Here is a 53,517-nt window from a genome sequence, read left to right on the forward strand (position 1 = left end):
ATCCTCAATTAAAATAGTCTAGCTATAGGTGATAAAACTAATCCACAGCGTCTTATGATAATTATAGTAAAAATCTTTAAGAAAGGAAAAGTATAATGAATTTTTACTATATGTTCATTATACAAGGGTATAAAATATATAAATAATAAATTCCATAGAGTAATGGAATTTGTGAAAACCTCCGATGATAATATATATACTATATGGAATAATGAAATATATTGTATGATAGATTTAGTAGAAGGCAGAGAAAGTGATTATGACAATCCTATAGATTTAAGTATAGCTACAAAAGGGCTGGCAGAGCTTCACCTAGCCTCAGAGGGGTTTAAAGGCAATTTATGCAGTAGGTGCAATAGCGGTAGACTAATAAACAATTTTACAAGAAGATTAAATGAAATGGGAGTTTTTAAAACTGTAGCACTTATTAATGAACATAAGAGTGATTTTGATAATATATTTCTAAGCAATGTAGATCATTATATTGCTGAGATAAAGAATAGCATAAAACTACTGGAGAATTCTTTTTACTATAAGTTATGCGCCGAAGAGAACAAAATAGTGTTGTGTCATCATGATTTAGCTAATCATAATATAATTATAAAAAACGAGGAAGCGTATTTTATAGACTTTGATTATGCTATTGTGGATTTAAGAGTACATGATTTGTGTAATTTTATAACCAAGGGAACTAAAAATTATGCTTTTGATATAGAAAAAGGGAAGAATATATTAGAAGAGTATTCTAGCATAAATCCTTTAGATAAGAGAGAATTATCCGTACTATATGGAATGTTAACTTTCCCACAGGATTTTTATAGTATTGTAAAGGATTATTATACTAGAAGAAAAGATTGGACTGAGGGGACCTTTGTAGATAGAATCAAAAGGAAAACACAAGGAGAAGAATTTAGATTAGAATTTTTAAAGGCATTTGAAGATTTACTGTAAATAAAAGCCAATAGATTTATCTATTGGCTTTTTTCTATCTATTAATTATTTTATTATAGGCAATTATAGTATCCTTGGCAGTTTTATGCCAAGTTAATTCAGAAGATCTTACTAAGCCTCTTAAAATCAAATCTTCTTTTAGTGTTTTATCTAAGAGTATTTTATACATTGAATTGCATAACTCATCAATATTATATGGATCTACAAGTATTGCACCATCACCAACTACCTCTGGAATTGAAGTAGCATTGGAGGCTATAACCGGAACACCGCAAGCCATAGCTTCTACTGGTGGTAACCCAAAACCTTCATAGAAGGAAGGATACACAAAAGTTTCGCAGCCGTTATATAAATACGGCAGATGTTCCAGAGGAATAAAGCCAGGGAATATTACTTTATCTTCCACATGAAGATCTTCACAACGCTTTTTATATAAACTGTAGGAGATGCCATGCTTACCGGCTATAACTAGCTTTATTTCTTTTTTATAGCGGTTTAAAAGCATGCTAAAGGCCTCAATAAGGCCTATTATATTTTTTCTAGGACTAAAGCCTCCTACATATAATATATAATCCTCATTGATAGAGTAGTATTTTTTTATTATATTTTTACATAAACCCTTGTCTATTGGGGCATATATATCCTCACCTGCTAAGTGTGTTACAAAAATTTTATCTTTAGGGAAATTAAATGCTTTTATAATATCATTTTTAGAGTAATTTGATACGGTTATTATTCCATCACACATAGATATGATTTTAGGTAAAGTTTCATTGAAAAGCTTTAGGTATCTTTCACTAGACGTTTGTGGCATTCTATAGGGGATTACATCATGCAATGTTATTGCAAAGGCACATTTTTTATCTTCTGGAATTCCTATACCATTTTGAGGGACATGATATAGATCCATATTTTTATTTTTTAATATATTAGGCATATTTATTTCATCCCAAAAATTGTCTTTACAATGCCCGTCTACTTCTGTCATACAAAAGTTTTCATTAAAATTTATCATATTGTTGCAATTATGAGGCATAAAAATCATATAATCATTGATAGAATCTACTTTATTAATATGGTTTATCAGTTGGTATGTGTAAGTGCCTATACCAGTGCCCCTATACCAATTAGCTGCTCTACCGTCTATTCCTATTCTCATAAGAATATTCCTTTCATAAACTAATTATATTTCATTATATTAATAGGGAGCGAAAAGTGTTAATAAATTAACCTCACTAGAACATTATAAGTTATCTTCTAAAAACCATATCCTTTACATATAAATTATAAGGAGGTGATTACTATGATGAGAGAATTTGAAATTGAGAGACAGTTTGATATTAAAATTGAAAGCCTAAAGCCTAATAGAGGTGTTTATTTATTAAAAACAAATGAGGGTATGAGATGCTTAAAGAAAATTAACTATGGAATTCAAAAACTTCTTTTTGTATATGGAGCCAAGGAACATCTTATATCCAATGGATTTACAAGAGTGGATAAATATTTTTTAAATACTGAGGAACATCCTTATGCAATTGTTAATGAAGATATATATACCCTTTCTCAATGGCTAGATGGAAGGGAAGCAGATTTTAGAAGCAAGGAAGATTTAATAATAGCCGCAGAAAACTTAGCCCATATGCATATAGCTTCAAAGGGATATGAGCCTCCTGAAAATAGCAAATTAAAAACAGATTTAGGTAGATGGCCTCATCTTATGGAAAAGAGAGTGAAATCTCTAGATAAAATGAGGGACATGGCTAGAAAGAAGAGCAATAAAAATGATTTTGAAATGAATTATATAAAGTCAGTACAGTTTTACAAGGATCTAGGGAAAAGGGCAATGAATATATTGAGGGATTCTCAGTATATGGAACTATGCAAAATAGCAGAAGAGGAGAAGAGTTTTTGCCATCATGATTATACTTATCATAACATAATTATTGATGAAGATAATTGCGTTAATGTAATTGATTTTGATTATTGTAAAAGGGAAATTAGAGTGTATGATATATTTTCATTTATGATAAAGGTTCTAAAAAGAGTGGATTGGGATATAAATTATGCTAATCTGATTTTGGATTCTTATAATAATATATATCCTCTTAATGATAATGATTATAGAGTTTTATTTGCATTTTTATTATTTCCTCAGAGATATTGGAGACTTTCCAATAGGTATTATTATAATGAAGTAAGTTGGCCATTAAATACCTTTAACAATAAGGTGGAGGAATTGATAGCTGAACAGGACAAATATATTAATTTTATCGAAGAATTTAAGAAGACATATAATCAAAAGGAATAATTAATATGGCATGTAACGCTTTCATAAGCAATACATGCCAATTATTTTGCACCTAAGTAGGGGTAGGGTCATATAATATATCATGAATTTTTATGTGGGGATGATTTTATGAAAGTAGGAGATATAGTTGTAAGGGTGTCTTATGGTAAGGATATTACATTTAAAATAATAGATATAAAAGATACAGAACAAGGATACATGTATACCTTAAAAGGAATAAATTTAAGGATAATAGCTGACTCTTTAGAGGATGATCTAGAAGTAGTTGCAGAAGGAAAATCTACTCAATATGATCAAGTATTCAATAGAAAAGTAAATACTTCTATAAAAAGAATACTAATAAATCGAGGAAATATAAAAAATTATACTAGATCTATAGCCATAAATGAAAAAAAAGATTTATCCTTTGGAAGACCCGGAAAGATATTACACATAGATGGAGATGCTGAATATTTAGATGTATGTCTTAAAGTATATAAGCAGCTAGCTCTAGATGTTGTTGGTAAGGTAATCCCTGAAAAAGATCAGCCTAAACAGGTATTAGAAATGGTTAAGTCAGTAAAACCAGATATTGTGGTTATAACAGGGCATGATGCAGTAGCAAAAGACACCAAAGATTATATGGACTTAAAAAATTATAAAAATTCTAAGTATTTTATAGATACTGTAATAGAACTTAGAAACTATGAGCCAGGTTATGATAATTTAGTTATTTTTGCAGGTGCCTGCCAATCCCACTATGAAGCTATATTAGATGCAGGTGCTAATTTTGCTAGTTCACCTAATAGAGTACTTATTCATTGTTTGGATCCTGTGTTTTTATGTGAGAAAATAGCCTATACCAATATTGAAAAAGTAGTGGCAATACAGGAGGCTCTTGAAAACACCATAAGCGGAGCAAAGGGTATAGGAGGGCTTCAAACAAGGGGCAAATATAGAGAAGGATTTCCTAAATCCCAATATTCATAATGAAAATCCTGCTATGGCTACCATTTTACACATAGCAGGATTTTTATTATGAATATATATGAAAGATATAGGGAATAATAGTTTAGAGCTGAATTCTCTCGTATAAACAATGAATACGTTTTATAATATTTATCTTTGGGCAAATATTAATATTGACAAATCACTAAAATAAATATAAAATTAAAAGTTTAGTTGACATTCAATATATAATAATATATAATTAAAATGTGGAAAGAGGGTGTTTGCTGTGGAAAGAGGCAATGTGTTGGCTACTATAAAAAAAGATATAGAAAGCCATGTTGGAGAAAGCGTGACTCTTAAAGCTAATGGGGGAAGAAGAAAGACCTTTGTGAATAAAGGAACAATAGAAAAGGCATACCCCAGCATATTTGTAATAAGATTAGACAATGACACCCAAAGGACAGTGACATATAGTTATTCAGATGTACTAACAAAGACAGTTCAATTAGTATATGCTTAAATAAAAGCAGTACCTTAAGGTACTGCTTTTCTTGTATATTAAGGTTTTTTAAGTAAAAAAGAAAGATGGTGGGTTCCATCTTTCAACTATGGTATAAAAGGGTATTGAGAATTTATGAGAGGTTATATGGTCAACAACCATGTTTTATAATACGCTAAAATATTTTATATGTCAACAATGATAACAATAATATATCCGAGTTTTTAAAGAAAAATGATGAATTTTGTTGTAAAATATTTATTTTTCTATGGTAAACAAATCGTAAAAATATTAAAGATTAATCATATTTTCTCTGAAAAAATTATATAAATAGATAGTAGGTTTATATAGGAGGGAGTATGAATATGGCTATAGAGCTTGTTAGAGAGAATATAGAATGTGAACAACTTCTCGGTGAAAATACTTGTGATACTGCTATCAGAGCTGAATATCTAGTACCTGATACCCATCCAGACGTAGTAAGGATATTAACTGTTGACTCAAAACCTTATATAGTAAATAAAGAAGTTATGAAGGATAAAGTTTATTTAGAGGGACAGATAGAGTACAATGTAATCTATTTAGCTAAAGAAGAAGATAAAATGGAAGTATATAATGTAACATATATGGGTAAATTTTCAAACTCCGTTGAAGTAATTGGAGCTGAACATAAGATGGATTGTGAATGTGATTGTTATGTTGAACTTATGAAATACAATATAGTTAATGAAAGAAAAGTGGCTGTAGAAGCAGTAATTAAACTAAAAGCAGAGGTTTATAGAAATTATACCTTTGAAATAATAAAAGATATTAAAGACTCAGATGACATACAGATGTTGAAAAATCCTATGGAGGTAGACAAGATAGTAGGAACAGCTAATAGTGACATGGTAGCAAAATGCAATATGAAGATACCTAGTGATGAACCGGAGATAGGAAATATACTTAAATGTGATATTAATATTCATAAAAAAGATATAAGAGTTATGGAAAACAAAATTTTAATAGAGGCTGCAGCGTTGATAAGCCTATTGTATAAAGGAAAGGATACAGGGGATATTGTTGCCGTTCAAGAAGATGTGGGTATTAGCAAGGAAGTTGACTATGAAGGGGTTACCTCTGCTATGGAAACCTATACTGATTTTAAAATAGATGCTATGGAACTAAATGTAAAAGAAGATGAACAGGGAGAAAATAGAGTAGTTGATATTGAAGCCTTAGTAAAAGCAGCTACACGAGTAATGTTTAAAGAAGAAATGGATATAATTCAAGATGCATATTCTCCTGCGGTATTTATGGAAATGAAGAAGGAAAATTATAAACTTAATGTAACTCATGGTCAATCAAAAGGGGAAGTAGTAGTAAAAGGAGATATAGAGACTGACAAAAACATACCCAAGATATCAGAAATAGTAATGTGTTCAGGAAAGGTATGTATTACAGAGAAGAGAATTGTTGAAGATAAGGTCATAGTAGAAGGGGTATTAAATGTAGATGTTATGTATAAGACCAGAGATGAAAATAATTATATAGGCAGTGTCTCTGAAGAAATACCATTTAGTTGTCCTGTAGATTTACCTGGCTGTAAAATTCAAATGCAGAGCATAGGCAAAGCTTTTTTAGAAAGTGTAGAAGCTTCTATAGAAGCTGGTAATATAGCTGTAAAAGCGGTTGTTCAGGTATATGTAAGAGTAAATTATATTATGCCAAAAGAGTTTTTAGTAGATATTTCTCCTGTAGAGGGAGAAATACCAAAAAAGAAATCTAGTCTTACTATCTATATTGTACAAAACGGAGACACTTTATGGAAAATAGCTAAGAAGTATTTTACTACAATGGATACTTTAATAAAGGTAAATAATATAGAAAATCCAGATGCAATTAAATTGGGTGAAAAATTAATAATACCTGGAAGAGCTTATATGTAAACTGTAAAACCTGCGGTGCGTAAACTGCAGGCTTTTTTTATGTTTATGTATAATACTTATAAAAGTGGTAAAAATAAAAAATACCTGTGAAAAGAGGTGTTTTTGTGGAGGAAAAACTACAAGGTGATTTAATAATAATAGGTGGAGCAGAGGATAAAAAAGGAGAAAAAAGTATACTAAAAGAGGTATGCAGCAGGATTGATAAAGAAAATGGCGAGATTGTCATAGCTACAGTAGCCTCAGGTGTACCGGAGGAATTGGGATTTCAATATAAAAATATATTTCAAAACCTAGGTGTGAACCATATCTCTATACTTAATGTAAGGGAAAGGGAGGATGCTTTTGATAATTATAATATAGAATTAATTAAGAAAGCTTCTGTAGTTTTCTTTACAGGGGGAGATCAACTGAGAATTACTAGTTTATTAGGGGGCACTAGATTATATAAGGCCATGAAGGAAAGTTATGAAAGTGGATGTACATATGTAGGCACTTCCGCAGGGGCCTCTGCAATGAGTGAGACTATGATAGTAACTGGACCAGATGAGGAATCTCCTAAAAAGTGTACTTTAAAAATGGCACCTGGATTAGGATTAATTAAAGGTGTAATAATAGATCAACACTTTGCTCAAAGAGGCAGAATAGGAAGGCTTCTTGTTGGTATAGCAGAAAATCCCCAAAGTATAGGTATAGGGATAGATGAAGATACTGCTATGGTTGTAGATAATAAGGCTCAGTTTAAGGTAATAGGCTCTGGGGCAGTATATATTATTGATGGAAGTGAAATAACCGCTACAAACGTCTCTGAACAGAACCAAAATGAGATATTATCAATATTCAATATAAAAATGCACGTACTTAAAAAGGACGATAAATTTGATTTAAATAGGAGGACACCTTAGAAAATGAAAGTTTTAAACTTTAAATGTTTTGAGGGAAGAAATATATATTGTCATAAACCCTGCATAAAGATGGAAGTGGATTTGGAAGGGTTTAGCGAAATACCAAGCAACTCTATAGATGGATTCAATGAAGGGTTAATAGAACTTATGCCTAGCTTGAAAGAGCATAGATGTGGTATAGATGAAGATATGGGGTTTATTAAAAGGCTGAAAGAGGGAACATACCTTGCGCATATTTGTGAGCATATAGTAATTGCATTGCAAAATACCATTGGCATAAAAGCGGCTTATGGAAAAGCTAGAGAGATAAAAGAAGATATCTATTATATCATATATGAATATGAATATAAGAATACTGCCATTGAAGCAGGGAATATGGCTGTAATGATAATAAATTCTTTAATAAGTAAAAAGGAATTTAATATGGAAGAAGCTATATTAAAATTAAAAGAAACTTTGAGGAAGGAGGAGCTAGGACCAAGCACCTTAGCAATAATTAGGGAAGCAAAAAAAAGAAGTATTCCAGTATTGAGAGTAAATGAAAGAAGCATTTTTCAATTGGGATATGGAAGCACTTCTAAAATTATAGAAGCAACCATAAGCAGCAATACCAGTGGAATTGCTATAGATATAGCTTGTGATAAGCTTTTAACCAAAAAAATATTATTTAATCAATATATACCTGTAGCTGATGGTGAACAGGTAATAAATCCAGTTCAAATGCTCTCTGAAGCAGAAAGGATAGGATATCCTGTAGTTCTAAAGCCTAGATATGGAAACCAGGGCAAAGGTGTTTTGGTTAATCTAAGAGATAAAAAAGAGGTTATGGAGGCTTATAGAACTTTGTCAAAGAATTATAGTGATATTTTGATAGAAAAGTATATAAGGGGAAAAGATTATAGGGTGTGTTTAGTAGATTATAAAGTAGTAGCTGTATCTGAGAGAATTTCACCATATGTAATTGGTGATGGTGAAAGCAGTATCATACAGCTAATTCAGGGAATTAATTCTGATGAAAGAAGAGGAGATGGACATGAAAAACCTCTTACCAAGATTAAAATAAATGAGGATCTAATTAATTATATATGGAAAAATTCCTATTCACTTAATTCCATACCTGCAAAGGGAGAAAAGGTTGTACTAAGAGAAAATGCAAATCTATCCACAGGTGGAATAGCAATAGATCGTACAGATAGTATTTGTGAAGAAAATATTGAAATATGCAAAAGAGCGGCAAAAGCAGTTGGGCTTGATATATGTGGTATAGATATTTGCTGCTCAGATATATCAAAAAAGATGGATGGGGTTGTTATAGAGGTTAATGCAGCACCAGGTATAAGAATGCATGAGCACCCTTACGAAGGGAATAGTATAAATGTAGGAAGGGCTATAGTAGATATGCTATTAAAGGATATACCTAGACAAATTCCTATAATATCTGTTACAGGAACCAATGGAAAGACTACTACCACAAGATTGGTATCCCATGTATTATCTTTAGCAGGATATAAGACTGGTATGACCACTACAGGGGGAATTTATATAAATAATACCTGTATAGATAAAGGAGATACCACGGGGTATGATAGTGCTATGACTGTACTAACTAACAAGGAAGTAGATGCGGCTGTATTAGAAACAGCTAGAGGAGGAATAATAAGAAAAGGTCTTGCCTATGATTTAGCAGATGTGGGAGTTATAACAAATATAACATCTGATCATTTAGGTATAGATGACATAGATACACTGGAAGGATTGGCCTTTGTAAAATCCTTGGTGGTTGAAGCAGTAAAAGATAAAGGCTACACTGTATTAAATGCTGATGATAGAATAAGCATGAAAGTACTGAGCAGAGCAAAAGGTAATGTTGTATTATTCTCTAAGGATAAAAATAATCCATATCTTAGGGAAAATATTAAAAGAGGAAGATATGGCATATACACCTGGAATGACTTTATATATGTGGAGAAGGAAGGAAGCATATTTCCTATAATAAAAATAAATGATATTAAAATAACTTTAGAGGGAAAACTGAAATATAATATAGAGAATGCTATGGCAGCTTGTGCAGCACTTATAGGATTAGGTGTAGATTACTCGATTATAAGAAAAGGTATGGAAAGTTTTTATCTTGATGAAGAGCATAATCCAGGAAGGTTTAATATGTATAATCTAAGAGATGTTACTGTTATATTGGATTATGGGCACAATATTGAGGGATACAAGGCCGTATTAGAAGGAGTAAAAAAGTTAGATTATAAGAGGCTAATTGGTATAATAGGTATGCCAGGAGACAGAAAGGATGAAAATATACTTGAAATAGGCGAGATATCGGGGAAGAACTTTGACTATATTTACATTAAAGAAGATAAAGATAAAAGAAATAAGGGAGAAGGAGAAGTAGCACGATTATTAGAACAGGGAGTACTAAAAGGCGGCTTTGATAAAAAGAACATAAATATAATATTAGACGAAAGAGAAGCATTAAAAAAGTCTCTGGAGAATTCTAGAAAAGGAGATTTAATTATAATATTTTTTGAGGAATATGAACCCTTATTGAAGATTGTAAAGGAAGAAATGAATAGTTTAAACAAGAATTCTAACGAAGCATTAGCATAGAGAAACAATGTTTTTAAAAATAAGAGCTGTATTCATATATATAGCTTTTATTTTTTTTTTGTATTATACTATTTTTTAATTAATAGTTAGGAGGATCACTATGGAATTAAAAGCCTATGCCAAAGTAAACCTATGCCTAGATGTAACCGGAGTAAGGGAAGATGGGTATCATCTTTTGAAAATGGTTATGCAGAACATAGATTTATATGACGTAGTAAAGGTTAATAAAGATAAAAAAGGTATTAATTTAAGGTGCAGTACAAGTACAATTCCATTAGATAATAGAAACATAGCATATAGATCAGCGGAACTTTTTATAAAAAATTATAACATAAAAGAGGGAGTAGATATATATATAGAAAAGAATATACCTGTAGAAGCAGGTTTAGCCGGGGGGAGCGCTGATGCAGCTGCAGTATTAAAGACTATGAGAGATATGTTTAGACCTGGAATTTCAAATGCTGAATTAGCAAATATGGCATTAAACTTGGGAGCAGATGTGCCTTATTGTATTTACGGAGGTACGGCGCTTTGTGAAGGCATTGGGGAGATAATCACCCCATTAAAACCTTTTAAAAATCACATATTAGTATTAGTAAAGCCTAATTTTGGAGTGTCTACAAAAGAAGTTTATAGAGAAATTGATAACAAAAGTATTTTAAATCATCCTAACTCAGAGATTATTATCAGAGCCATAGAAGAGGATAATTTAGAGTTGCTATGTAATAACATGATTAACGTATTAGAAAATGTTACCTTAGAAAAATATGAAGCATTAAATACAATAAAGAAAGAAGTGTTTAACTTTAAAGGATTAGGAACCTTAATGAGCGGAAGCGGTCCAACTATATTTGGATTTTTTGAAGACATGTTTTCTGCTCAAAAGTATTATGATTACATGAAATTAAAATATAAGGAGGTGTTTATTACAAGAACAATATAAAAATTATATCAGCTACATGAATAAATTTTGAATAATAGGTTCTTTCAGGAGGTAAAGATATACCTTTGAAAGGACCTATTATTTTAATTTCTGCATTTGTATATTAATCTATGAATAATTAATCTTTATATGTAGAAAATAAATAGGAATTATAAAGGTTAAGGTGATGCAGTATGGATATATTAGTTCTTTTCAGCAACTATTTTTTAATATTAGTTATTACACAAGGACTTGTAACCTCTATTATAGATTATAAAAGTTTTAAGAAGGCAGGAATGAATAATACAGCTAGAAAAGCTAGAATTATAGGAATTGGTGAAATTTCTATTTCTTTAGTTATGTATTTGATAGCTAGAACATTGTATTAATTATGGATGGAATAGGAAGTGAGACATATGAAGGAAGAAATAAGGGAAGTTATATCTGCGAATATAGATGATAATATACAATACCTTAAAAACCTGCTAAAAGATAATTCGGATATAGTTTACAGAGAATTTTATATTGACAATATAAAAGCTTTAATTATGTATGTAGATGGCATGGGGGATAAAATACTGCTAGATAACTTTGTGCTAGAAAGTTTAATGCTCAATAGAAAAGAATTAAAAGCACAAGATATTAAAGATAAAATATTAACTGTATCAGATTTAAAAGAAGTAAAGAAGCTAAAAGAAGGTGTAAATGCAGTATTATCAGGAGATACTCTTATGCTTCTTGATGGTATGGATATATGTTATATAATAGGCACCAGATTTTGGCCTGCCAGAGGGGTATCAGAACCTTCAAGAGAAACAGTGCTAAGGGGAGGAAGGGATGGGTTTACAGAAACCATTAGATTTAATACAGCCTTAGTGAGGCGTAGAATAAGAGATACCAGATTAAGGATAGTCCCTAAAATGATTGGAACAAGATCCAAAAGTGATGTATCAGTAATGTACATAGAAGATATTGCTGATGATAAAATAGTAAATGAGGTTTTTACCAGACTAGGAAATATAAATATTGATGCCGTTTTAGATAGCGGATATATAGAACAATTAATAGAAGATAATAGTTGGTCACCTTTTCCCCAAATTCAAAGTACAGAAAGACCGGATGTAGTTTCCGCAGCCTTATATGAAGGAAGAGTGGCTATTTTAGTGGATAATTCTCCATTTGCTATAATTGTTCCAACTATCTTGCCTAACTTATTTCAATCTCCAGATGATTATTATCAAAGATGGATATATGGTTCTATGTTGAGAATAATCAGATTGTTTTCCATCATACTATCTTTGATATTACCTGCATTATATGTAGCAGTAACCTCCTTTCATCCTTCTATTATACCAACAAAATTAGCTTACTTTATAGCGGCTTCAAGGGAAGGAGTACCTTTTCCAGCTTTTGTAGAGGCATTAATAATGGAGGTAAACTTAGCAATACTTTTGGAAGCTATAGCTAGGTTACCTAGACCCATTGGTGCTACTATTGGTATTGTAGGCGGCTTAATAATAGGTCAGGCTGCTGTCAGTGCAGGTATTGTAAGCCCAGTAATGATAATAATATTGTCTATTACAGCTATAACTAGTTTTACTACACCTAATTATGAAATCACATCAGCTTTTAGGATTATAAGGCTTTTACTTATAATAGCCTCAGCTATTATTGGGTTATATGGAATAATGCTGACCCTTATTGCAGTTTTAATACATATTATTAAGCTTAAAAGTTTTGGTGTACCATATTTAGGCCCTCTTGTTACTTTTAATAAGAAGGATTTTAAAGATATGCTTATAAGAGCGCCACTGAAACATTTTAAGAATAGACCTATATATATGAATACGGAAGATAAAATTAGACAGAAATAGTTATTGGCAGTGGGAGGCGAGTGGTTTTGAATAATAAAGATATTGTTTCTTCCTATGGATTATTTGCTACCTTAGTAGTAACAATAATAGGAGTTAATGTTTTTTCATACCCGAATGAACTTGCTAATTTGGTAGGAGGAGATGGCTGGTTAGTAATACTTCTAAGTGGCATTATAGCCTACATTTTAATAAGTTTTATTTGTAAAGCAGAGAAAAATAATGGTTATTCTCATATATACGAAATACTAGAAAATAGATTTGGTAAAATTATAGCTATTCTAGTGGGATTAGAATTAACATGGTATAGCACATTTTTTATATCCATGGGATTAAGAACATTTACGGAAGAAATAAAAATGTATCTTTTAGAACAAACTCCAACAGAATTTATATTTTTAGTAACTATTCTAATGGGAACTTATCTTGTAAGAGGAGAGATAGATAATCTAATAAAGTTTAATGAGATAAGTTTTTGGTTAATGTTTATTCCTGTTATTTTAGTGCTTATCTTTTCAATTTATCATGTGGATTTTACTAATATATTGCCAGCTTTCAATAATCCCCCTAACAGTTATGCAAAAGGCATTATCGCTAGCATAAATAGATTCATGGGTTTTCAAATATTATTCCTAATTATACCTTTTGTAAAAGATAAAAAAAGCATAAATAAGGTAGCTCGTAAAGGCATATGGTTTGTGGTAGTTTTCTATATAGCAGTATTTATCTTAACTGTGGGAGTTTTTGGTCAAAACCAAACTAAGATATTATTATGGCCTGTAATTACTATGGTAAAATATATAAACATTCCAGGGTCATTTATAGAGAGATGGGAAGGCATAATAATGAGTATATGGATAATTTTTTATTTTACTACTTTTACTAATCATTATTATTTTGCCTCTGATTTATTAAAGAAGATTTTTAAATTTAAAGATATAAAATTATCTGCTGCTATCATTGTGCCTTTTATATATTTGATAGCTTTATATCCTAAGAATATAGCTGAGGCATATGTATTGACTAGTAAGTACAGCCCTATTTTTTTTCTAATCAATCTAATAATTCTCCCTATAGCATTGTTGCTTGTATCATCTTCTAAGAAAGGGGGCAATGGAAATTCTAGATAATTTCCTAAGAAAATATTATGAGGATAAAAAAGATTCTTATTATATTAACATGCTGCATATTTACCACTGGATGCTGGGATAAGGTAGAAATAGACAGAAGAACCTTTGTGTCAACCATAGGCATAGATGCAGGAGAAGAAATATCAAAAGAAAAGGAATTAAAAAAATTAAGCCCTAATGAGCCATTTTCAGAAAGTAATGTTAAAAGATTAAATGTAACCTATGGGTTTCCAGATATAAGTGACTTTGGACCACAAAAGGGAGGCATAGCCCAAGAAAAAACCATAAATGTAGATGCATATTCTATGGAAGATGCCTTTATTAAAGCTACTGGTAAAAATAGTAGAAATATTAGTTTCGGACACTCAAAACTTCTTATAATGAGCAATGATTTTTTTGGTTATCCTGAGGCAGTTAAGGAAGTGCTGGATTATTTGCAAAGAGAACCCTCTTTGGATAGAAATGCTTTAGTAGTGATTGCTGAAGGAAAAGTTGAAGACTATATGAAGTATAAACCAGACACGGAAAAGAATATACAAGAATATATACATGGACTCATAGAGAATAGCGATAGGAATGCCAGTATTATACCTACTGATTTGAATGAGTTTCTAACGAACTTGGATGAAAACGGGAATGCCATTTTGCCTTACTTGACTATAGATAAGCATAAAAATGAGATTAAGTTATCAGGAACCGGTGTTATAAAGGACTATACTTTTAAAGGTATATTATCTCCTACAGAAACTGCGGACATTAAAATATTAAGGGGAAAATTAAAAGGAGGTAAAAAGGTTATATATAAGGAAGGACATCCAATAGATTTTCAAATAGATGGTATAAAGAGAAAGATAACAATGGACAATAAGGATGATAAACTAATATTTAATATTAATGTTAATATGGAGGGTCAGATAAAGGAATATTATTTAGGTAAACAATTACTTTCCACAAAGATAATATCAGAAATAGAGGAGAATTTTAATGAATCTTTAAAAGATGAGATGGAGAAGGTTGTAAAAATTATACAGAGCAAATATTCTACGGATTTAATTGGACTCAGAGAATATGTGCAAAAGTATGATCCAAGTGTATGGAATATAGTGAAAAAAGATTGGGATGAAACATATAAAAATGCTGTAATTAACGTCTATGTAAACACCCATATAAGAAGAATAGGAGCAATAAAATAATTTTTAATGGATGTATATATAAAACTTATGTGGCAATAATAGCTAATGATGTATTAAGACTTTTTAGCATATTAGGGGGATATTTAAAATGAAAAAATCAATAGCTATTATTACTTTTTTATTAATAATTATTTCTGTACCTTTTGGTATTATAAAATTAAAGACAAGCATTCAACAAAAACATATATCAGAAAAGCTTATAAGATTCCATGTTATAGCTAACAGTGATCTGCCTTATGATCAAAAATTGAAACTAGAAGTAAAAGATGGTGTATTACAATATATATCACCTAAGCTAAAGGAATGCAAAGATATAAACCAGTCAAGAAAGGTTATAAAAGATAATGACGCAGCTATTAAAGAAATAGCGAATAAAATAATAAAAGAAAATGGATACAATTATAATATAAATACAAAGTTATCCTATGAGAATTTTCCTATAAAAACTTATGGGAATATAAGTTTACCTCAAGGAAAATATGAGGCTTATAGAATAATAATAGGAGAAGGAAAAGGACAAAATTGGTGGTGTGTTATGTTTCCGCCCTTATGTTTCGTTGATATAACTAAGGGTCAGGTTGCCTATAAGGAAACTGAGAAAGAAATGAAGAGTGTACTTAATGAAAGTGAATATAAGGCTATAGATAATGGAATTCAATATAGCAAAAATAGCAATAATAAAGAAAAAAAAATAAAAATGAAATTTAAAATATTTGAGGTAATAGAAGATATATTTAGCTAAAAAATACTTAAAAAATCCAGAATAAAATTCTGGATTTTTTAAGCTTGATTAGTTTTGATAAGTTTTAGTATTAGGTTATAGATATCCCTACCTACAAATGGTTTTGAGAATTTACTGCAATTTTCTTTCATAGCTAATAGATTATTTGGATCTGAAAGAAGATTCTCTATAGTTTCCTTTGTACTATTGCCATGGCTTAAATCTACAGCTAAATTATGTTTAACAAGGAATTCTGTGTTTTTTTCTTCCTGACCTGGTATTGGCGAAAATACTCCAATAGGTATTTTACATATAAGAGCTTCTGTTATGGTAAGACCTCCAGGCTTAGTAAGAAGAAGATCTGAAGCTTGCATATATTTATTAACTTTATCTGTAAATCCAATTATATATGTTTTTTTGCCCTTTGTAGATATATTTTGATATTTCATTAATTCATAATAAAGCTTTTTATTGTTGCCAGTTATTACAATTATCTGTATGTCATTTTCTAAGCCTAGCAATTCTTCATAAATATATTCTATTTTGCCCATACCAAGACTTCCACCCATTATTAATATGGTAGTCTTATCAGTAGAAAATTGTATTTCCGCTAAGGTTTCTTTCCTATCATATTCTGTGAGAAACTTTGGATCTATTGGTATTCCTATATCAAAAATTGTGTTTTTAGGTATACCCTTTGAAATCATTTCTGGAATCATATCTGCATTTGAAACAATATAGGCATCAATGCATGGATGAAGCCAAAAACTATGGGGGGCATAATCAGTAAGTATTGACATAGTAGGCAATTCTGTTTTGTGTTTTATTTTTAATATAGATAGCATTTCCGTTGGGAACGGATGAGTTGCTATTAATATGTCTGGCTCAAAGTCATTTATTAAAGGCAGAAGTCTATAAGTCAGTATTTCATTAATTTTTGAACTGATTGTAGCCAATCCAAAATCTGTTTCTGAGTAATCATATAATTTACCAAATAAAGATGGAGTAACTTTTATTGTTTTTAAATAACTACCAATTATAACCTTATCAATTATGGGGTTTATATATTTCAAAGTGTCGATTATTTTTACTTCGGAATCAGGGTCATAAAGGTAAATATAATCTTTTATAGCCTCTGCAGCCCGACTATGACCCCCACCTGCAGAAACTGAAAATATTAATGCTCTCATGAATTATTGTTTCCCCTTTCATATTTAAAGCTATTTATACTTTTTAGGAAAACTCAGTTAATAAATATTGTACACTATTTTAATTAAAAATATAAGGTTTTAAAATAATTTAACATTATATTAAATATTATACCCAAGTTCTAGTACATTGTATCATAAATAAATTTTCAAAGTTATTTTAGAGAAATGTTTTTAACTCTAATGAATAACTGATGTAGTTATTACAAATAATAATAAGAGAAATATGTGGGAGGAATTGCTATGAAAATGACAAAAAGGAGAATAGTTTACACTGCTATAGTAACATTAATAGTTGTATTTTCATCAACTTTTGCAATACTCATGACATTGGAGAGAACAGATTATAGAAATTATTTGCAAGGAGAATATAGTAAAAATATGTACGACTTAATTAGTTCTGTACAGAATATAAGGGTTAATTTAGGGAAAGCTGCTATAGTTGGTTCTAAAGAGCAGAGTATAATAGTGTTTGAGGAAATATTCAGGAATGCAGCCATGGCAAATGATAAGTTGCATTCTTTACCTGTTCCACAGGAAACATTAGAGAACTCTAGCAAGTTTTTATCCCAAGTAGGTGATTTTTGCTATACCTTAGGAAAGGTATCCTCAGAAGGGAGAGAATTAAGTGAAAAGGATTATCAAACTATTGATAGTCTTAAAAATAGGTCTTTTCAATTAGAAGCCAATTTAAAGGAAGTATCAAATCAAGTTAGTTCAGGTAAAGTTAAATGGGGGGAAATAAGAAAAAGAGTTAGTGGAGTATTTGCTAAAAATAACACAGAAGTATTATCTGAAAAATTTAAGGGCATACAAAAGCAGGTAGCTCAATATCCCGCATTAATATACGATGGACCTTTTTCAGATAATGTAGTAAATATAGAACCTAGAGTTAATTCCGAAAGGGCTATATCCCAAAAAGAAGGAGAGGATGCAGTAAAAAAAATTCTAGGGGCAGACAAAGTGGAATCTATAAAAATAAAAGAAACTAAAAGTAATACAAGAATACCTGCATATTCCTTTGAGGTTATTATGAAGGGAAGAGATAAAAAAAGCAGTACAGCGGCTTGTGAAATAAGTAGACATGGCGGGAAAGTAATATATTTATTAGATAATAAAAGTGTAGCAAAAGCTAAGATCACAAAGGATAAGGCTATACAGCAAGGTGTAACTTATTTAAATAACATAGGGTATAAAAATATGATACCCATGTATTCTTTGACTTATGGTAATGTGGCAGTTATTAGTTATGTATATAAGCAGGACAATATTATAATATATCCAGATCAAATAAAACTTAAAATCGCTTTAGATGATGGCAGCATAATAGGAATTGAATCAGAAAAGTATTTAGTATCTCATAGCGACAGGAGGGCAACACCACAGCCTAGGGTAACTGTAGATGAAGCTAGAAAAAGGGTAGGGAAAAGGTTAAAAATAAATTCAACTAAATTAGCCATAGTTCCTACAGAAAATAATAAAGAAGTACTTTGTTATGAATTTTCCGGCAGCTATAATAATGAACAATTTATAGTCTATATAAATACAGATACCGGATTTGAGCAGAAAATTGTTCAAATTATAAATACACCTAATGGTCAGCTTACAATGTAAAGAAATTTATGTATAAATAAATAAAAATCATTGATTAAATTACAAAAAAAAACTAAACTAATATTTGAATGATTAATTTTCAATTATATATAGCCACAATTTAATTGTTGTGTTAATTTAATATTAACACAACAATTAAATTTATATAATTTATGAGGAGAGATTAAATATGAAAAAGAAAATAGCCATACTTTTTGGTGGACAATCCACTGAACACGAAGTTTCAAGGGTATCAGCATCATCCGTATTAAAAAATATTGACAAAACTAAATATGAAATATATTCAATAGGCATTACTAAGGATGGAAAATGGTTGGAATATAAGGGTAAAATAGAAAATATAGAAAATGGAGAATGGGAAAGTGATGAAGAAAATAAAATTCCAAACGGACAAAACATATTATTTAACAAAGAAGTAGATGTGGTTTTTCCGGTATTACATGGTTTATATGGGGAAGATGGAACCATTCAGGGATTATGTAAATTGCTTAAGATACCTTTTGTAGGTCCAGGTGTATTATCCTCTGCATTATGTATGGATAAAATATATACAAAATATGTTCTAGAAAACTTTGGCGTAAAACAGGCAGATTATGTGGTAGTTAATAAGTTTGATTATAATAAGGATAAAGAAAGCATTATAAATCATATAGAAGAAAAGTTAGGATATGCTGTATTTATAAAACCTTCAAATAGTGGATCTTCTGTTGGTATAACTAAGGCGCATAATAGAGAAAGACTCGTAAGTGGATTGGAAGAAGCCTTAAAATATGACAGGAAAGTATTAGTTGAAACAGCCATAAATGCTAGGGAGGTTGAAGTAGCTGTTCTTGGAAATGATGAACCTAAAGCAGCAGTACCAGGAGAAATTATTCCTGCAAAAGAATTTTATGATTATGAGGCAAAATATAAAAATGAGGCTTCAAAACTTTTGATACCAGCTGCATTAAGCAAAGAAGAAGAAGAAGAAATAAAGAAATTAGCTGTAGATATATATAAAATGTTAGATTGCCAAGGAATGTCAAGAGTGGATTTCTTAATAGATAAGGACACAGATGAGGTCTATTTAAATGAAATAAATACTCTGCCCGGGTTTACAAGCATTAGCATGTATCCTAAGTTATGGCAGGCCTCAGGAAAAGGATATTCTCAATTAATAGATGAGCTAATAGAATTAGCTATAGATAGAGGAAATGACTAAATTCGTTTTAAAGAGAAAGGTGAATTGTATGACAAGAGTATTAGCCATGGTATCGGGTGGTTTAGATAGTATTTTAGCTGCTAAACTAATAAAAGATCAAGGCATAGAAGTAATAGGGGTGTGTTTTAAATCTCATTTTTTTGATGAACAAAATGCAATAAAGATGACTGAACAAATAGGCATACCGCTAAAGGTAGTAGATTTTTCTGAAGAACATTTTAGTATGGTTAAGCATCCAAAACATGGTTATGGGAAGAACATGAACCCTTGTATAGATTGTCATAGTTTAATGCTTAATTATACTGGAAAGCTATTAGAAGATTTGAATGCAGATTTTATTATAACTGGAGAAGTATTAAATCAGAGGCCTATGTCCCAGACTAGATCATCATTAGATATAGTAAAAAAGGAGTCAGGATTTAGTGACAAAATATTAAGACCTTTATGTGCGAAAAATCTGCCGCCAACAGAAATGGAAGTAAAAGGATTAGTAGATAGAGAAAAACTACTTGATATATCAGGCAGAAGTAGAAAAATTCAGATGGAATTAGCGGATAAGTGGGGAATAAAGGATTATCCTTCACCAGCAGGAGGATGTAAGCTTACAGAGCCTAATTATTCAAAACGATTAAGAGAATTATTAAATCATAATGATAATCCTAGCAATAGGGAATTAGAGTTATTAAAGTATGGAAGACATTTTAGGGTATCTTCATCAGCAAAAATTATATCCACAAGAACTAAGGAAGAGGGAGATCAAGTTAAAAAGTATTTAGATAAAGGAGATTTAATATTTTTTGCTGAAGATTTTAATGGATCAATGATTATTGTAGTAGGAGAACCCAATGAAGAAGACATAAAGTTTGCTGCTAAAGTTACTGCTAGATATAGTAAAGCAAAAGATGAAAAATTAGTAAAAGTTAAATATGGAAAGTTCATGAGCCCCTTAGATAACCATATAGAGGTGGAGCCAGCCTCAGAAGAGGGAATAAATGAATATATAATATAAAAATAATTGTCTTAAAGACATTAAACTGGAGGTGAAGAAGTAACTCATGAAGAAGACAGCTCTTATTTCAGTATCCAGTAAGCAGTCAAAAAAAGAAAATGATACTATAGAAGTAGTTACTCCAGGAAGTTTTTATAAAAAGGAAAACTGTTACTATGTAGTTTATAATGAAACAGAAATATCTGGCATGGAAGGCACAACAACTACTTTTAAGATAAATTCTCAAGATAATAAGTTCTCTTTGATAAGAATTGGAACTACCAGCACTAAAATGGAATTTCAAAAGTCAACAGGGGACATATCTCTTTACAATACTCCCTATGGAACTTTAGAATTAAAAATAGATACTAAGGAACTTAACATGGATATAAATGATAATGGTGGAAATGTATTTGTTAGTTATGATATGAGTGTTGCAGGGCAAAAGCCTCAGAATACATCTCTTAAAATTAATATAAAAGCGCAATAGGTATTTTTACCTTTGCGCTTTTATTATTAAAATCTATGTTTAAAAAACTATGCATTGGGTAATATTCTTAATAAAATAGCAGGGAGGGAAAATGGAATTGCAAGAGCAATCCTTTATAAAAATGAAATACTTTGATAGAAATATTAAATATGAAAAAATAATAGAATTACTGTGTGAATACAAAGGAATTCATAGGGAGGAATTAATTACAATATTAGAGGATGAAGAATGTAAATATTTATTATTCTTGCTTCTAAAAAAATACAATTGCATGGATATTCAGAGTCTGGCAAAGGATTTTGAAATAAATAATAGAAGAAAATTAAATAGTAATTTAAAAAAAGCGGAAGAGAAATTTTTATTAAATAAGAAAATAAGAGAAATGTTTTTTGAAGCAGAAAATATAATAGAAAAAATTCAATAAAAAAAGTAGAAAATGCTTAAATTATGTGATATTATATTAGGTATGTATTAAATAACATAAAGATCCCATTTTAAATTATTGGGTAATATCTATTCTATAATAAAATTGGAAGTTTGTCAATAATATTTTATAAATATTTTCTTGTATATTGTCAGACAAATAAGGAAGCAGGGGGTGAAAAATGAGGTTATGGCACTAAAAATAAACCCTACAATATATTATGCTTACTGTAAACTTGCAAAACAGTATATTGTATTTAAATTCTTTAATGCCACAGCCCCATAATTTTATGAGCACTAAATATGTATTTGTAACTGGAGGAGTTGTTTCATCATTAGGTAAAGGGATAACAGCAGCTTCATTGGGAAGATTATTAAAAAATAGAGGCTTGAAGGTTTCCATACAAAAGTTTGATCCATATATAAACATCGATCCTGGAACAATGAGCCCTTATCAGCATGGTGAGGTATTTGTAACAGAGGATGGTGCTGAAACTGATCTTGATTTAGGGCATTATGAAAGATTTATAGACGAAAATTTAAGTAAAAATAATAATGTGACTACAGGCAAGATATATTTGTCAGTTATAAATAAGGAAAGAAAAGGAGATTATTTAGGAGGGACTGTGCAGGTAATACCTCACATTACTAACGAAATAAAGCAAAGAGTTTACAGGGTGGGTAAAGAAAAAGACTTGGATGTAGTTATAACTGAAATAGGTGGAACAGTAGGAGATATAGAGTCCCTTCCATTTCTTGAAGCTATAAGACAGATAAAATATGATGTAGGAAGAGAAAATGTATGTTTTATTCATGTAACACTTGTTCCATATCTTAAAAAATCAGGAGAACTTAAAACTAAACCTACACAACACTCTGTTAAAGAACTAAGAAGTATTGGTATACAGCCAGATATAATAGTATGCCGTTCAGAAAAGCCTATTTCCAAAGAGTTAAAAAGCAAAATTGGTTTATTTTGTAATGTAAAACAAGACTATGTAATACAAAATTTAGATGCAGAAAATTTATATGAAGTTCCTTTAATGCTGCACAAAGAAGGATTAGATAACTTAATTTGTGAAAAATTCAATTTGGGTTGTAAAGATATAGATAATGCTCAATGGGAAGCAATGGTTAATAAAATAAAGAATCTTTCTAAAAAGGTAACTATAGCATTAGTGGGTAAGTATGTGGAACTGCATGATGCATACATTTCTGTAGTAGAATCTTTAAATCATGGTGGTTATGCTAATGACGCAAATGTAGAAATTAAATGGATAAATTCGGTAGATATTAATAAAAATAATGTAGGTGAATTTTTAAAAGATGTAGATGGAATTTTAGTACCAGGTGGATTTGGTGATAGAGGAATAGAAGGTAAAATAGAATCTATAAGATGGGCAAGAGAAAACAATGTTCCATTGCTGGGAATATGCTTAGGAATGCAATGTGCAGTTATAGAGTTTGCAAGAAATGTATTGGGGTATAAAGATGCCCACAGTTCTGAAATAGATCCAGCAACAAAATATCCGGTTATAGATTTAATGCCTGATCAAAAGGACGTAGATGAAAAAGGAGGAACCATGAGATTAGGAGTATATCCATGTAAACTCCTTAAAGGAAGCAAGGCTTTTGAAGCTTATGGTGAAGAAATTATTTATGAAAGACACAGACATAGATATGAATTTAATAACCAGTATAAAAAGGCTTTGGTAGAAGCTGGACTCACTATTTCGGGAACAAGTCCTGATGGAAGATTAGTTGAAATTGTTGAGGTGAAAGATCACCCATGGTTTGTGGCAGTGCAATTTCACCCTGAGTTAAAATCAAGACCAAATAGACCTCACCCATTATTTAGAGAGTTTATTAAGGCATCATTGAATAAACAGTTTTCATAAGGTTAGCTGTGGCATTAAGAATAAATACTACAATATATTGTATGTAAATTACTTAGTGCCACAGCTCCATTTTTTCAATAATGTCTAAAAATATACATAATAAATATAGAAGTTATTGAAGGAATTTACTAATATATATAGAAATATTATTATAAAGGTCAAAAAATAGATAAGTTGTATAGAGGTGATAAAATGGTATTTGAATCTAACATGAGTATTGCAGTAAAAAATGAAAATGGAGAATATAAAATAAGAAAAGGCTGTTTTTTTAAGTTTAAAGAGCTAAATAAAGAAATCACCTCTTTAAATAGCATAAAAATATTTAATGGAGAGATAATACTTAATATACAATGCCCATTATGTGGAGAGAGTCATTATTATAGATATAGCTTAAAAGAATTAACATCAGAAGGCATACTAATTGGAGGCTGCGAAGAAATAGGAATTCCAATATTTTATATAGGAAACTACGAAAAGATTATGAAAAAAATCTTTGATTATAATAATACAAATAAGAACATATACGCAATGTTGTAAAACAAAAGTATAGATTTATTATGCTTTTGTTTTATCATGATATTTCTTATAATCTAAGTATTTTTAAAATTTTTCTGGATTAAAATATTAAAATGGGTTATAATGTTATATGTTATACACAGTACATCATTTCAGGTGTTCTCTTTTGACAATTCCCTAAAGATTATTTATATAAATGATATTTTTATAATTTAATATTGGAGGTGTTATTTTTTGGCTAATAACGATTTAGAGAATATGACCGTAAACGAGCTTAAAGAATTAGCTAAAGAATTAAGAATAAAGGGCATATCAAAATATAAAAAAGCAGAGTTAATAGAAGAAATTAAGAAGGTATCACCTATGCATATTGAAAAAGATGGTGTTATTTTGAGGGAAAAAATAAGTCCTAAGGCTACACTTAAGGCTGAAAGAATACTAGACAATGTAGAAGAGAAAAAGGATAAATCAGAAAAGGAGTACATAGGGATAAAAAAAGAAGAATTGGAATCTAATGAAGAAAAGAAAGTGGCTGAGGATCATAAAGTGGAAAAAGAAACCACAGGGGAAAATGATAAGGTCAATGCAGAAGGAAAAAGAGAGAAACTTATAGAAATGATTAATGAGTCAGATACTGCAAAGGGAGTACTTGAGATAATTGAAAATAATAATTATGGCTTTTTAAGAGGCAGGAACTATTTAACGGGACCGGATGATATATATGTTTCACCTTCCCAGATAAGAAGATTCAATTTAAAAACAGGTGATGAAGTAGAAGGTAAAGTTAGAACACCAAAGGAAGGAGAAAAGTTTAAGGCTTTACTCTATGTAGAAAGGGTTAATGGAGAAAATCCAGAAAGAGCCGTTGGGAGAAAACCTTTTGAAAAATTAATACCCATTTACCCAAATGAAAGAATAAAATTAGAGACAAGTGGTTCGGATTTATCAACCAGATTAATGGATATCATCTGCCCTATAGGAAAAGGGCAAAGAGGAATTATAGTTGCTCCTCCTAAAGCAGGAAAAACTACTCTTCTTAAAAAAATAGCTCAGAGCATATCTACAAATCACCCAGAAGCAAAGCTGATAGTTTTACTTATAGATGAAAGACCTGAAGAAGTTACGGACATGCAAAGATCAATAAATGGAGAAGTAATATATTCAACCTTTGATGAAGAACCAGATCACCATACAAAAGTTGCCTATATGGTTTTAGAGAGAGCTAAAAGGATGGTTGAACAAGGTCAAGATGTAGTTATATTGTTAGATAGTATAACAAGGCTTTCAAGAGCTTATAATTTGACTATAAATCCTACAGGAAGAACTCTATCTGGTGGATTAGATCCAGGAGCTTTAATAATGCCTAAGAAATTCTTCGGAGCTGCAAGAAATATAGAAGAGGGCGGAAGTTTGACTATATTGGCTACGGCACTTATAGAAACTGGAAGTAGAATGGATGATATGATATTTGAAGAATTTAAAGGAACTGGAAATATGGAAGTTCATTTAGATAGAAAGCTTCAAGAGAGAAGAATATTCCCAGCTATAGACATATACAAATCTGGGACAAGAAAAGAAGATCTTTTACTTTCAACTAAAGAATATGAAGCTGCATTTAATATAAGAAAGGTGTTATATGATGAAAATAATACTCAAAACGTCACAGAGCAGCTAATTAGTATGTTACTTAAAACAAAAAATAATGAAGAATTTGTAGGGCTAATAAGTAAAATAGATTTTAATAGAGATAAAAATAATAGGTAGGTAAAATGAGCAGATAAATTACTGCTCATTTTATCTGTTATCAAAAAATAAACTCGAATATTTTATTATATTCGAGTTTATTTTTCGATATTTCAAATTAAAGAACTAAATTCTATTCTTCATTAGTCATGTTGAACTTCTTCATGAATCTTTCAACTCTTCCGCCAGCATCAACTATTTTTTGCTTTCCTGTATAGAATGGGTGGCATTTAGAGCATATTTCAACTTTTAGTTCTTTGCGTGTAGAACCAGTTGTAAAAGTGTTTCCACATGCACACTTAACTACCGCATCATGGTAGTATTCTGGATGTATGCCTTCTCTCATCTTTTTCACCTCTTTCAAATTCTGAACCTTGTATCTGAAAATTTAACTACTAAATTATAACATAGTCGTTATGGACTAGTCAATAAATTTTCTTCGTATGCTCTTTAATATATTCTCCAGGTCTGATAAAATATATTTGTTTATTAATGCGAGGAGGAATTTTAAAATGTATGGACCAAAAAATCACGGTTGGATAGAAGTTATAGTTGGACCAATGTATAGTGGAAAATCTGAAGAACTTATAAGAAGAATCAGAAGGGCAAAAATTGCTAAACAAAGGATCCAGGTATTTAAACCAGAAATCGATGATAGATATAGTAAAGAGGATGTAGTATCACATTGTGGAGATAAAGAAGGTGCAATACCTGTTAAAAGTGCTGACCAGATTTTGGAGTTGATGGATGAAGATGTACAAGTTGTAGCCATAGACGAAGCACAGTTTTTTGATGAGAATATAGTGAGGGTAGTAAACGAAATAGCTGATAAGGGTAAACGAGTAATATGTGCTGGGCTAGATATGGATTTTAGAGCAGAGCCTTTTGGATATATGGGGCAACTTATGGCCATTGCTGAATTTGTTGATAAAATTCAGGCTATATGTATGATATGTGGTAATCCAGCTACCAGAACTCAAAGACTTATAAATGGTATGCCAGCAAATTATGATGATCCTATAGTTTTAGTTGGTGCCAAGGAATCCTATGAAGCAAGATGTAGAAAATGTCATGTTGTTCCTAAAAATGGGGTGAATAAATGAAGAAAAATTGTTCAGTGGGAGGTCAAGCTGTAATTGAAGGGGTAATGATGATGGGGAGTAAAGGTATTGCTACAGCAGTTAGAAAAGTTGATGGAAAAATTGCAGTAAATAGCGAAGAATTCGTACCTTATTCTAAAAGAAATAAATTCTTAAGGATTCCTATCATTAGAGGGTTTGTTTCCTTGATAGAGTCTTTGATTATAGGTATAAATACATTGAATTATTCTGCATCCTTTTTTGAGGATAATGAGGGACAAGAGGAATCCAAATTTGATAAATGGTTTGAAAATACTTTTAAAGATAAAGGTGAAAAAATATTAACTGCTATTACACTAACAATATCCTTATTGTTGTCTATTCTTTTGTTTGTGGTATTACCAAATATATGTGCTAATCTATTTAAAAAGAAGGGCATAGAAAATACTGTAATATTGAACATAATAGAAGGAATAATAAGGGTAGGTATATTTTTAATATATATTATTTTTATTGGTAGAATGAAAGACATTAATAGATTATTTCAATATCATGGTGCAGAACACAAGACCATATTCTGTTATGAAAATGAAGAGGAACTAACTCCGGAGAATGCACAGAAATATTGCAGATTTCACCCAAGGTGTGGTACAAATTTTTTATTTCTTGTTATGATAGTAAGTATATTATTATTTTCTTTAACGGGATGGGACTCCCTTTGGAAAAGAATATTGTATAGAATATTGCTGCTTCCAATTGTTTCTGGAATTACTTATGAATTAATAAAGTGGATGGGCAGGAGTAGCAGCAGTATAGCAAAAATTATGGCGGCTCCAGGATTAGCACTTCAAAGGTTCACTACTAGGGAGCCGGATTTTACCCAATTAGAAGTAGCTATAAAGGCCCTTAAGACAGCGGAAGGAATCCAGGATGAAAAAAATATAGATGAGGTATGATATTTTATGAAACAATGGGAAGAATTAAACATAGGTCAGCTGCTAACTAGGGGATTTCAGATTTTAAAAGAAGCAGGAATAGATAGTTATAAATTAGATTGTCAGTTGCTATTAGCTAAGGTTTTAACAAAGGATAAATTATTTATTATGCTAAATAGAGATGTCAATGTGGATAGGGAAAAGGCAGAAGAATATTTTAAGCTAGTTAACCTTAGAAAAGATAAAATGCCTATAAAGTATATACTTAAAGAATGTGAATTTATGGGTTTTAATTTTAATATAAGTGAAGGAGTTTTAATTCCAAGACCAGATACAGAGACTTTGGTTCAATGTGCTTTGAAGGATATAGAAAAAAATAATTATAAACAAATATGTGATGTATGTTGCGGAAGCGGAATAATAGGAATATCCATTGGAAAACTTACTGAAGATACTTTCATTGATTGTTTTGATATTATGGATATACCTTTAAAAATTACTAAGAGTAATATTTTGCTTCATAAGTTAAAACATAGGGTAAGAGTATATAAAAGTGACTTATTAAAGTATGCAATAGATAATGGTAAAAGATATGATATGGTAGTATCAAATCCTCCTTATATAAAAGAGGAAATAATAGAAACTCTTATGGAAGACGTAAAAAATTATGAGCCTCATATAGCTTTAAATGGGGGAGAAGATGGATTGAATTTTTATAGAAAAATTATTGAACAAAGCAAGATATTACTTAATGCCAATGGAGGCATAGTTTTTGAAATAGGCTATGATGAAGGAGAAGAAGTAATGAGACTATTAAAAGATAACGGCTTCTATAATATAGAATGTATAAAAGATCTGTCAGGATTAGACAGGGTAGTAAAAGGCTGTTATGGCTTATAAATATAGGCTTAAGAATTATTTACATTGCTTTATATTTGAGGAATATGATATAATTAATAGTTGTTAAAATACATTTACGGAGTGAGAAAGATATGTTAGAAAAACTTAATTTTATAGAAAGTAAATATGAAGAATTATCAATAAAAATAAGCGACCCAGCAGTTATGGCCAACCAAAAGGAATGGCAGAAGTTATGTAAAGAGCATGCAGACCTAGAAGATGTAGTGGTGAAATATAGGGAATACAAAAAAGTACAAGAAGATATAGAAGCTGATAAGGGAATGCTCAGAGAAGATTTAGATAAAGAATTAAAAGAAATGGTACAAGAAGAAATAAAGGATTTAAATGAAAGAGAAGAAACTTTATTACAGGATTTAAAGATATTGCTTTTACCAAAAGATCCTAATGACGAAAAGAACGTATTTATAGAAATAAGAGCGGGAGCTGGAGGAGAAGAAGCGGCTTTATTTGCGGCAAATCTTTTTAGAATGTATACTAGATATGCAGAAAGACATGGTTGGAAAGTAGAACCAATAAGTTCAAACGAAACAGATATTGGTGGATTTAAAGAAGTAGTATTTATGGTTAAAGGTGATTCAACATACAGCAGACTAAAGTACGAAAGTGGAGTTCATAGAGTACAAAGAGTTCCAGATACAGAGTCCAGCGGAAGAATTCATACATCAACAGCCACAGTGGCAGTTTTACCAGAAGTTGAGGATGTTGATGTTGAAATAAACCCAAATGATTTAAGAATTGATGTATTTAGAGCATCAGGACATGGTGGACAGTGTGTTAATACTACAGACTCAGCGGTAAGAATAACTCATCTGCCTACAGGACTTGTAGTTAGCTGTCAAGATGAAAAGTCTCAGTTAAAAAATAAGGAGAAGGCTATGAAGGTCTTAAAGTCAAGATTATATAATAGACTTCAGGCTGAAAGAAGTGCTAATATAGCTGAAGATAGAAAAAGTCAGGTTGGTACTGGAGATAGAAGTGAAAGGATAAGAACCTATAATTATCCTCAGGGAAGAGTTACTGAACACAGAATAGGATTAACTATCTATAGGTTAGATTCATTCCTTGATGGGGATATAGATGAAGTAATTGATGCACTGATTACTGCTGATCAAGCAGAAAAAATGAAGAACTTAGGAAGCAATTAAATAAAGGTTTTGTAAAGGAAGAGGTAAGTTATGAATATAAATAAAGCCATTAGAAAGCAAAAAAAGTCTTATAAAAGATTTATGCTGATAATGGACTTTATTTTTTTTGCGCTGCCACTAGCAGCATCATTATTATTTACTGACAGGGTACCATTGTTTTATATCCTGTATTTAATAGTTATAGAAGTCTTAATTATATTGGCAATTGTGGCAAAAATAAACTATGAGAATTTAAAATTTACCACCAATAATTATAGAATAAAAATTGTATCAGGAATTAGACGGGATAAAATCAATATTATATGTAACAAAGTGGTTTTTGTCCATGTAGAAAATATAATAAGAAAAAGTGACAGGGAAAGGGACTTTATAATAATTTTAATTGTTTCTTCTACATTTAGAAGCAAAAGAATGATTCCCATAAATGAAAAATTTTTAAGAGGTCATCCCTATGCAGCGTTTCAGTATCAAAAAATAAAAATTCTTAATCCAGAAAAAGAGTATGCTTTTACTATAATAAAAAAAGGAAAGTTATACAAGTATGAATTGCTGGACACAATATATAAAAGTTGCGTTTATGCTACATTTTCAGAAGAAGCTATTGATAAAATAAAGGAATATAGGAATAGTTTATTAGATAAATAAGAATATTTATTTATCACCTAAAATATTATCTTATAGAGAATATTTTTTAAAAGGTGGTAAATTGGGTAATTTAATTGTAATGATTATATTGGGAAGCATTATTTCTCTTTCAGGGACCACTATAGGAGCGTTAATGGGGTTAATGATAAAGAATCCATCTAAAAGGACCCTTGGAACTTTAATTGGGTTCTCAGGGGGCCTTATGCTGTCTATAGTAGTTTTTGATTTAATACCAGAAGCGTTACAGAATTGGGGATTTATTAACACAATTATATGCTGCATAATGGGCATTATTTTAGTAACCCTTGTGGATAATTATTTACAACTCAACAAAGTAGATAGACATATTAAGATGGCTCTTATAACGGCTATTGGGCTTATGATTCACAACTTCCCTGAAGGTATAATTATGGGATGTGGTTTTGCAGCAGGCGGAAGTTTAGGAATAAAAATGAGCCTTATTATTGCTATACACGATATTCCAGAGGGAGTAGCTGTATCCGCTCCTTTAATGGCATCAAAGGTAAAGCCTTTAAAAATACTTTTATATACTATGACTACAGCTTTTCCTACGGTTATAGGTACCTTTATTGGAGCCTACATTGGCAAAATGTCTATTGATGCTTTAGGAATAAGTTTATCCTTTGCTTCAGGCATAATGCTTTATGTTGTTTGTGGTGAAATGATTCCTGAATCATCAAAGCTTTGGGAAGGGGTTTCTAGTACTATTGGGATTTTATCTGGTGTGATTTTTGGGCTTATTTTAATAAGATTATTATAAAATATATTTATCTGTAATGTTTAAAAGGAGATGTAATTTTGAATACAAAAGTTGTAATGTTGGATGAACATAACTTAGATAAAAGTGCATTGATAGAATGTGGAAGGGTAATTAGAGGAGGAGGATTAGTAGCTTTTCCTACAGAAACAGTATATGGATTAGGGGCAAATGCTTTAGATTCAGAGGCTGTAAAAAAGATATTTAAAGCTAAAGGAAGACCACAGGATAATCCTTTGATAGTTCATGTTTGGAATACAGAATCAATAAAACCTTTAGTAAAAGAAATACCACAAATAGCATGTAAATTAATGAATAAATTCTGGCCAGGTCCTATGACAATAATATTACTTAAATCGGATTTAATACCAGATGAAACTAGTGCGGGACTTAATAGCGTAGGAATTAGAATGCCTTCAAATTTAATTGCTAGAGAACTTATTAAAATATCAGAGGTTCCTATAGCAGCTCCTTCTGCTAATATATCAGGAAGACCAAGTCCTACAGATGTGGAGAGGTGCGTAGAGGATTTAATGGGAAAGGTTGATTATATCATAGGGGGAGACAAGTGTGATGTAGGTGTGGAATCAACTGTAATAGATTGTAGTGTATATCCTCCTTGTGTTTTAAGACCAGGTGGGATTACTTTAGAAATGCTTAGAGAAGTTGATGATAAAATATATATAGACCCAGCTGTAATGAAAAAGCCAGATAAAGATTTTAAACCAAAGGCTCCAGGAATGAAATATAGACATTATGCTCCAAAGGCTCCAGTTAAGATTGTGCAAGGAGAATTAAATAAAACTGTGGAAAAAATTAAGGAGATAGCGGAAGAATATGATAGGGAAAATAAAATTGTTGGCATAATGGCTACAGATGAAACTATTAATTACTATGGAAAGGGAGTAATTTTATCCTTGGGCAGCAGAGAAAACTTGGATAAGATTGCTCAAAATTTATTTGAAACTTTAAGGAGTTTTGATGATAAGAAAGTAGATGTTATACTTTCAGAAGCATTTAATGAAGAAGGTATAGGTATAGCTATTATGAATAGATTAAAAAAATCTGCAGGTTTTGATATTATCAATGTATAATAATATTTAAAAAATTATAGTTGACATATAAACTCTTGTAAGTTAAAATATTTAACTGATAGTTATTAAAGTTGACATGGAGGTAGCTATGAAAGTATTATTTGTTTGCACAGGAAATACATGCAGAAGTTGTATGTCAGAAGCTATTTTTAATAGTTTAAAAGAAGAAGACTCAATTACAGCATTTTCAGCAGGAGTAGCTGTTTCCCCTAATAGTAAAACCTCTTTAAACTCAGCTTTAATAGTAAAGAAAAATTTAAATATAGATATAAGTGGAAGAAATGCCGTTCAATTGACAAAGAAGCTATTACAGGAAAATGATTTTATTTTTACTATGACATATAGCATAAAGGAGCTTTTAATAAATAAATTTCCACAGTTTAAGAATAAAATTTATTCTTTAAATGAGTATGTCGGCATCAAGGGAGACGTTTCAGATCCTTATGGCGGTACAATTACTATTTACGAAAACACTTTTAAACAATTAAAAAATAGTATCTTATTACTATTAAATAAATTTAGAGAAGATAAAGGTATTCTTTAGAATATTCCTATCTTCTTTTTTTGTGGGCAAACTAAAAATAAGAATTTTAAGTACAAAATACTATGGAGGTGTATTGCTTTGAAGATTGCATTAGGGAGTGACCATGCAGGATTACCATTAAAAAAGGAAATAATAAAGCATTTAGAGGATAAGGGTATAGAGATTCAGGATTTTGGTACTCTTACAGAGGATTCATGTGACTATCCAGATTATGCTATGAAGGTAGCAGAAGAGGTAGCAGCAAAGAGATTCGATTTCGGTATATTAGTATGTGGGACAGGTATAGGTATTAGCATTGCTGCAAATAAAGTACCTGGAATAAGGGCAGCTCTTTGTGGAGATACTTTTAGTGCTCATGCTTGCAGACAGCATAATGATGCCAATATATTGGCTTTAGGACAAAGAGTAGTGGGAGTAGGTTTAGCTCTAGATATAGTAGATAATTTTTTATCAGCTAAATATGAAGGTGGAAGACATCAAAAAAGAATAGACAAAATTTCAGCTATAGAAAAGAAATATAATAAATAATTTTAGGAGGAAATAATATGAGTAAGGTAACACAAATAGCACATCCATTAATATTACACAAATTATCTTTGATAAGAGATAAAAATACAGGTTCAAAGGATTTTAGGGAATTGGTAGAGGAAGTTGCTATGCTTATGGCTTATGAAGTAACTAGGGATCTTCAGTTACAGGAAGTAGAAATTGAAACTCCTATATGTAAAACTAAGTGCAAAATGTTAGCAGGTAAAAAAGTTGCCATAGTTCCTATATTAAGAGCAGGACTTGGAATGGTGGATGGTATGTTAAAACTTATACCTGCTGCGAAAGTTGGCCATATAGGATTGTATAGAGATGAAAAAACTTTAAAACCAGTTGAGTATTTCTGTAAACTTCCACAAGATATAGGGGAAAGAGATGTGATTGTAACAGATCCAATGCTTGCAACTGGTGGTTCAGCAGCTGATGCCATTACATTGCTAAAGAAAAGAGGAGCCAAAAATATAAGACTTATGTGCCTAATAGCAGCTCCAGAAGGAATTAAAGCAGTAATGGATGCTCATCCTGATGTGGATATATATGTATGCTCTATTGATGAAAAATTAAATGAAAATGGATATATAGTGCCAGGTCTTGGGGATGCTGGAGATAGACTATTTGGTACTAAATGAAATTAAAAATAAAAGTTGGCTCAAATGCCGACTTTTATTTTTCTAACTTGCACTTTTAATTATTTAGTTTTTAGTATAGAATAGTACATAGTATAAAAAAATTGTGACCAATTTTTTTAGTTGACAATTGACAATTGACAGTGGACAGTTAATGAAATATTTTTAAATAATAAATAAAAAATAATAAAGAATAAATAACGAAACCTTACCTAAAGGTAAGCTAAATTAAATTTTAAATTTGATCTAATGTTAATGGAGAAAAATTGTCCTCTGTCAACTGTCAACTAAAAAATTACTTCGTAATTTTTAGTTATTGGAGGAACTATGGAAAGAATAAATAAAAATAATTATTATTTAGATATATGCGAAACAATTCTTGAAAGAGGAACTTGTTTAAGAAGAAATTTTGCGGCTATAATTGTAAAAAATGATGAGATAATTTCTACTGGATATACAGGGGCACCTAGAGGTAGAAAAAATTGTTCTGATTTAGGGTATTGTAGGAGAGAAGAGCTAAATGTACCTAGGGGAACTAGATATGAATTGTGTAGATCAGTTCACGCAGAGCAAAATGCCATAATATCAGCTAGAAGGCAGGATATGATAGGAGCCAGTATGTATTTAGTAGGAAAAGAGCAGGCTAGTAAAAATTTAGTTAATAATGCATCCCCATGCGCTCTTTGCAAAAGGTTTATTATAAATTCAGGTATAGAAAAGGTAGTTATAAGAGATACAAAAATAGAATATAGGGTTATTCCTGTAAAGGAGTGGGTGGAGAAGGATGATTCACTTAATGGAGACGGATCCTATTAATGGAGAGATAGAAAATGAATAAATTAATTCTTGTGGGTATATTTTCAACAGTACTATCCTTTTTATTAACACCTTTAGTGAAAAAGTTTGCAGTGAAGGTAAATGCAATAGATGTTCCAAAGGATAAAAGGAGAATACATAAAAAACCAATACCTTTATTAGGTGGTTTAGCCATATATATTTCTTTTATAACTACTGTATTGTTAAAAAAAGGTGCTTTAACAAGTCCTGAAAAGGGAATAATAGTAGGTGCAACTATAATTACTATAGGAGGATTTCTTGATGATAAATATGATTTAAAACCTATGGTAAAATTGATTTTCCAAATATCAGCAGCTATTAGTTTAATATTTTTTGGAGTTAGGATAACATTAATAACTAATCCTTTCCCAAACTCAGCCCCTTGGATAGATATAGGATGGTTTTCTATACCTTTAACTATACTTTGGGTAGTTGGGATAACAAATGCTATTAATTTAATTGATGGATTAGATGGGCTTGCTGCAGGAGTAGCACTTATATCTTCTCTTACTCTATTTATAATTGCATTATTAAAAATAGACACTAGATTTGAAGCGGCATTTTTAACCTGTGCGTTAAGCGGTGCCATACTTGGATTTTTACCATACAATTTCAATCCTGCATCTATATTTATGGGAGATACAGGTTCGCAACTTTTAGGATTTTTATTAGCATCAATATCCATAGAAGGTGCCATAAAATCAGCGGCAGCCTTTGCTATTTCAGTACCAATTTTAGCACTAGGGTTACCTATATACGATACACTTTTTGCTATGATAAGAAGAAAAATTAATGGGAAACCCATAATGGAGGCAGACAGAGGGCACTTGCATCATAGGCTATTAGATATGGGGTTAACACAAAGGCAGGCCGTAATAATAATGTATCTAATAAGTGCTGTTTTAGGCAGTTTTGCTATATTGGCTATGCAAATAAGTAGTCAAAGTTCTTATTTTCTATTGGCTGTGGTAATGATAATATTAGTGTTGGCAGCCTGGAAGTGTGGTTTTTTTAAACATAAAGAATAGTGACTATGAGTTTTGGAGGTAAAGTAATGGAAAGAATTAAAATTATAACTATCTTTGGTACAAGACCTGAGGCTATTAAAATGGCTCCTTTAGTAAAAGAACTAGAAGGCAGAAATGAAATAGATAATAAAGTTTGTGTAACAGCTCAGCATAGAGAGATGTTAGATCAGGTGCTAAATCTTTTTAATATTTCTCCTGATTATGATTTGAATATAATGAAGAATAAGCAGAGCCTTACAGGAATAACAACAAAAGTATTGGAGGGTTTAAAAGAAATTTTTGAAAAAGAAAAACCTAATTTAATATTAGTTCATGGTGACACTACTACAACTTTTGCTGGAGCTTTGGCAGCATTTTATCAAAAGATAAAGGTAGGTCATGTTGAAGCAGGCTTAAGAACTCATAACAAATATTTCCCATTTCCAGAAGAAATGAATAGAAAACTTACAGGAGCCATTGCGGATTTACACTTTGCCCCAACTGTTGGAGCTAAGGCAAATCTATTGAGTGAAGGAATAACAGAAAAAGATATATTTGTAACAGGAAATACTGTAATAGATGCTATGGAGTTTACTGTAGATAATGAGTACATATTTGAAAATAAAGAATTAAATTCTATAGATTATAAAAATAAGAAAGTTATTATGGTAACTGCTCACAGAAGGGAAAATTGGGGAAAAGGTATAGAAAATATATGTATAGCTTTAAAAAAGATTGTAGAGGACAATAAAGATGTAGAGTTAATATACTTAGTACATTTAAATCCTATAGTTAAGGATGTAGTATATAAATATCTAGGTAGGGAAGAAAGGGTACATCTATTCCCTCCATTAGATACCAAGGAAACTCATAATTTAATGAATAAATGCTTTATGGTAATGACAGATTCAGGAGGTTTGCAGGAAGAAGCTCCTCATCTTGGGAAACCTGTTCTTGTATTAAGAGATGTAACAGAAAGACCTGAAGCAATAAATGCAGGCACTGTAAAACTCGTTGGAACAGATGTAGATGAAATTTTAAAACAAGCTAATTTATTAATAAATAATCCAGAAGAATATGAAAAAATGAAGAAAGCTATAAATCCTTATGGAGATGGAAATGCTTCTTGTAGAATAGCAGATGCAATATTATATTACTATGGCTTTATGGAAGATAGACCTGAAGAATTTAAATTAATGTAAACATTGTGTTTTTTTTAACAAAATCTATTGATAAAAAATAAAAATATGGTTATAATTAAATTGTTGACAGAAAAATTTGTGAATTGTAAAGTATAAATGTAAAAACATTGAATATTAGGAGGGTTTATTAATGAAAGAAATTGTTATTGCAAGTGCAGTTAGAACTGCCGTTGGTTCATTCGGAGGATCATTAAAAGGCGTTTCAGCAGTTGATTTAGGTGCCACTGTTATAAAAGAAGCTGTAAAAAGAGCTGGAGTAAAACCAGAAGATGTACAGGAAGCTATAATGGGTAACGTTCTTCAAGCAGGACTTGGACAGAACCCAGCAAGACAGGCAGTTATAAAAGCAGGTCTTCCAAACGAGGTTCCAGCATTTACAATAAATAAGGTTTGTGGATCTGGATTAAGGGCTGTAAGTTTAGCATGTCAGATAATAAAAGCTGGAGATGCTGATGTAATAATAGCAGGTGGTATGGAAAACATGTCAAGGGCTCCATATGTATTAAACAATGCTAGATGGGGACGTAGAATGGGAAATGACCAGATGGTTGATGAAATGATAACTGATGGTTTATGGGATGCATTTAATCAGTACCATATGGGAATGACTGCAGAAAACATAGCTGAAAGATGGGGAATAACAAGAGAAATGCAAGATGAATTCTCAGTAGCTTCACAGCGAAAAGCTGAGGCAGCTATAAAATCAGGAAGATTTAAGGACGAAATAGTTCCAGTTCTTGTTCCTCAGAGAAAGGGAGAACCAAAGGTATTTGATACAGATGAGTTCCCAAGATTCGGAACAAATATGGAAGCATTATCTAAATTAAAACCAGCATTCAAAAAAGGTGGAACAGTTACAGCTGGTAATGCTTCAGGTATCAATGATTGTGCTTCTGCATTAGTTATAATGAGTGCTGAAAAAGCTAAGGAATTGGGAATAAAACCATTAGCTAAAATAATTTCTTATGGAACAGCAGGATTAGATCCAGCTATAATGGGATACGGACCATTCTATGCAACAAAAGCTGCCTTAGGGAAAATTAACTTAACTGTAGAAGACTTAGATTTAATCGAAGCTAATGAAGCTTTCGCAGCTCAGAGTTTAGCAGTTGCTAAAGATCTTAACTTTGATATGGCAAAAGTTAACGTAAATGGTGGAGCTATAGCTTTAGGACATCCAATTGGAGCTTCAGGAGCTAGAATATTAACAACTCTTCTTTACGAAATGGAAAAGAGAGACGCTAAGAAAGGTTTAGCTACACTTTGTATAGGCGGCGGAATGGGAACAGCTGTTGTAGTTGAAAGATAATTATAAACAATTTTATAAAAAGCAGGAGATTTATCTCCTGCTTTTTTTAGTTTCTAAAAAGTTTCAATCTTAGTAAATTATTTCTTTTATTTATGGATAATATTAATTATAATTAATAAACCTTTAACAAAAAATTATTATTTTCACATGAATAAATGTAATTACATAAGATTCAGTTTTCTAAAAAGTGCAATTTTATAAATACATATTGCATGATGTAGGCAAAGTAACGCAACATAAGTATAATTCATAATTACATGGGGAACATAGGGAGACGTGGAGTAATTGCAGACTATTGAATTGATAGTTAATTGAATGATGTTTTATAATATATAACTCATGTTATAAGTAAAGTAAATATATAGAAAGCTATCTAAAAAAACCTATGTATAGATTTAGCTAAATGGACAAAAATAGTATTTAAATAAGCAATTTAAGTATTTTTGAAATTTGTATAAAATGTTGTCGAATGTATAATGTATATCATTACTAAAGTATTATTGGAGTGAATGAATTGGCAGAAGAACTTTTAATAATGTTAAAGAGAGTATTATTTTATGATTTGTTAATATCAATATCAGTATTTATAATAGCATACTCATTATTCCGTAATTATTGTTTATATATATTAATTGGAATTATAGCAGCAGCTTTTAATTTTTTTTTAAATAGTGTTTCTACAAATTTTATATTTTCTAATCAACAGCAAAATTATAAAATTTATATGACTATAAGTTCCTTTATTAGAGTGGCTATTGTATGTACCATAGGTATATTGCTTTATAATTACAATGAAGCTAGTATTATACCCTTTTTAATAGGATACAGCCTGCATTTTTTAGCGGTTATAATAGGCTCTTTGAAAATTAAAAATTAAAAGAGAAGGGGGAATACAATGGAAACTGTAAAACCCATATTTATTTTAAATTTTTTCGGGTTAAATTTTAAGGTTACTTCTGGTATATTGGTTCAATGGGCAATAATAATAATAGTTGGAGTTATGTCATTTGCTCTTACAAGAAATCTTAAAAATGTTCCAAATACAAAGCAAAGTGTATTGGAGATTTTTGTAGAAACAGTTAATAAGCTGGTAAGGGAAAACATGGGAGAAGGTTATATGAAGTTTGTTCCTTTTGTGGGAACTATGATTATATATTTATTATCCATGAATTTGGTGGGATTAATTGGAATTGTGCCACCTACATCTGATTACAGCATAAATTTGGGAATAGCATTAGTAACATTTTTTGTAGTACAGGCGTATGCAATAAAGAAGGTAGGATTAGCTCATTACTTTGTGGCATATGGGAAACCTTATTTGTTTATGATGCCACTAAATGTAATTGAAAGATTTATGTTACCAGTGTCATTGAGCCTTAGACTGTTTGGCAATATGACCGCATCAATTGTTATAATGGATCTTGTATATAAAGCATTGGCAGCACTCAATCCATTTGCTCAATTGGTAATACCAATACCACTGCACATGTACTTTGATATTTTTGATGGAACCATACAGATGATCATATTTGTAATGTTAACTATGATTAACATAAAAATAATAGCAGAAGATTAATTATTTGAGGAGGAATTTATTATGAACACTATTGATCCAAAAGCATTTGTAGCAGGCATGGCAGCTATAGGAGCAGGGCTTGCAGCACTAGGTTGCATAGGAGCTGGTATAGGAACAGGAAATGCAGCAGGAAAGGCTGTAGAAGGAATATCAAGACAACCTGAAGCTAATGGAAAAATTATGAGTGCATTAGTAGTTGGCAGCGCTTTTTCAGAAGCTACAGCTATTTACGCAGCATTAATTGGGTTGCTTTTAATATTTAATGTAATTTCAAAACTAATTTAGTTGTTTTATAGATTAGGTCTGAAGGGAGGCCTTAAATTTAAATGATAGATATGTCGCAATCTATAGCTACTATAATAAATTTTATTTTATTATTGGCAGTAGTAACTTATTTTTTATTTAAGCCTGTACAAAAGATACTAAATTCAAGGGAACAGGATATAAGTAATAGAATAGAGAAGACTAAGCATGATGAAAAAAGGGTTGAAGCTTTAAAGACTGAAAATGATCAATTGTTAAAAGAATCTAAAGAAAAAGGAAGAGCTATTGTAGAAGGATATAAAATAAAGGCCGAAAAAGTTTCAGATGAAATAATAAATGATGCTAAAAAAGAGGCTTCTCAAATTGAGGAAAGATCCAAAAATGAAATAAGACTTGAAAGAGAAAAGGCAAGTGATGAGATGAAAAGACAGATTATTGATTTGTCACTTTTAATGAGTTCTAAGGCATTAGGAGAAAATATTGATGAAGAAAAACACAAACAGCTTATTAAGGAGTTTATTACTAAGGTAGGTATATAACTATGTATGAGTATTTGGATAGACGATATTCTCTTGCATTATATGAAGTCGCAGAGAAGAAGGGCAAGATTGAGGAATATAGAAGTGATCTTAAAGAAATCATAGATGTGATATATGGAAATGAGGAACTTTTACAGCTTATTAAGCATCCTCAAATCAGTACTTATAAGAAGAAAAAAGTATTCATCAAAATTTTTAAAGGCAAAATTGATGAGGATTTATTATCTTTTTTATTAATTTTAATAGAGAAAGGCAGGATATTATATCTTAAAGAAAAGCAGAAACAGCTTGAAAAAATATATTTTGAAAAACACAATATGCTGCGTGCTCATGTTAAAACAGTAATACCCTTGGAGGAAGAAGATAGAAAAAACTTAAAGGAAAAATTAGAAAAAAAATATAATAAGGAAATAATATTAAAAGAAGAAATTGATAAAAGCATCATCGGAGGAGTTTACGTAAGAGTCGGAGATGATGTAATTGATGGGACAATTAAATCAAAATTAAATGAAATGAAAAGGATAATGCTTAGAACAGAATAGAGGTGATTTTATGAATGTAAATCCTGAAGAGATTACATCAGTTATAAAAAAGGAGATAGAAAGATACGAAAAAAAGATAGAAACTGAGGACTCTGGTACAATTGTACAAATAGGTGATGGAATAGCAAGGATATATGGTCTTGATGATTGTATGGAAGGAGAACTCTTAGAATTCTCTAATGAAGTATATGGAATGGCTTTGAATTTAGAGCAGGATAATGTAGGATGTGTACTGCTTGGTTCAGAAGAAGGTTTAAAAGAAGGGGATATAGTAAAAAGAACAGGGAAAGTTGTAGAAGTACCTGTTGGAGAAGAGCTTATTGGAAGAGTAGTAAATTCCTTAGGAGAAGCTATAGATGGAAAGGGAGCAATTCATACCAAGGAGAAAAGAGCTATAGAGGTTCAAGCACCAGGAGTAATATACAGGCAATCCGTAAATGAACCTTTGCAAACTGGAATTAAATCAATAGATTCCATGATTCCTATAGGAAAAGGTCAAAGAGAATTAATAATAGGAGACAGACAGACAGGAAAAACCGCTTTGGCTATAGATACTATATTAAACCAAAAGGGGAAAGATGTTATATGCATATATGTGGCAATAGGGCAGAAGCAATCAACTGTAGCCCATATAGTTAACAATTTAAATGAGATGGGAGCTATGGATTACACAATAGTTGTATCCTCTACTGCTTCGGAAATGTCCCCACTACAATTCATTGCACCGTATTCCGGCTGCAGTATGGGCGAATATTTTATGAATAAAGGCAGAGATGTGTTGATAATATATGACGATTTATCAAAGCATGCGGTTGCTTATAGAACCATGTCTTTACTTTTAAGAAGACCGCCAGGAAGAGAAGCATATCCAGGAGACATTTTCTATATACATTCAAGGCTTCTGGAAAGAGCAGCTAAATTATCAGATAAGTTAGGAGGAGGCTCTCTTACAGCTATTCCTATTGTAGAAACTCTTGCGGGAGATGTAACAGCTTATATTCCAACTAATGTAATATCTATTACAGATGGTCAAATATTTCTAGATTCTGATTTATTTTTCGGAGGAGTAAGGCCTGCAGTAAATGCCGGTATTTCTGTATCAAGAGTTGGAGGAAATGCCCAGATTAAGGCTATGAAGCAGGTAGCTGGAACTCTTAGATTAGAGCTTGCTCAATATAGAGAATTAGCTTCTTTTGCTCAATTTGGTACGGATCTTGATAATGAATCTAAAAAAAGACTGGAAAAAGGAAAAAGATTGGTAGAGATATTACAACAGGAACAATATAAGCCAATGTCCGTGGAAAAGCAAATAATGATACTTTATGCAGGGGTTAATGATTATCTAATGGATGTGCCGGTGAATAAGATTAAAAAATTTGAAAAAGAGTTTTTAGATTATATGGACACTCACCATAGGGATATTGGAAAACAAATATTAGAAGAAAAACAGTTATCTGATGAAATAAAAGAAAAGCTTAATGCATCTATAGAAGAATTTAAAAAGTATTTGTAATTAAAGGATTTAATCCTTTGGAGGAGGTGAAACATGGCGGGCATAGGACTTGTTGCAATTAGAAGAAGAATGAAATCAGTAACTAATACTCAAAAAATTACAAGGGCTATGGGAATCGTTGCTACATCAAAATTAAGAAAGATTAGGGTGAAGTTAGAAGATAATGAGCACTATCAGGATTATTTTGAAGATATTAAAGATTATATTCTAAATTCCTTGGAAGGCGAAAATTTATATACAAAAGAAAATAAGGAAAGCAAAACACTTTTTTTGGTTATAACTTCAAATTTAGGGCTTTGCGGAGGACATAACATAAATGTTATAAATGAGGTAATGAGTAGATTACCTCATAATAAGGAAGATTTTATATTAATGGTAATAGGTAAAAAAGGTAAATCCTATCTTAATAAATTTAAAGTTCCTATAGAAAAAGAGTTCTTAAATATATCAGATGATCCAGGATTAGAAGATGCAAATGATATAAGCAAGCTAATATTAAACATGTATAGGGACAACAGCATAAATTCTGTATATGTGGTATATACAAAATTTATTTCTACAGTAAAACAAGTGGTAGAAACAAGAAAAATACTTCCACTGGAAATAAGTAATGATATTAATTCAGAATATGATTTTGAATTTGAGACTACTGCTGACAACATCTTGGAAGAAATAATAGAACCTTATATAAATGAAAAGTTATTGTATTATCTATTGAATTCTAAGGTGTCAGAGCAGGCATCTAGAATGACTGCCATGAACGGAGCCACTCGGAATGCTAAAGATATACTTGATAAATTAACTGCTCGATATAATAGAATAAGACAAAGTGGTATTACTGAGGAAATATCTGAAATTATTGGAGGAGCTGAAGCACAAAAATAGCTTTCTAGTAATTTTAATAGGAGGTGTAACATGCAGAGCAATGAAGGAATAGTAGTTCAGGTAATTGGTGCAGTTATTGATATAAAATTTAATGAAGAGAATCTTCCTAATATATATAATGCAATAGAAATAGATTTATCAGATAGAAAAATAATAGCTGAAGTAGAACAGCATATAGGAGATGACATAGTAAGAACAATAGCTATGGAATCTACAGATGGATTAAAAAGAGGAGCAAAAGCAATAGATACAGGTAAACCTATATCCGTACCAGTTGGAGAAGGGGTGTTAGGAAGATTATTTAATGTATTGGGAAAACCAATTGATGAATGTGGTAAAGTAAATGAAACTACATATTATCCAATACACAGAAAGGCACCTACCTTTGAAGAACAATCTGTAGAACCAGAAATGTTCGAGACAGGTATTAAGGTTATAGACCTATTAGCACCTTATGAAAAGGGTGGTAAAATAGGGCTCTTTGGTGGTGCTGGAGTTGGAAAAACAGTTCTTATACAGGAGCTTATAAATAATATTGCAAGGCAACATGGCGGATTATCAGTATTTACTGGTGTAGGAGAAAGAACCAGGGAAGGTAATGATCTTTATAATGAGATGAAGCAGTCAGGTGTCATTGATAAAACGGCTTTAGTATTCGGTCAGATGAATGAACCTCCTGGAGCAAGAATGAGAGTAGCATTGACTGGCCTTACTATGTCAGAATATTTTAGAGATCAAGGCCAAGATGTACTTCTTTTTATAGATAATATATTTAGATTTACTCAAGCAGGTTCTGAGGTGTCAGCTCTTCTTGGAAGAATACCAAGTGCCGTTGGTTATCAGCCAACCCTTGCTACAGAAATGGGAGCTCTACAGGAAAGAATAACATCTACTGTTCACGGTTCTATAACTTCTGTTCAGGCAGTATATGTGCCAGCAGATGATTTAACAGACCCAGCTCCTGCCACAACTTTTACTCATTTAGATGCAACTACTGTTTTATCTAGAGCTATAGTGGAATTAGGGATTTATCCAGCTGTGGATCCTTTAGAATCAACTTCCAGAATGTTAGATCCAAGGATAGTTGGTGAAGAACATTATGAGGTCGCCACAGAAGTAAAACATGTATTAGAAAAATACAAGGAATTGCAGGATATAATAGCAATTTTAGGAGTGGATGAACTTTCTGAAGAGGATAAGGCAACAGTAACTAGAGCTAGACGAATTCAAAGATTTTTATCACAGCCATTTACAGTTGCCGAACAATTTACTGGTATGAAAGGGAAATACGTTCCTATTAAGGAAACTATAAGAGGGTTTAAGGAAATATTAGAAGGAAAATATGATGATGTACCAGAGGCAGCATTTTTATTCTCAGGAACCATAGACGAAGTGATGGAAAAAGCTAAGACTATGATGAGTGAAACCTAATCATACGAATAAATAAGGGAAAGATGATATATGAATAATAGTATTAGACTTATAGTGAGTACACCTTTTAAAGAATATTATAATTTAGATATAAAAAGTGTTACTACAGAAAGTATAGTTGGTAAAATAGAAATACTTCCAATGCATTCACTATTAATATCACCATTGAAACCTACTTTAACAGAATTTGAAGATATTAATGGGAAAAAGTATAAATTTCATAATTCAAAAGGAATTATTCAGGTAACCGGTAATGAAGTAAGAATAATATGTGAGCATATTGAAGAAAATAAAGAGAATTAAATATTATGTTCTTATTTAAAAACCTCGTAATAAAATACGGGGTTTTTAAATTTTTACAGAATTTTAGAAATATCAGTTATGGGATAAAAACAGTAATAAATATAATCTGTAACATTTTTTTATAATAATTATATATTAGTAGTATATTTAGTGAATAAATATTTATATATATGTCTATAATTTAATCGAAAGAGATAATCTGGGGAATTATGTATCTTTTTAAATTGAATTATAGGGGGGAGCTATTTATAATAGCGAAGGGTATGAGAAGGAAGAATTTATTTATTTTAGGTATCATTTTTTTATTAGGCATTTTATTCTTAGGGATAGATAGATCTAAAGCTACAGTAAATGATAACATATTTGATTGTATACTTAAGGATACCAATGGAGAAATAGTGGAGTATGGTTTAATTACAAATTTTCAGCACTATGGAGAAGGGGAGAAAGTCTGTAAAAAAATATTAAAAAATTTAAATATTAATCAAAATGATTATAGGGATACTATTAAAAATGAGAAGATATATTGTATAGAATTCGATGATAATAACTTAGAAGGTTATATCCAAAATACAAGATATGACAATGATAATATAATTACAATAAATATAAAGGGAAAAAATAAAGCAAATGAATTGGATAAATTAGAAGAAGAATTGACAGGAGCATTAAAGGATGAAAATGTTAGGTTTTTTAAATATGTAAAAGCACGAATAGATGAAAAAGATCTTCAGAAAACAAATAAAGATATAATTACATTATTAAAAGATTTCAGGGGAGAGAATATTGAAACTATCAAAATAGACCATGGATATAGTACAATCGCATATATTAAAAAATATAATCCAATAAATATTAATGGTAAACCAATAGATTTTAATTATGCTTTATGCAGTTATAACTCAGGTAATTATATAATAATGGGAACACCAGAGATACTTATTTCTTATTAGCAATCTATTTATGGAGGATGAATATGGATAAAATTATAGTAAAGGGCGGTAATACTCTAAATGGAGAAGTAAAAATCAGCTCTGCAAAAAATTCTGTATTACCTATTATTGCTGCTAGTATATTAAGCGGAAATAAATGTATTATAGATAATGCACCTATGCTAGAAGATGTTTTTGTTATAAGTGATGTTTTAAGATCTGTATCAGCAGATATAGATATAGATAAAACTAGTAATAAAATCATTATAGACACGTCTGATATATGCGATTATGAACCTTGTAGTGAGTTAGTAAAAAAATTACGAGCATCATTTTTAATAATGGGACCCATGATTTCCAGGTTTGGTAAGTTTATAATATCACTACCCGGAGGATGTAATATTGGAACGAGACCAATAGATTTGCATTTGAAAGGATTTAATGCTCTGGGAGCAGAGGTAAGTGTGGGATATGGTTATGTAGAGGCAAAGGCAAAAAAATTGATAGGAAATAAAATATATTTGGATTTTCCATCTGTTGGGGCTACAGAAAATATAATGATGGCAGCAGTTATGGCAGAAGGAGAAACCATAATTGAAAATGCAGCAGAAGAACCAGAAATAGAAGATTTGGCAAAGTTTTTAAATAGTATGGGTGCTAATGTAATAGGCGGCGGTACTGACACTGTTAGAGTATTAGGTGTTAAAAATTTAAAAGGAGCTGTTCATAAACCTATATACGATAGAATAGAAGCAGGTACATTTATGGTAGCGGCTGCTATTACCAAAAGTAAAATTAAAGTATGCGGAGTTAATGAAGAACATTTGAAGCCAATTATAGCTAAGCTCACGGAAATGGGAGTAGTAATAGAGGTGGAAGGAGAAAGTCTTACAGTTGATGGTACAGGTATACTTAAACCAATAGATATTAAAACTATGCCTTATCCGGGATTTCCTACAGATATGCAGGCTCAAATGATGGGGCTGTTATCCTCAGTAAAAGGAACAAGTGTTATAACAGAAACAATATTTGAAAATAGATTTATGCATGCTTCTGAAATGAAAAGAATGGGAGCTAATATAAAAATCGATGGAAGAAGTGCGGTAATAGAAGGAATAGATAGGCTTACAGGTTGTGAAGTGAAATCTACAGATTTAAGGGCAGGAGCAGCCCTAATCCTATGTGGATTAGCAGCAGCAGGCACTACTGAGGTAACGGATGTCTATCATATAGATAGAGGTTATGTAAACATAGAAAAGAAGCTTCAAGGGTTAGGAGCTAACATATACAGAGAATGTTATTAAGTATTAAGTAATAAGTAGAAAAACTTTCTCATATAGTTAATAATAAGATACTTTAGATTAAAATGAAGGAGAAAACTATATGAGAAAAAATGATATTTTTTTTTATTTAAGTAGGTTTTTTATAGTTATTTTAATTAGTATTACTTTTATAACTATAATTTCTTTTGTTATTTTAAAACCAAAGCCTATTGCAAAAGAGAATGATATTAAGCCGAATAAGTTTGATATGAAACCAAATAATGTAATATTTAATAATGATAAAAAAAATATTAAAATAAAAATTTATATTTCTGCGAAAAAAATGGTAGAAGAAATGGATTTGGAAGAATATATAAAAGGAGTAATATCTGCTGAGATGCCTGCAGAATTTCATATAGAAGCTTTAAAAGCCCAAGCGGTAGCTGCTAGAACTTATGCTATTGCCCATATGGAATCTGAGGGTGGACAAAGGTGCAGCAATGTGTCAGAAGCAGATCTTTGTAATACAACACATTGTCAAGTATTTATGCATAAAGATGAAAGAATGAAGGAATGGCCTGAAAGTAAAAGAGCAGAATACTGGAATAAGATAGAAGAAGCAGTTAAGGATACAAAGTATGAAGTAATAACATATAATGGGAAGATGATAAAAGAACCTTACTATTTTGCAGTAAGTAGTGGAAAAACTGAGAATGTACAGGAAGTATTTTCAGAATCTGTTCCATATTTAAAAAGCGTGGAAAGCCCCGGTGAAGAGAATGCCCAAAAGTATAAAACTTCTGTAAGCTACTCATATAGCAGCTTAACTAATATAATAAATAGCTACTATGCTAAATCTATATCGTCACCTAGTGCTTTAAAATCTAGTATAAAAATAAAGAGCAGGACTGAAGCTGGCGGTGTAAAGGAAATACAATTGGGTAAAACTACGATTTCAGGAACTAAGTTTAGAAGCATGCTAGGACTGAATTCTACTAATTTTTCTATTACATTTAATAAGAATAGTGTAGAAATAGTATGTAAAGGTTATGGACATGGCGTAGGAATGAGCCAATGGGGAGCTAATGCCATGGCAAAGAATAATAAAAATTATAAAGAAATATTAGGGCATTATTATCAGGAAACAAAAGTAGAAAAATATAATTAAAATTGAACACAATGAAAAGGAGTATATAAGCGATATATACTTCTTTTTTTGTCAAAAGATATACAAAGAAAATGAAATAAAAAGAAAAAAATTTTCATAAAATATGTATTTTTTACTAAGCTCTGGACAAACTACAAAAAGGAGGTGTTGATATGGATAATAAAAATTCAAACAAGTTTTTAAACTTTATCAAGAAGGAGGGTTTTTATGTAATACTGTTTCTTTGCTTATGTATTTTAGCTGCAGTAGCCATAGTAACTACAAAGAGTAACAAGCAGGCTAGAAAACAACTTCCATCTCAACAACCAAGTGTTGTTCAAAGTGAAAATGGAAAAGAAACAGCAAAGGTAACAGAACAGCCTTATCCAGATTATGATAATGCTCTTCAAGTAAAGAATGGAGATAAGCAGGAGAAGGCAAATAATGAGACTCAAAAAAGTGGTGATAAAACCGCCCAGGTGTCTAAAAATGTAGATACAAAGTTTATTAAACCTGTGGAAGGAATACTAGCAAGAGGTTACTCAGATGAACCTGTATTTTGGAAGTCAACTAACAGCTATAGGCCTAATTTTGGTATAGACATTAAATGTGAAGCTGGTAAGTCTGTAGTTGCAGTTATGGATGGAAAGGTAGAAAGTATTGAAACTGATGGCATAGATGGTGTTCAGGTTGTAGTTAATCATCAGAATGGTTTGAAAACAGTATATTCAAATCTAGATTCCAAATTAGCTGTAAATAAGGACCAAATGATTAAAACGGGAACAAAGATTGGAAGTGTAGGTAAAACTTCCATTAGGGCTTCTTACGAAGCCTACGGTGATCATTTACACTTTGCGGTTTTAAAAAATGATGAATTTATAAATCCATCTAAGTATTTGCAGTATTAAAAATCAGCCATTTTCCGAGCTTTATATCGGGAAATGGCTAACCAAATGTAATTTAAATATACGGCATGGCATATTTATAAATATAGAAGGGTTAAGGAGGTAGCAGGTTGAAAGACTACATTGAAGAGAGAGTTCTTGAAGTTGCAAATTATATTATAAGTTCTAAAGCCACAATTAGAAAAACAGCTAAGGTATTTGGAGTTAGTAAAAGTACTATTCACAAAGACATGACAGAAAGGTTACCTAAAATAAATCCTCAAGTTGCAATGGAAGCTAAAGTTATACTGGATTACAACAAATCGGAAAGACATATAAGAGGTGGGAAGGCTACCAAAATGAAGTATAAAGCTATTGAAGGATAGGTTCATTCCTATTATAATTAAAGTATAGTGTAATAAGAAATTAATTAATCTTATTATATATATAATAACGAAAGAGCAGGTGTGAATAATAGGAATGTTTTTTAATGTTGGAACTGATATGGGAATAGATTTAGGAACAGCTACTGTATTAGTCTTTATTAAGGGGAAGGGTGTGGTTTTAAAAGATCCTTCGGTAGTAGCTATAGATAAAAGTAATAATAAAGTGCTGGCTGTAGGAGAAGAAGCTAGGCAGATGATAGGAAGAACTCCAGGAAACATTGTCGCTTTACGTCCATTAAAGGATGGAGTTATTTCGGATTATGATTTAACAGAAAAGATGTTGAAATATTTTATAACAAAGGTTTGTGGGAAAAGAAAAATAGTTTCACCTAGAGTGGTAGTATGCATACCATGTCAAGCTACAGAAGTTGAAAAAAGAGCAGTAATCGATGCAGCTAAAAATGCAGGAGCAAAAAAGGTATTTTTAATTGAAGAACCTTTGGCTGCAGCCATAGGGGCAGGATTAGATATAACTAAGGCTAGTGGAAGTATGGTAATAGATATAGGAGGAGGAACTACTGATATTGCAATTATATCATTAGGAGGAATAGTAGTTAGATCTTCTATAAAAATTGCAGGGAATACATTCGATGAGGCAATAATGAAATACATAAGGAAAAAATATAAATTGATGATTGGAGAAAGAACTGCAGAAGATTTAAAGATAACTATAGGTTCAGCTTATAAAAGAGAAGAAGAAGTTACTATGGAAATAAGAGGAAGAGATTTGATTACAGGACTTCCCAAAAATATAACAGTGTCCTCGGAAGAAATGAGAGAAGCTTTAAAGGAGCCTGTAAATGCCATTACAGAGTGTGCTCATTCAGTTTTGGAAAAGACTCCACCTGAATTAGCAGCTGATATAGCTGATAAAGGCATATTAATGACAGGAGGAGGATCTCTCTTATATGGTTTAGATAAATTAATACAGGATGCAACGCAAGTCCCTGTTCATGTATCTGAAGAAGCTGTTTCTTGTGTGGCTATTGGTACAGGTATGGTCTTAGATTATTTAGACAAGTTAGATGTAACTTTTAATGGAGATGACATTAGTTTAATTGATTAATGTTCCTTTCAATTAAGTTAGCAAAAGCAAAGGTTGAAACCTTTGCTTTTAAATTTATTTATATTTTATATTACATAAATTTGGGAAATTTAAATTATAGGCATATAAAAGAGATTCAGTTATTATCTTGGACATATTTAATACCAAATCCAATCTTATGGTGTTATTAGTAAATATATTGCTTTCTGTAGAATCTACAATGCCTATTATGGAGGATTCACCTACATGAGGCAGTGTTTTGCCTACCCCTTTACCAGGATGAATAGAAAAATCTCTAGCTTGAATTTCTCCAATGCTATCTATGTCGCCAAGACAAGCGTCTATTCCTATTATATTCGCATCAGCATAGGCAAGCTTAATTTCTTGTAATCTTTTATCAATATTTAAAGCGTGTATGGGTTCTGAAACTGTTCCAAATACCGGAAGAGGAAAGCGTTTTTCTTCTAATAAGGTACCTACTAAAGGACCTAAGCAATCCCCTATACACCTATCAGTACCTATACACACCACTATAGTATTCAGATTTAGATAATCTCTTATAAAATAAGCAATCTTGTAATAAGACAAAGAGTCTTTAAAATGTGCTTTCACCTTATTCAATAGCTACACCTCCTTATTAATTTATATGAGATATAACTATTGAATATTAAAACTATTTAGTAACTAATACTTTGTTTTGTCCCATATACTTAATTGCTCTGAATTCATTAGAGCTCCCAATAGGTGATCTTTTAAATCAGGAATTTCATTTTCTAAGGAATAGGTTAAATCCTTTATAAATTGTCTTTTAGTATAACCATTAGCAGGACAAGGATTTTCTATTATAGGGAAATTGGATTTTTTAGCATTGTTTTTTATATCTAATTCATCTATATATACCATAGGTCTTATGACGGTTATATCTTTTCTATCTAAGTAGGTTTTAGGGGAAAAACTACTTATTCTCCCTTCATAAAACATAGACATAAGTAAAGTTTCTACAGCATCGTTTTTATGATGACCTAATGCAACTTTAGTACAACCAAGCTGTTTTGCATTGCTATTTAGTATGCCTCTTCTTAAATTAGCACATAGAGCACAAGGATTTTTTTCTTTTCTAATATCAAATACAATTTCTTTTATGTCAGATTTTATTAAATAAAAAGGTACATCTAATTCTTTGCAAAGAATTTCCATAGGTGAAAAATCTGCTCCAGTGCCAGGATCTATTGTTATGGCTATTAATTCAAAAGGCTCAGGAGAAAATATCCTATATTTACTCAATAGGTGTAATAAGGTTATGCTGTCCTTTCCTCCGGATAAACCTACAGCTATTTTATCCCCCGATTCTATTAATTTAAAGTCATTTACTGCTCTTCTAAATTTACCTAATAGCTTCTGCATACATAATCTCCTTATCTTATAAAATTATAGTATCTAAACAGCATTATAATATAAGCAATTATATAAATAAAGATAAAATATTTTATAAATATAATTTAATCAACAAAAGTAATACATGTATTTAAAGTAGAGAAAATATTAGTTATATAGAGAAATAACAAGGAGATTTTTAATAATCGGTTATATTAAGGTTTGAAATTTATTTAATATGATTGTATACTAATCCTTGTTGATGTATCAGAGTTAACAAAGTGAATAAATATGCTGGCATGGCTCAACGGTAGAGCAGCTGACTTGTAATCAGCAGGTTGTAGGTTCGATTCCTATTGCCAGCTCCATATGTGGAGGAATTCCCGAGTGGCCAAAGGGGGCAGACTGTAAATCTGTTGGCTTTCGCCTTCGATGGTTCGAATCCATCTTCCTCCACCATATAACCCAACCCTAAAACTTAATATGCTGGCATGGCTCAACGGTAGAGCAGCTGATTTGTAATCAGCAGGTTGTAGGTTCGATTCCTATTGCCAGCTCCATATGTGGAGGAATTCCCGAGTGGCCAAAGGGGGCAGACTGTAAATCTGTTGGCTTTCGCCTTCGATGGTTCGAATCCATCTTCCTCCACCA

The 53,517-nt window shown here is 31.1% G+C and carries 55 protein-coding genes and 4 tRNA genes; 54 read left to right on the plus strand and 5 right to left on the minus strand.

The annotated features are described in order from the left end of the window. Nucleotides 1-129 precede the first annotated feature (129 nt). Nucleotides 130-951, plus strand: coding sequence for a CotS family spore coat protein (locus CLLI_RS01400; protein WP_278335551.1), 822 nt, complete (start codon nucleotides 130-132; stop codon nucleotides 949-951). A gap of 34 nt (nucleotides 952-985) precedes the next feature. Here CLLI_RS01400 and CLLI_RS01405 read toward each other — a convergent pair whose 3' ends face one another. Beyond that, entirely contained in the window at nucleotides 986-2,110 is a 1,125-nt protein-coding gene (locus CLLI_RS01405) for a glycosyltransferase family 4 protein (protein WP_106062476.1), read from the minus strand. Between the two features lie 144 nt (nucleotides 2,111-2,254). Between CLLI_RS01405 and CLLI_RS01410 the strand changes: the two genes are divergently transcribed. The 12 genes from CLLI_RS01410 to spoIIR all read left to right on the plus strand — a co-directional run bounded on the left by CLLI_RS01410 (nucleotide 2,255) and on the right by spoIIR (nucleotide 15,995). Continuing rightward, the gene (locus CLLI_RS01410) at nucleotides 2,255-3,259 is read left to right on the plus strand and encodes a CotS family spore coat protein (RefSeq protein WP_106062477.1); all 1,005 of its coding nucleotides are present in this window, start codon (nucleotides 2,255-2,257) and stop codon (nucleotides 3,257-3,259) included. A 108-nt stretch (nucleotides 3,260-3,367) separates the two neighbouring features. Further along, a complete protein-coding gene (gene yabG / locus CLLI_RS01415; protein ID WP_106062478.1) occupies nucleotides 3,368-4,228 on the plus strand; it encodes a sporulation peptidase YabG in 861 nt (286 codons plus the stop codon). Nucleotides 4,229-4,475: 247 nt separating this feature from the next. Further along, the gene (locus CLLI_RS01420; protein ID WP_106062521.1) at nucleotides 4,476-4,709 is read left to right on the plus strand and encodes a Veg family protein; all 234 of its coding nucleotides are present in this window, start codon (nucleotides 4,476-4,478) and stop codon (nucleotides 4,707-4,709) included. Nucleotides 4,710-5,053: 344 nt separating this feature from the next. Then, on the plus strand, nucleotides 5,054-6,616 hold the full coding sequence (locus CLLI_RS01425; RefSeq protein ID WP_106062522.1) for a DUF3794 and LysM peptidoglycan-binding domain-containing protein: 1,563 nt from the start codon (nucleotides 5,054-5,056) through the stop codon (nucleotides 6,614-6,616). A gap of 104 nt (nucleotides 6,617-6,720) precedes the next feature. Beyond that, nucleotides 6,721-7,518, plus strand: coding sequence for a cyanophycinase (locus CLLI_RS01430; RefSeq protein ID WP_106062479.1), 798 nt, complete (start codon nucleotides 6,721-6,723; stop codon nucleotides 7,516-7,518). A gap of 3 nt (nucleotides 7,519-7,521) precedes the next feature. Next, entirely contained in the window at nucleotides 7,522-10,137 is a 2,616-nt protein-coding gene (gene cphA / locus CLLI_RS01435) for a cyanophycin synthetase (RefSeq protein ID WP_106062480.1), read from the plus strand. Nucleotides 10,138-10,237: 100 nt separating this feature from the next. Then, nucleotides 10,238-11,080: a 4-(cytidine 5'-diphospho)-2-C-methyl-D-erythritol kinase gene (gene ispE, locus CLLI_RS01440; RefSeq protein ID WP_106062481.1), complete on the plus strand. Its 843-nt coding sequence runs from the start codon at nucleotides 10,238-10,240 to the stop codon at nucleotides 11,078-11,080. A gap of 173 nt (nucleotides 11,081-11,253) precedes the next feature. Then, complete coding sequence (locus CLLI_RS01445; protein WP_106062482.1) at nucleotides 11,254-11,448, plus strand: CLC_0170 family protein; 195 nt, start codon at nucleotides 11,254-11,256, stop codon at nucleotides 11,446-11,448. A 27-nt stretch (nucleotides 11,449-11,475) separates the two neighbouring features. Continuing rightward, the gene (locus CLLI_RS01450) at nucleotides 11,476-12,933 is read left to right on the plus strand and encodes a spore germination protein (RefSeq protein WP_106062483.1); all 1,458 of its coding nucleotides are present in this window, start codon (nucleotides 11,476-11,478) and stop codon (nucleotides 12,931-12,933) included. Between the two features lie 20 nt (nucleotides 12,934-12,953). Further along, nucleotides 12,954-14,060, plus strand: a complete 1,107-nt coding sequence (locus CLLI_RS14680; RefSeq protein ID WP_242975491.1) for a GerAB/ArcD/ProY family transporter — start codon at nucleotides 12,954-12,956, stop codon at nucleotides 14,058-14,060. A 17-nt stretch (nucleotides 14,061-14,077) separates the two neighbouring features. Continuing rightward, nucleotides 14,078-15,253 (plus strand): Ger(x)C family spore germination protein, encoded by a 1,176-nt coding sequence (locus CLLI_RS14685; RefSeq protein WP_207655059.1) that lies wholly within the window; start codon nucleotides 14,078-14,080, stop codon nucleotides 15,251-15,253. 88 nt (nucleotides 15,254-15,341) lie between these two features. Continuing rightward, on the plus strand, nucleotides 15,342-15,995 hold the full coding sequence (gene spoIIR, locus CLLI_RS01460; protein ID WP_106062484.1) for a stage II sporulation protein R: 654 nt from the start codon (nucleotides 15,342-15,344) through the stop codon (nucleotides 15,993-15,995). A gap of 38 nt (nucleotides 15,996-16,033) precedes the next feature. On the opposite strand, the gene CLLI_RS01465 is transcribed toward spoIIR, so the two are convergent. After that, nucleotides 16,034-17,164 carry an MGDG synthase family glycosyltransferase gene (locus CLLI_RS01465; protein WP_106062485.1) on the minus strand — a complete coding sequence of 377 codons (1,131 nt, stop codon included), beginning with the start codon at nucleotides 17,162-17,164 and terminating at the stop codon, nucleotides 16,034-16,036. Between the two features lie 261 nt (nucleotides 17,165-17,425). On the opposite strand from CLLI_RS01465, the gene ypeB reads away from it, so the two are divergent. From ypeB to rho, 8 genes are all read left to right on the plus strand, one after another. Continuing rightward, on the plus strand, nucleotides 17,426-18,796 hold the full coding sequence (gene ypeB / locus CLLI_RS01470) for a germination protein YpeB (RefSeq protein WP_106062486.1): 1,371 nt from the start codon (nucleotides 17,426-17,428) through the stop codon (nucleotides 18,794-18,796). A gap of 169 nt (nucleotides 18,797-18,965) precedes the next feature. Next, the gene (locus tag CLLI_RS01475; RefSeq protein ID WP_106062487.1) at nucleotides 18,966-19,997 is read left to right on the plus strand and encodes a D-alanine--D-alanine ligase family protein; all 1,032 of its coding nucleotides are present in this window, start codon (nucleotides 18,966-18,968) and stop codon (nucleotides 19,995-19,997) included. A gap of 28 nt (nucleotides 19,998-20,025) precedes the next feature. Then, nucleotides 20,026-21,006, plus strand: a complete 981-nt coding sequence (locus tag CLLI_RS01480; RefSeq protein WP_106062488.1) for a DUF814 domain-containing protein — start codon at nucleotides 20,026-20,028, stop codon at nucleotides 21,004-21,006. Between the two features lie 46 nt (nucleotides 21,007-21,052). Then, complete coding sequence (locus tag CLLI_RS01485) at nucleotides 21,053-21,475, plus strand: YwiB family protein (RefSeq protein ID WP_106062489.1); 423 nt, start codon at nucleotides 21,053-21,055, stop codon at nucleotides 21,473-21,475. Between the two features lie 121 nt (nucleotides 21,476-21,596). After that, nucleotides 21,597-21,899, plus strand: a complete 303-nt coding sequence (locus tag CLLI_RS01490; protein ID WP_106062523.1) for a ribose-5-phosphate isomerase — start codon at nucleotides 21,597-21,599, stop codon at nucleotides 21,897-21,899. Nucleotides 21,900-22,188: 289 nt separating this feature from the next. Then, a complete protein-coding gene (locus CLLI_RS01495) occupies nucleotides 22,189-23,796 on the plus strand; it encodes a CTP synthase (RefSeq protein WP_106062524.1) in 1,608 nt (535 codons plus the stop codon). Between the two features lie 192 nt (nucleotides 23,797-23,988). Continuing rightward, nucleotides 23,989-24,333: a hypothetical protein gene (locus CLLI_RS01500; RefSeq protein WP_106062490.1), complete on the plus strand. Its 345-nt coding sequence runs from the start codon at nucleotides 23,989-23,991 to the stop codon at nucleotides 24,331-24,333. A 213-nt stretch (nucleotides 24,334-24,546) separates the two neighbouring features. Further along, entirely contained in the window at nucleotides 24,547-26,076 is a 1,530-nt protein-coding gene (rho, locus tag CLLI_RS01505) for a transcription termination factor Rho (RefSeq protein ID WP_106062491.1), read from the plus strand. Between the two features lie 112 nt (nucleotides 26,077-26,188). Here rho and rpmE read toward each other — a convergent pair whose 3' ends face one another. Further along, a complete protein-coding gene (gene rpmE / locus CLLI_RS01510; RefSeq protein ID WP_106062492.1) occupies nucleotides 26,189-26,401 on the minus strand; it encodes a 50S ribosomal protein L31 in 213 nt (70 codons plus the stop codon). 166 nt (nucleotides 26,402-26,567) lie between these two features. Between rpmE and CLLI_RS01515 the strand changes: the two genes are divergently transcribed. The 29 genes from CLLI_RS01515 to mreB all read left to right on the plus strand — a co-directional run bounded on the left by CLLI_RS01515 (nucleotide 26,568) and on the right by mreB (nucleotide 51,513). Further along, nucleotides 26,568-27,158 (plus strand): thymidine kinase, encoded by a 591-nt coding sequence (locus CLLI_RS01515; RefSeq protein ID WP_106062493.1) that lies wholly within the window; start codon nucleotides 26,568-26,570, stop codon nucleotides 27,156-27,158. Continuing rightward, nucleotides 27,155-28,090: a DUF1385 domain-containing protein gene (locus CLLI_RS01520; RefSeq protein WP_106062494.1), complete on the plus strand. Its 936-nt coding sequence runs from the start codon at nucleotides 27,155-27,157 to the stop codon at nucleotides 28,088-28,090. The genes CLLI_RS01515 and CLLI_RS01520 overlap by 4 nt, the downstream gene beginning before the upstream one ends. Before the next feature lie 6 nt (nucleotides 28,091-28,096). After that, nucleotides 28,097-28,969, plus strand: coding sequence for a peptide chain release factor N(5)-glutamine methyltransferase (gene prmC / locus CLLI_RS01525; RefSeq protein WP_106062495.1), 873 nt, complete (start codon nucleotides 28,097-28,099; stop codon nucleotides 28,967-28,969). Nucleotides 28,970-29,061: 92 nt separating this feature from the next. Then, nucleotides 29,062-30,135, plus strand: a complete 1,074-nt coding sequence (gene prfA / locus CLLI_RS01530; RefSeq protein WP_106062496.1) for a peptide chain release factor 1 — start codon at nucleotides 29,062-29,064, stop codon at nucleotides 30,133-30,135. 30 nt (nucleotides 30,136-30,165) lie between these two features. Then, nucleotides 30,166-30,780, plus strand: coding sequence for a hypothetical protein (locus CLLI_RS01535; protein ID WP_106062497.1), 615 nt, complete (start codon nucleotides 30,166-30,168; stop codon nucleotides 30,778-30,780). Between the two features lie 79 nt (nucleotides 30,781-30,859). Further along, nucleotides 30,860-31,561 carry a ZIP family metal transporter gene (locus tag CLLI_RS01540; RefSeq protein WP_106062525.1) on the plus strand — a complete coding sequence of 234 codons (702 nt, stop codon included), beginning with the start codon at nucleotides 30,860-30,862 and terminating at the stop codon, nucleotides 31,559-31,561. Nucleotides 31,562-31,599: 38 nt separating this feature from the next. Further along, complete coding sequence (locus CLLI_RS01545; RefSeq protein WP_106062498.1) at nucleotides 31,600-32,652, plus strand: L-threonylcarbamoyladenylate synthase; 1,053 nt, start codon at nucleotides 31,600-31,602, stop codon at nucleotides 32,650-32,652. An 88-nt stretch (nucleotides 32,653-32,740) separates the two neighbouring features. Next, nucleotides 32,741-33,196 (plus strand): low molecular weight protein arginine phosphatase, encoded by a 456-nt coding sequence (locus CLLI_RS01550; RefSeq protein ID WP_106062499.1) that lies wholly within the window; start codon nucleotides 32,741-32,743, stop codon nucleotides 33,194-33,196. A 78-nt stretch (nucleotides 33,197-33,274) separates the two neighbouring features. Further along, nucleotides 33,275-33,724, plus strand: coding sequence for a ribose 5-phosphate isomerase B (gene rpiB / locus CLLI_RS01555; protein WP_106062500.1), 450 nt, complete (start codon nucleotides 33,275-33,277; stop codon nucleotides 33,722-33,724). Nucleotides 33,725-33,741: 17 nt separating this feature from the next. Next, entirely contained in the window at nucleotides 33,742-34,371 is a 630-nt protein-coding gene (gene upp, locus CLLI_RS01560; protein ID WP_106062501.1) for a uracil phosphoribosyltransferase, read from the plus strand. A 324-nt stretch (nucleotides 34,372-34,695) separates the two neighbouring features. Then, nucleotides 34,696-35,184, plus strand: a complete 489-nt coding sequence (locus CLLI_RS01565; protein ID WP_106062502.1) for a deoxycytidylate deaminase — start codon at nucleotides 34,696-34,698, stop codon at nucleotides 35,182-35,184. A 14-nt stretch (nucleotides 35,185-35,198) separates the two neighbouring features. Next, the gene (locus CLLI_RS01570; RefSeq protein ID WP_106062503.1) at nucleotides 35,199-36,233 is read left to right on the plus strand and encodes a glycosyltransferase family 4 protein; all 1,035 of its coding nucleotides are present in this window, start codon (nucleotides 35,199-35,201) and stop codon (nucleotides 36,231-36,233) included. A 26-nt stretch (nucleotides 36,234-36,259) separates the two neighbouring features. Further along, nucleotides 36,260-37,414 (plus strand): non-hydrolyzing UDP-N-acetylglucosamine 2-epimerase, encoded by a 1,155-nt coding sequence (wecB, locus tag CLLI_RS01575; RefSeq protein WP_106062504.1) that lies wholly within the window; start codon nucleotides 36,260-36,262, stop codon nucleotides 37,412-37,414. Between the two features lie 130 nt (nucleotides 37,415-37,544). Next, a complete protein-coding gene (locus CLLI_RS01580) occupies nucleotides 37,545-38,723 on the plus strand; it encodes an acetyl-CoA C-acetyltransferase (RefSeq protein WP_106062505.1) in 1,179 nt (392 codons plus the stop codon). Nucleotides 38,724-39,237: 514 nt separating this feature from the next. Next, nucleotides 39,238-39,600 carry an ATP synthase subunit I gene (locus CLLI_RS01585; protein WP_106062506.1) on the plus strand — a complete coding sequence of 121 codons (363 nt, stop codon included), beginning with the start codon at nucleotides 39,238-39,240 and terminating at the stop codon, nucleotides 39,598-39,600. Between the two features lie 18 nt (nucleotides 39,601-39,618). Beyond that, entirely contained in the window at nucleotides 39,619-40,299 is a 681-nt protein-coding gene (locus CLLI_RS01590; protein WP_106062507.1) for a F0F1 ATP synthase subunit A, read from the plus strand. Nucleotides 40,300-40,329: 30 nt separating this feature from the next. Beyond that, nucleotides 40,330-40,584, plus strand: coding sequence for an ATP synthase F0 subunit C (atpE, locus tag CLLI_RS01595; RefSeq protein ID WP_106062526.1), 255 nt, complete (start codon nucleotides 40,330-40,332; stop codon nucleotides 40,582-40,584). Nucleotides 40,585-40,625: 41 nt separating this feature from the next. Beyond that, nucleotides 40,626-41,102: a F0F1 ATP synthase subunit B gene (locus tag CLLI_RS01600; protein WP_242975492.1), complete on the plus strand. Its 477-nt coding sequence runs from the start codon at nucleotides 40,626-40,628 to the stop codon at nucleotides 41,100-41,102. A gap of 2 nt (nucleotides 41,103-41,104) precedes the next feature. Continuing rightward, a complete protein-coding gene (locus CLLI_RS01605) occupies nucleotides 41,105-41,644 on the plus strand; it encodes a F0F1 ATP synthase subunit delta (RefSeq protein WP_106062508.1) in 540 nt (179 codons plus the stop codon). A 10-nt stretch (nucleotides 41,645-41,654) separates the two neighbouring features. Continuing rightward, nucleotides 41,655-43,157, plus strand: a complete 1,503-nt coding sequence (gene atpA, locus CLLI_RS01610) for a F0F1 ATP synthase subunit alpha (RefSeq protein ID WP_106062509.1) — start codon at nucleotides 41,655-41,657, stop codon at nucleotides 43,155-43,157. 33 nt (nucleotides 43,158-43,190) lie between these two features. Next, complete coding sequence (gene atpG / locus CLLI_RS01615; RefSeq protein WP_106062510.1) at nucleotides 43,191-44,042, plus strand: ATP synthase F1 subunit gamma; 852 nt, start codon at nucleotides 43,191-43,193, stop codon at nucleotides 44,040-44,042. A 30-nt stretch (nucleotides 44,043-44,072) separates the two neighbouring features. Further along, nucleotides 44,073-45,473, plus strand: a complete 1,401-nt coding sequence (atpD, locus tag CLLI_RS01620) for a F0F1 ATP synthase subunit beta (protein ID WP_106062511.1) — start codon at nucleotides 44,073-44,075, stop codon at nucleotides 45,471-45,473. 30 nt (nucleotides 45,474-45,503) lie between these two features. Next, the gene (locus CLLI_RS01625) at nucleotides 45,504-45,776 is read left to right on the plus strand and encodes a F0F1 ATP synthase subunit epsilon (RefSeq protein WP_106062512.1); all 273 of its coding nucleotides are present in this window, start codon (nucleotides 45,504-45,506) and stop codon (nucleotides 45,774-45,776) included. Nucleotides 45,777-46,039: 263 nt separating this feature from the next. After that, complete coding sequence (locus CLLI_RS01630; protein ID WP_170063621.1) at nucleotides 46,040-46,729, plus strand: YwmB family TATA-box binding protein; 690 nt, start codon at nucleotides 46,040-46,042, stop codon at nucleotides 46,727-46,729. A gap of 23 nt (nucleotides 46,730-46,752) precedes the next feature. After that, nucleotides 46,753-48,012 (plus strand): UDP-N-acetylglucosamine 1-carboxyvinyltransferase, encoded by a 1,260-nt coding sequence (gene murA / locus CLLI_RS01635; protein WP_106062514.1) that lies wholly within the window; start codon nucleotides 46,753-46,755, stop codon nucleotides 48,010-48,012. A 79-nt stretch (nucleotides 48,013-48,091) separates the two neighbouring features. Beyond that, nucleotides 48,092-49,138 carry a stage II sporulation protein D gene (gene spoIID / locus CLLI_RS01640; protein ID WP_106062515.1) on the plus strand — a complete coding sequence of 349 codons (1,047 nt, stop codon included), beginning with the start codon at nucleotides 48,092-48,094 and terminating at the stop codon, nucleotides 49,136-49,138. 152 nt (nucleotides 49,139-49,290) lie between these two features. Further along, the gene (locus tag CLLI_RS01645) at nucleotides 49,291-50,025 is read left to right on the plus strand and encodes a M23 family metallopeptidase (protein ID WP_106062516.1); all 735 of its coding nucleotides are present in this window, start codon (nucleotides 49,291-49,293) and stop codon (nucleotides 50,023-50,025) included. A 107-nt stretch (nucleotides 50,026-50,132) separates the two neighbouring features. After that, entirely contained in the window at nucleotides 50,133-50,387 is a 255-nt protein-coding gene (gene spoIIID / locus CLLI_RS01650) for a sporulation transcriptional regulator SpoIIID (protein WP_106062517.1), read from the plus strand. A gap of 94 nt (nucleotides 50,388-50,481) precedes the next feature. Then, on the plus strand, nucleotides 50,482-51,513 hold the full coding sequence (mreB, locus tag CLLI_RS01655) for a rod shape-determining protein (RefSeq protein ID WP_106062518.1): 1,032 nt from the start codon (nucleotides 50,482-50,484) through the stop codon (nucleotides 51,511-51,513). A 54-nt stretch (nucleotides 51,514-51,567) separates the two neighbouring features. Here mreB and yyaC read toward each other — a convergent pair whose 3' ends face one another. Together yyaC and CLLI_RS01665 are read right to left on the minus strand one after the other, a co-directional pair. Beyond that, nucleotides 51,568-52,113, minus strand: coding sequence for a spore protease YyaC (yyaC, locus tag CLLI_RS01660; protein WP_106062519.1), 546 nt, complete (start codon nucleotides 52,111-52,113; stop codon nucleotides 51,568-51,570). A gap of 63 nt (nucleotides 52,114-52,176) precedes the next feature. Continuing rightward, on the minus strand, nucleotides 52,177-52,896 hold the full coding sequence (locus tag CLLI_RS01665) for a tRNA 2-thiocytidine biosynthesis TtcA family protein (RefSeq protein WP_106062520.1): 720 nt from the start codon (nucleotides 52,894-52,896) through the stop codon (nucleotides 52,177-52,179). 263 nt (nucleotides 52,897-53,159) lie between these two features. Here CLLI_RS01665 and CLLI_RS01670 point away from each other — a divergent pair. The 4 genes from CLLI_RS01670 to CLLI_RS01685 all read left to right on the plus strand — a co-directional run bounded on the left by CLLI_RS01670 (nucleotide 53,160) and on the right by CLLI_RS01685 (nucleotide 53,517). After that, nucleotides 53,160-53,234, plus strand: a tRNA-Thr gene (locus CLLI_RS01670). A gap of 5 nt (nucleotides 53,235-53,239) precedes the next feature. Beyond that, nucleotides 53,240-53,325: transfer RNA gene (locus CLLI_RS01675), tRNA-Tyr, on the plus strand. Nucleotides 53,326-53,351: 26 nt separating this feature from the next. After that, nucleotides 53,352-53,426, plus strand: a tRNA-Thr gene (locus CLLI_RS01680). A 5-nt stretch (nucleotides 53,427-53,431) separates the two neighbouring features. Then, nucleotides 53,432-53,517 (plus strand) — tRNA-Tyr (locus tag CLLI_RS01685).

This window comes from Clostridium liquoris, assembly GCF_002995785.1.
GTDB lineage: Bacteria > Bacillota > Clostridia > Clostridiales > Clostridiaceae > Clostridium_AO > Clostridium_AO liquoris.

Bases quoted from the DNA above. Each gene is read 5' to 3' on its own strand.
- CLLI_RS01405 (WP_106062476.1), bottom strand. From the start codon at position 2,110: ATGAGAATAGGAATAGACGGTAGAGCAGCTAATTGGTATAGGGGCACT.
- CLLI_RS01410 (WP_106062477.1), top strand. From the start codon at position 2,255: ATGATGAGAGAATTTGAAATTGAGAGACAGTTTGATATTAAAATTGAA.
- yabG (WP_106062478.1), top strand. From the start codon at position 3,368: ATGAAAGTAGGAGATATAGTTGTAAGGGTGTCTTATGGTAAGGATATT.
- CLLI_RS01425 (WP_106062522.1), top strand. From the start codon at position 5,054: ATGGCTATAGAGCTTGTTAGAGAGAATATAGAATGTGAACAACTTCTC.
- cphA (WP_106062480.1), top strand. From the start codon at position 7,522: ATGAAAGTTTTAAACTTTAAATGTTTTGAGGGAAGAAATATATATTGT.
- ispE (WP_106062481.1), top strand. From the start codon at position 10,238: ATGGAATTAAAAGCCTATGCCAAAGTAAACCTATGCCTAGATGTAACC.
- CLLI_RS01445 (WP_106062482.1), top strand. From the start codon at position 11,254: ATGGATATATTAGTTCTTTTCAGCAACTATTTTTTAATATTAGTTATT.
- CLLI_RS01450 (WP_106062483.1), top strand. From the start codon at position 11,476: ATGAAGGAAGAAATAAGGGAAGTTATATCTGCGAATATAGATGATAAT.
- CLLI_RS14685 (WP_207655059.1), top strand. From the start codon at position 14,078: ATGAGGATAAAAAAGATTCTTATTATATTAACATGCTGCATATTTACC.
- spoIIR (WP_106062484.1), top strand. From the start codon at position 15,342: ATGAAAAAATCAATAGCTATTATTACTTTTTTATTAATAATTATTTCT.
- CLLI_RS01465 (WP_106062485.1), bottom strand. From the start codon at position 17,164: ATGAGAGCATTAATATTTTCAGTTTCTGCAGGTGGGGGTCATAGTCGG.
- ypeB (WP_106062486.1), top strand. From the start codon at position 17,426: ATGAAAATGACAAAAAGGAGAATAGTTTACACTGCTATAGTAACATTA.
- CLLI_RS01475 (WP_106062487.1), top strand. From the start codon at position 18,966: ATGAAAAAGAAAATAGCCATACTTTTTGGTGGACAATCCACTGAACAC.
- CLLI_RS01480 (WP_106062488.1), top strand. From the start codon at position 20,026: ATGACAAGAGTATTAGCCATGGTATCGGGTGGTTTAGATAGTATTTTA.
- CLLI_RS01485 (WP_106062489.1), top strand. From the start codon at position 21,053: ATGAAGAAGACAGCTCTTATTTCAGTATCCAGTAAGCAGTCAAAAAAA.
- CLLI_RS01490 (WP_106062523.1), top strand. From the start codon at position 21,597: ATGAAATACTTTGATAGAAATATTAAATATGAAAAAATAATAGAATTA.
- CLLI_RS01495 (WP_106062524.1), top strand. From the start codon at position 22,189: ATGAGCACTAAATATGTATTTGTAACTGGAGGAGTTGTTTCATCATTA.
- CLLI_RS01500 (WP_106062490.1), top strand. From the start codon at position 23,989: ATGGTATTTGAATCTAACATGAGTATTGCAGTAAAAAATGAAAATGGA.
- rpmE (WP_106062492.1), bottom strand. From the start codon at position 26,401: ATGAGAGAAGGCATACATCCAGAATACTACCATGATGCGGTAGTTAAG.
- CLLI_RS01515 (WP_106062493.1), top strand. From the start codon at position 26,568: ATGTATGGACCAAAAAATCACGGTTGGATAGAAGTTATAGTTGGACCA.
- CLLI_RS01520 (WP_106062494.1), top strand. From the start codon at position 27,155: ATGAAGAAAAATTGTTCAGTGGGAGGTCAAGCTGTAATTGAAGGGGTA.
- prmC (WP_106062495.1), top strand. From the start codon at position 28,097: ATGAAACAATGGGAAGAATTAAACATAGGTCAGCTGCTAACTAGGGGA.
- prfA (WP_106062496.1), top strand. From the start codon at position 29,062: ATGTTAGAAAAACTTAATTTTATAGAAAGTAAATATGAAGAATTATCA.
- CLLI_RS01535 (WP_106062497.1), top strand. From the start codon at position 30,166: ATGAATATAAATAAAGCCATTAGAAAGCAAAAAAAGTCTTATAAAAGA.
- CLLI_RS01540 (WP_106062525.1), top strand. From the start codon at position 30,860: ATGATTATATTGGGAAGCATTATTTCTCTTTCAGGGACCACTATAGGA.
- CLLI_RS01550 (WP_106062499.1), top strand. From the start codon at position 32,741: ATGAAAGTATTATTTGTTTGCACAGGAAATACATGCAGAAGTTGTATG.
- upp (WP_106062501.1), top strand. From the start codon at position 33,742: ATGAGTAAGGTAACACAAATAGCACATCCATTAATATTACACAAATTA.
- CLLI_RS01565 (WP_106062502.1), top strand. From the start codon at position 34,696: ATGGAAAGAATAAATAAAAATAATTATTATTTAGATATATGCGAAACA.
- CLLI_RS01570 (WP_106062503.1), top strand. From the start codon at position 35,199: ATGAATAAATTAATTCTTGTGGGTATATTTTCAACAGTACTATCCTTT.
- wecB (WP_106062504.1), top strand. From the start codon at position 36,260: ATGGAAAGAATTAAAATTATAACTATCTTTGGTACAAGACCTGAGGCT.
- CLLI_RS01580 (WP_106062505.1), top strand. From the start codon at position 37,545: ATGAAAGAAATTGTTATTGCAAGTGCAGTTAGAACTGCCGTTGGTTCA.
- CLLI_RS01590 (WP_106062507.1), top strand. From the start codon at position 39,619: ATGGAAACTGTAAAACCCATATTTATTTTAAATTTTTTCGGGTTAAAT.
- CLLI_RS01600 (WP_242975492.1), top strand. From the start codon at position 40,626: ATGATAGATATGTCGCAATCTATAGCTACTATAATAAATTTTATTTTA.
- CLLI_RS01605 (WP_106062508.1), top strand. From the start codon at position 41,105: ATGTATGAGTATTTGGATAGACGATATTCTCTTGCATTATATGAAGTC.
- atpA (WP_106062509.1), top strand. From the start codon at position 41,655: ATGAATGTAAATCCTGAAGAGATTACATCAGTTATAAAAAAGGAGATA.
- atpG (WP_106062510.1), top strand. From the start codon at position 43,191: ATGGCGGGCATAGGACTTGTTGCAATTAGAAGAAGAATGAAATCAGTA.
- atpD (WP_106062511.1), top strand. From the start codon at position 44,073: ATGCAGAGCAATGAAGGAATAGTAGTTCAGGTAATTGGTGCAGTTATT.
- CLLI_RS01625 (WP_106062512.1), top strand. From the start codon at position 45,504: ATGAATAATAGTATTAGACTTATAGTGAGTACACCTTTTAAAGAATAT.
- CLLI_RS01630 (WP_170063621.1), top strand. From the start codon at position 46,040: ATGAGAAGGAAGAATTTATTTATTTTAGGTATCATTTTTTTATTAGGC.
- murA (WP_106062514.1), top strand. From the start codon at position 46,753: ATGGATAAAATTATAGTAAAGGGCGGTAATACTCTAAATGGAGAAGTA.
- spoIID (WP_106062515.1), top strand. From the start codon at position 48,092: ATGAGAAAAAATGATATTTTTTTTTATTTAAGTAGGTTTTTTATAGTT.
- CLLI_RS01645 (WP_106062516.1), top strand. From the start codon at position 49,291: ATGGATAATAAAAATTCAAACAAGTTTTTAAACTTTATCAAGAAGGAG.
- mreB (WP_106062518.1), top strand. From the start codon at position 50,482: ATGTTTTTTAATGTTGGAACTGATATGGGAATAGATTTAGGAACAGCT.
- CLLI_RS01665 (WP_106062520.1), bottom strand. From the start codon at position 52,896: ATGCAGAAGCTATTAGGTAAATTTAGAAGAGCAGTAAATGACTTTAAA.